This window comes from Aliirhizobium smilacinae (assembly GCF_006335145.1).
GTDB classification, from domain to species: domain Bacteria; phylum Pseudomonadota; class Alphaproteobacteria; order Rhizobiales; family Rhizobiaceae; genus Neorhizobium; species Neorhizobium smilacinae.
Genome location: NZ_VDMN01000008.1, coordinates 114,789 through 172,459, shown reverse-complemented (window position 1 = coordinate 172,459; position 57,671 = coordinate 114,789). Strand labels below are relative to the sequence as shown.

The following is a 57,671-nucleotide window of genomic DNA, read 5'->3' as shown; positions in this document are numbered from 1 at the left end:
AAGCCGTCATAAAACGTCATTCCGGAAAGGTTTGAGACATGCCGGTTGCCCGGAACAAGCGTTTGTTTTCGATCCCCTCGGGCGCGCCGTTCCTCAAGACGCTTGCGACAGCCCTTTGCGACGGCCGGCTGAACGAGGATTTTCGATACGATCCGTCGGACCCGCTTTCACTGGCGGATGTGACGATCTTCGTGCCGACACGGCGTTCCGCCCGTGTGCTGCGCTCGGAATTCGTCGATCTTCTGGGCGGCCGTGCGGCCATCCTGCCGGTGATCCGGCCGCTTGGCGAGACGGATGACGACAGCGGCTTTTTCGATCTCGTGGCGCCGGAAGAGATGGACATGGCGCTACCGATCGGGAGCACTGCACGGCTGCTCGAACTCGGCCGGCTGATCCTTGCCTGGCGCAACCAGTTGCCGAAGATCGTGCTCGACGTGCATTCCGAATCGCCGCTTGTTGCCCCGGCAAGCCCGGCGGATGCGATATGGCTTGCCCGCGCACTTGCCGAACTGCTCGACGCGATCGAGACGGAAGAGCGCGACTGGGCGGATCTCGACAATCTTCAGACCGGCGAACATGCGCTGTGGTGGCAGCTGACCGCCGAGTTCCTGAAGATTGCCAGTGCCTTCTGGCCTGTTCGGCTGGAGGAGCTGAAACGCTCTTCGCCGGCGAAACATCGTGCCGCGATCCTGCAGAGCGAAGCCCGGCGCATCGGGGAACGGGAGCATAGGGGTCCTGTCATCGTGGCCGGTTCGACGGGTTCCGTGCCGGCGGCGGCGGAGCTGATCGCGGCAATCTCCCGGCTACCGAACGGCACTGTGGTGCTTCCGGGCCTCGACATGTCGATGCCGGACGAACAATGGGCAATTGTCGGCGAAGAAAGTTTTGACGGAAAGCCTGATCCCGCCAGCCGCAGCCATTCGCAATTCGGGCTTTCCAAGCTGTTGAAGAAGATCGGCGCGACCCGAGAGGATGTCGGGATCATCGGAGACGTGCCGGCCGATCTTGCATTCCGGGCAGCAGCGATCTCGCAGGCGCTGGTTCCGGCCAAGGCGACAGACCGCTGGAGCGAATGGCGCGACGATGCCGATCCGGAAGCGCTTGGACAGGCTTTTGCAAACGTATCACTGATCGAGGCGGCCAATGAACGCGAGGAAGCGGTGGCGATCGCCATCGCGCTGCGTCTGGCATTGCAGAAACCCGGCCGGAATGGTGGTGCGGCGCAGGCGGCGCTGATCACGCCCGACCGCGCACTTGGCCGGCGCGTGACGGCAGAGCTTGCCCGGTTCGGTATTCTCGCCGATGATTCGGCCGGTTCAGCGCTCTCAGGCACACCGCAGGGGACCCTGACCCAGCTGCTTCTGGAAGCCGCGCTTCGGCCCGGCGATCCGGTGGCGATCGTCGGGTTGATGAAACATCCGCTGATGCGTCTCGGCCTGCCCGCCGCCGATCTGAGAACCGCGATCGATGCGCTCGAGGTGCTGGCGCTGCGCGGCGGTGTCGGAGAGATGGATATTTCGACGCTCGAGCCGCTGCTCGAGAGCCAGCTTGTGGCATTGGTGGAAGAGCGGCATACGCCGCAATGGCGCAACTCGTTGCCGGAAGATGCGGTCGACATCGCACGTGATGTGGCGCGACGGATTACGGAGGCAGTCGAGCCGCTGGTCAGCGCCTTCGTTCATCGTCGCGCGGACGGTCGCGGGCTGACGGCGAAACTGCCGCTTTCCGAATGGGCGAGCCGCACCGGCAAGGCGCTGGAGGCGATTGCCATCGACGAGCGGGGCGATCTCGCCGGACTCTGGTCCGGTGAAGCGGGCGAGCAGCTTTCCAGCCTGCTTGCCGAAGTGATGGAGACCGATGGCCAGATCGATGCGGATGGTCCGCAATGGATCGATATCGTCATGGCGCTGACCACCGGCGGAGCGGTGAAACCGCGGTCGCTGGCGCATCCGCGGGTATTCATCTTCGGCACGCTAGAAGCGCGGCTGCAGAGCGTCGACACGATGATCCTCGGCGGGCTGAATGAAGGTTCGTGGCCGGGCCAGACGGTCAACAACCCGTTCCTGTCGCGTTCGATGAAAACCGACATGGGCCTGGAGCCGCCGGAGCGGCGTATCGGCCAGCTGGCGCATGACTTCGAAATGGCCTGCGGTACGCGCAACCTGATCCTGTCCCGATCGCTTCGGCAAGGCGCGACGCCGACGGTTGCTTCCCGCTGGCTGCAGAGATTGCTGGCGCTTGGCGGCAAGGCTTTTGCCGACGGGTTGAAAGCGCGCGGCGAGGATTACCGCCATTGGGCATCGCTGATCGACCAGGGCGAAAACCAGCCCCCGACGAAGCGCCCTGCCCCGAGGCCGCCGGCGGAGCTGCAGCCGGTGAAATACTCGTTCAGCGAAGTGGGCCGGCTGCGACGCGACCCCTATTCCGTTTACGCCCGCCGCATCCTGAAGCTCGATCCGCTGGCGCCGTTTAACGAAGATCCGGGCGCACGGGAGCGCGGCAATCTCTATCATGCGATCATCGACCGCTACACGCGCGAACGCCACAAGCCCGGCACACCTGTTTCACGTGAATCCATGGCGCGGATTACGCAGGAACTGTTCGACGCAGAACGGTTGCCGCCGCATATCGACCGGGTCTGGCGGCCGCGTTTCGCCGAGGTGGCGCGGGCCTTTCTCGACTGGGAGGAAAAGCGTGCGCCGGATGTGCGCAGCACGGTGACCGAGGCCGGTGCCGGGTTCGAGGTGGAAACGGCCGGCATCCGGGTAACCGGCATTGCCGACCGGATCGATCTGATGGGTTCGGGAAATGCAGACATCGTCGACTATAAGACGGGCCTCAGCCCCTCCGTTTCGCAGGCTCGCGCGCTGCTTGACCCGCAGCTTGCGCTGGAAGCTGCGGCACTGCAGGCCGGCGCCTTCAAGGCGATGGGCGTGCAGCAGCCGGGCGACCTTCTTTATGTACGCCTGAGACCCGGAGACCGGTTCAAATCGGAGCGGGTCAATAACGAGGGATCGTCGGCTACCGCCAAACGGCAGCCGAAATCGGCCATCGACCTGGCCCAGGAATCGATCGATCAGCTGACCAAGTTCGTGCTGAAACTGAGAAGCGGCGATGCCGGCTTCGCATCGCGGCTGGTGCCATATTCGCAAGGCGATTTCGGTGGCGAATACGATCACCTCGCCCGGGTTGCCGAATGGTCCACCGCTGATGACGACGGAGAGAGTGAAGCCGATGAGTGAGCATCTCACCGATGACGTCTTGACGGGGGGCGATCTTCCGACAGGAGACGAACCGAAACAGTGGATCGACTGGACGACCGTGCAGCAATCGCGCGCTTCGGATCCGGCCAGTTCCGCCTGGGTTTCGGCCAATGCCGGTTCGGGCAAGACGCATGTGCTGACCCAGCGGGTGATCCGGCTGCTGCTGGCCGGTTGCCGCCCCTCCTCCATTTTATGCCTCACCTATACGAAAGCCGCGGCATCGGAAATGTCGAACCGCGTGTTTCAGCGGCTGTCGGAATGGACCGTTCTTTCCGATGACGAATTGCGCAAGCGGATCGCGGCGATCGAAGGTGTTGAGCCGGATTCGATGAAAATCTCGGAAGCACGCCGGCTTTTCGCCAAGGCGCTAGAGACGCCGGGCGGACTGAAGATCCAGACGATCCACGCCTTCTGCGAAGCGCTGCTGCACCAGTTTCCGCTGGAGGCGAATGTGGCAGGGCATTTTTCGGTACTGGATGATCGCGCCGCTTCCGCACTTCTGGCGGAAGCACGGCGTTCGCTGCTCACTGCCACCTCGGCTGAAGACGATCCGGATCTGGCCGAGGCTTTTGCGCATGTGCTCGATCTCGGCGACGAGTTCGGGCTGGAAGCGCTGCTTTCCGATATCGTCTCCAACCGGACGGCGATCCGGCGTTTCACGGCTTCAGCCGAACGGCATGGGGGCGGTATCGGGCCGGAACTCAAGCGTATTCTGGGGCTTGGGTCGGCCGATACCGAAGAGAGTATTGCCGTCAGTTATTGGCCGCTTCCTGGTCTGTCGGGTATCACGCTCGATCTCTACCTGTCGCTTGCGGACCAGAGCGGCGGCGCCAAGGTGACCGAGGTCGCCTATGGCCTGCGGATGGTGATGGAGGAACCGGACGCCTTCAAACGGGCCGACCATCTTGAATCCATCTTCCTGACCGCGAAAGGAACCGTGAAGGCGGATAGTTCGCTTGTCGCCAAGGCCATGCTGAAGCCGGCTCCGGAACTTGCGGCTGCGATCGATGCGGCGCGCAATCATGTCTTGGAATGCCGCGACCGGATGCGGCTGATCCGTATGTTCGGTGCGACCAAGGCGGCGCTGACATTGGCGGCACGGCTGACAGAAGATTACGAGGAGCTGAAGAAGAAGCGCAGCCTGCTCGACTTCGAGGACCTGATCGCACGAACCGCCGATCTTCTGACCCGTGACGGCGTCGGCGCCTGGGTGCATTACAAACTCGACCAGGGCGTTGACCATATTCTGGTCGACGAAGCGCAGGATACCAGTCCGATCCAGTGGACCGTGATCAAGTCGCTGGCCGAAGATTTCTATTCCGGCACCAGCGCTCGCGACACGAGGCGGACGATCTTTGCCGTGGGTGACGAAAAGCAGTCGATCTACTCCTTCCAGGGCGCGCGGCCGGAACGTTTTGCCGAGGAACGCAGCGCGACGCAGAAACAGGTGACCGGTAGCGGCCAGCCGTTTCACGCCATCCGCCTGCCACTCTCCTTCCGGTCCACCGCCGACATCCTATCCGCCGTCGACCAGGTGTTTTCGCTGGAAGAAAATGCAAAGGGCCTGTCTGCCATTGGCGATGCGGTGCAGCACCGTTCCAACCGGATGGGGCATGCCGGTGCGGTGGATCTGTGGGATGTCGTGGCGCCGGAGGTATCCGAGCAGGAAGAAGACTGGACCGCGCCATTCGACTCGACGCCGGACAAGGCACCGGCTGCCATTCTTGCAGCAAGGATCGCCAGCCGGATCGAGGAGATGATCGGCAAGGAAACGGTGATCGAAAAGGGCGTCGAACGTCCGATCGAACCGGGCGACATTCTGGTTCTGGTGCGCAAGCGCGATGCCTTCGTCAATGCGCTGACAAGGGCCTTGAAGCGGCGCGACAATATTCCGGTTGCCGGTGCCGACCGGTTGCGGCTGACAAGCCATATCGCGGTGCAGGATCTGCTTGCGCTGGGGCGTTTCATGCTCCTGCCGCAGGACGATCTTCCGCTGGCGGCGCTGCTGAAGAGCCCGCTGTTTGATTTGTCCGAAGAAGACGTTTTTGAAATTGCGGCATTGCGTGGCGAAAATTCCAGCGCCTGGACCGAACTCAACCGTCTTGGCGAAGAACAGCCGCTGCGTTTTCACGATGCTGCGGAGCGGCTGCAGCATCTGCTTGCGCTTTCCCGGCTGCTGAGCCCGCACGATCTTTATGCGCGGATTCTGGGGCAACATGGCGGACGTCGAAAGTTTCTCGGACGGCTTGGGACTGAGGCCGGCGATATTCTGGACGAGTTCCTGACCTTTGCACTCGACCACGAGACATCCGGCCTGCCCGGCCTCCAGGCTTTCGTCTCGACGCTGGAGCTTGAGTCACCGGAAGTGAAACGCGAGCAGGACGGCGGTCGCAACGAGGTGCGGATCATGACCGTGCACGCGTCCAAGGGACTGGAAGCGCCGGTGGTTTTTCTCGTCGACAGCAATTCCAAATCCTTCATCCCGTCGCATGTGCCGAAATTCAGGCTGCTGAAAACCGCCAATGGCGATGTTCCGGCGTGGCTGGCCGGCAAGGCGCTATCGAATGCCCTGACCAGTGCCGACGAAGAACGGCTGAAGACGCTGTCGGAAGAAGAATACCGGCGTCTGCTTTACGTCGGCATGACGCGGGCGGCCGATCGGCTGATCGTCTGCGGTTATCGCGGCGTGCGCGACAACCCGGATAGCTGGCAGGCGATGATCGCACGGGCACTTTCGCTCGACGAGCAAAATTGCAGCGCCGCGACTTTCAGCGGGCCGGATGGAGAATGGGGCGGATTGAAATGGCGCTTGCCGGTTGCCGGCGGCGTGGCGCAAAAGCTGGAACGGCAGGACCACGCGCCGGCGGAGAAGCCGCCCCTGCCGCTCGATCTGTCACGCCCCCTGCCCCCGCAGAAAATCCTGCCGCGGCCCTTGAGCCCATCCGGCGCGGGCGTGATGATCGACGACGATGCGGACGACCTGATCGTCACCTCTCCGCTGTTCGGCGACAAGGCGACCGGCAGCCTGGCGCTGCAGAAGGGCAAGCTGGTTCACCGCATGCTGCAGATGCTGACAGAGTTTTCCGACCCGGAACGCGAAACCGCCGCCCACCGGTATGCGGAGCGCGCCGCCCGCTTCTGGCCAAGGGCAGAGCGGGAGAAGCTTGTCGAAAGCGTCATGTCGGTGCTGTCGCATGCCGAGCTTGCGCCGGTGTTTTCCGCCCGCAGCCAGTCGGAAGTGTCGATCATGGGCACGCTGACGCTGGAGGGGCAGGACTATGCGATCTCGGGGCGGATCGACCGTCTGGTCGAGACCGACAAAAGAGTGATCATTCTCGACTACAAGACCAACCGCAAACCGCCCGTGGAAGCAGAAGCCGTGCCGCTGGCGCATCGGGCGCAGCTTGCCATCTATCGCGAGATCCTCAAGCCGCTTTATCCCGGCAAGGAGATAGACTGCGTGCTCGTCTATACCGAGACCGCAAAGGTCGTCGGATTACCTGTCGAACTGATGGCGCGCTCGCTTGCAGAGCTCAAGACAAAATGACATGACGGACATTGAAAATGATCAATGCCGATCTCATATTTGAAGCAACGAAGAATCGTGAAGGAGAGCCCCATGGCTACCGTTAAGGTCGATACCAACAATTTTCAGGCAGAAGTTCTGGACTCCGCCGAGCCGGTCGTCGTGGATTTCTGGGCTGAATGGTGCGGCCCGTGCAAGATGATCGCTCCGAGCCTTGAAGAGATCGCAACGGAGCTTTCCGGCAAGGTAAAGGTCGCAAAGCTGAACATCGACGAGAACCCGGAACTGGCAGCTCAGTTCGGCGTTCGCTCGATCCCGACGCTGGCGATCTTCAAGGGTGGCGAAGTGGCCGACATCAAGGTCGGCGCTGCGCCGAAGACAGCACTTTCCGCCTGGATTTCCGGCGCCGCCTAAACGCTTAAGAAAGTGTTTCACGTGAATCCAAACCCGGTTGAGCAATCAGCCGGGTTTTTGTTTGACTGGGGTGCGGCAGATCAGAGGATGGATTGCACCCTTGGCGTTCTTTGTTTCTTAGATTTCGGCCGGGACACGTCGGGTGCCTCGAATTGAATTTTTAGTAATGACACTCGGCGTGTCCCGTTCGGTGTGTTTTTCCACGCAACTCCGGTCCGTCTGCTGCGGATCGGATGCCTTTCGGCAAGCGATCCGGGATGTGTGCGACACACGCACGCCCCTTGTTCAGGGAGGCAGACCATTTTCTGCGCAGCCTCGCATGTCCCGCTTGCATAAGGGCGGTCCCTGCGATCACCGGCTCCCCTTCGCCGGTTATGCGGACCGGTGTAGCCGAAGCGGAACGGGGGGATTGTAGACACAGGTTCGGAGGGCGGGGATGATATTTTGTTGAAGGGATTGTTTTTGCTGAGCGGGAAACCCGAAACGTCCCTGGTTGGAGTATCCCCTCACCAACAAAATCTAAGACTCAGCCTTTGGCTAAGTGTTAGAAATCGCCAGTGAGGAGATCGAAATTTCTCGACATCAGCCCCAAACCTTCAAAGCCCTCAGGTCGGCGGGGTGCCGTTGTCGGCGAGCACGTTGCCGGCGAAATAGAGGGAGCCGCCGATCAGGATCCGCGGCGGGGGGCGATCGGGGATCTGGCGCAAGGTGATTTCCTGCAGGGCCTCTGCGACGGAGGCAGCCGGTTCGGCAACCAGTCCGGCATCGAAGGCCGAATGCGCCAGCACCACAGGATCGAGGCCTGCCTCGCTATCGCGGATGCGAACGGTAAAAACATGCTCCGCCAGATCGGCGAAGGCGTGGAAATAACCGACCGGATCCTTGGTGTTGATCATGCCGGTAATTAGGTAGAGCGGCCGTGAATGACGTTCCTCGAAACCGGCCATGGCCTCGGCGATCACTTCGCCGCCAGCGGGGTTGTGACCGCCGTCCAGCCAGATTTCCGATCCCTTCGGTGCGAAGTCAAGCAGCTTGCCTTCGGTCAGTCTCTGCAGGCGGGCCGGCCACTCGACCGTTGCCATCGCCTTTTCCATCATCTGATCCGTGACGGTGAAACCGGCCGCCTTGACGGCGCGGATCGCTGCGGCGGCATTGGCGAACTGATGACGGCCGGGAAGTTTCGGCAGCGGGAGATCATGCAAGCCGTCTTCATCCTGATAGATTAGGCGACCGAACTCCTGATGCGCGGAATAGTCCTGGCTATAGACGGTCAGAGGACAGCCGAGGCGATCGGCAGTCGAGACCAGAACCTCACGCGCCGCCTCGAATTGCTGCTGGCCAATGACGACCGGGCAACGGCGCTTCATGATACCGGCCTTTTCAGCCGCGATCAGTTCGACCTTGTCACCCAGATAGGCCTGATGATCGAGGGCGATTGGCATGATGACGGAAACCGCCGGGTTCGGCACGACGTTGGTGGCATCGAACCTGCCGCCCAGACCGACTTCGAGAAGTACGACATCCGCTGGCTGTTCGGAAAAGAGAAGGAAAGTAGCTGCGGTCAGGATCTCGAAAACGGTGATCATCTGGCCGCCGTTTGCCTGCGCGACCCTGCGCAGCGCATCCGCCAGTAGCTGGTCCTCAACGAGCTGGCCCCGTCCGCCCTTGACACCGATGCGGAACCGCTCGTGCCAGTTCACGAGATGCGGCGAGGTGTGGACATGGACGGCATAACCGCCCGCTTCCAAAAGCGCACGGCAGAAGGCCGTGCATGATCCCTTGCCGTTGGTTCCGGCCACATGAATGACCGGGGGCAATTTCAGATGCGGATTTCCAAGCGTTTCCAGGAGCCTCGAAACACGATCGAGCGACAGATCGAACCCCTTCGGATGAAGGGTCATCAGCCGCTCGATTTCCTGCTCGGCCGCACTCACGACGGGCTGGTTCATGATCGTCATCCCGAAGTTCTGGCTTTCAAGTCTTGGTTCAGGCCTCGACAGCGACCGGCACCGGGAGCGCTTCCTGGACCGGCTGCTTCAAAAGCATCCGCAGGATGGTGGCAAGCGTCGACGGAATGTCGTGGCGCTTGACCACCATGTCGACCATGCCATGCTCCAGCAGATATTCGGAGGTCTGGAAACCTTCCGGGAGCTTTTCGCGCAGCGTCTGCTCGATAACGCGCTTGCCGGCAAAGCCGATTTCAGCACCCGGCTCGGCGATGTGGACATCACCCAGCATGGCGTAGGATGCCGTGACGCCGCCCGTGGTGGGGTTGGTCAGAACGCAGATATAAGGAAGACCGGCTTCCTTCAGCATGTCCACCGCAACCGTGGTGCGCGGCAGCTGCATCAGCGACAGGATGCCTTCCTGCATGCGGGCGCCGCCGGAAGCGGGGAAGATGATCAGCGGGCACTTTTCCGCCAGCGCGCGCTCGGCTGCCTTCACGATCGCCTCGCCGGCCGCCATGCCGAGCGAGCCACCGATGAAGTTGAACTCATGCACGACGGCAACAAGCTTGACGCCCTGAACCTCGCCCAGACCCGACAGGATCGTATCTTCCTGCTCGGTCTTCAGGCGGCTGTCCTTGAGGCGATCGGCATATCGCTTGGAATCGCGGAATTTCAACGGGTCCTGCGCAACCTTGGGCTGCGGCAGAGCTTCGTATTCGCCGCCATCGAAGAGGTCCTTCAGACGCGCCTTGGCCGGCATCTTCATATGGAAACCGGAAGCGGGAATGACCCACTTGTTCTCTTCCAGGTCCTTGTGAAAGACCATTTCGCCGGTTTCAGGGCATTTGATCCAGAGGTTTTCCGGAACTTCGCGACGACCCAGCATGGAATTGATGCGCGGTCGAACGTAATTGGTGATCCAGTTCACTTGGGGTACTCCGATAAATAGCTTCGGGCCTTATTTGGGCCAGTTATTCGGCGGCAACAAGGCGCGCGGACCGCACGCCGGTTGCCAGGCCGCGAACAAAGGTGGAGACGGCGGCAACGGTATCGGCCGTCGCGGCGCCATCGTTGGTGAGGCTGCCCGCCACCTGGGCGACGATTGCAGTGCCGACGACGACACCATCAGCCGCCGCGCCGATCGCCTTGGCATGGTCAGCCGTCTTGACGCCGAAACCGACGCAGACCGGCAGGTCCGTATGGCTCTTGATGCGGGCAACGGCGCCGGAAATCAGCGACGTGTCAGGAAGGGCGGAACCGGTGATGCCGTTCATCGAGACGTAATAGACGAAGCCCGACGTGTTCTTCAGGACTGTCGGCAGACGCTTTCCGTCGGTGGTCGGGGTTGTCAGGCGAATGAAGTTGAGACCCTTGGCGAGCGCCGGAATGCAGAGTTCGTCATCCATTTCCGGCGGCAGGTCAACGATGATGAGGCCATCGATACCGGCGACAAGCGCGTCCTCGACAAACCTGTCGACGCCATAGATGTAGATCGGGTTGTAATAGCCCATCAGCACGATCGGCGTTTCATTATCGGCCTTGCGGAAATCGCGGGCGAGATCGAGCGTCTTTGCCAGCGTCTGCCCGCCCTTGAGCGCGCGCTGGCCGGCAAGCTGGATCGTCGGTCCATCGGCCATCGGATCGGAAAACGGCATGCCGAGTTCGATCACGTCGGCCCCCGACTCCGGAAGCGCCTTCATGATGCCGAGCGAGGTTTGATAATCCGGATCGCCGCCCATGAAATAGGTGACGAGCGCCGGACGGCCTTCGGCCTTCAGCTTGGCGAAGCGAGTGTCCATTCTGGAAGTCATGATTACAGCCCCACTCCGAGGATCTTGCCGACGGTAAAGATGTCCTTGTCGCCGCGGCCGGACAGGTTCATCAGGATGATCTGGTCCTTGCCCATCTTTGGCGCGCGCTTGATGACTTCGGCGATTGCGTGGCTCGGCTCCAGCGCCGGAATGATGCCTTCGAGCCTGGTCAGGAGCTGGAAGGCTTCAAGCGCCTCGTTATCCATGATCGGCACATATTCGGCGCGGCCGATATCGTTCAGCCAGCTGTGCTCCGGACCGATGCCCGGATAATCAAGGCCGGCGGAAATCGAATGGCCTTCGAGGATCTGGCCGTCATTATCCTGCAGAAGATAGGTGCGGTTGCCATGCAGGACGCCCGGCGATCCAGCGGTAATCGAGGCGCAATGTTCGTTGCCGTCAAGACCGTGACCGCCTGCTTCGACGCCGACGATCTTGACGCTTTCGTCATCCAGGAACGGATGGAACAGGCCGATCGCATTCGATCCGCCGCCAACAGCCGCGATGACGACATCCGGCAACCTGCCTTCGGCTTCAAGGATCTGTTCGCGGGCTTCCATGCCGATCACAGCCTGAAAATCGCGCACCATTTCCGGATAGGGATGCGGGCCGGCTGCGGTACCTATCAGGTAATAGGTGTCGTCTACATTGGTGACCCAGTCGCGCAATGCTTCGTTCATCGCGTCCTTGAGCGTGCCGCTGCCTGCCGTTACCGGTATGACCTCGGCACCGAGAAGCTTCATGCGGAACACGTTAGGCGCCTGGCGCTCGACATCGGTTGCGCCCATGTAGACGACGCAGGGTAGACCGAAACGGGCGGCAACGGTGGCGGAGGCCACGCCGTGCTGGCCGGCACCGGTTTCCGCAATGATACGGGTCTTGCCCATGCGCTTGGCGAGCAGGATCTGGCCGATGCAGTTGTTGATCTTGTGCGAGCCGGTGTGGTTCAGCTCTTCGCGTTTGAAATAGATCTTTGCGCCACCGAGATGCTCGGTCAGGCGCTCGGCGTAATAGAGCGGGCTCGGGCGGCCGATATAATGGGTCCCCAGATCCGCCAGTTCCTTCTGGAATACCGGATCGTTCTTCGCCTTTTCCCATTCGCCCTGGAGTTCCAGGATCAGCGGCATCAGCGTTTCGGCCACGAAGCGGCCACCGAAAATGCCGAAACGGCCATCCTCATCGGGACCAGAGCGGAAGGAATTGGGTTTTGGCGTCTCGTTCACTCTCTCGCTCCTTCAGCGTCTTTTTGCCGTCGCATCGGCGATTGCATCAAAAAACGCGTCGATCATTCCAATGTCTTTTACGCCCGGTGCGCTTTCTACTCCGGACGACGCATCGATACCGGTTGCCCGCGTAGACGCGATCGCGACAGCGACATTATCCTTGTTCAGCCCCCCGGAAAGCATGTAATCCACGCCTTCGTCAAGCGAAGCCATCAGGTTCCAGTCAAAGGAAACGCCGTTGCCGCCCGGAAGCTCCGAACCTTTCGGTGCCTTGGCATCGAAAAGAAAGCGATCGGCGACACCGATGAACCGATCGATGCGATCGAGATCGGCCTGTTCCCGGACAGAGAACACCTTCATCACCGGCAGCCCGTATAGTGCCTTGATATGCAGGATGCGTTCCGGGCTTTCATGGCCATGAAGCTGGAGTATATCCGGCCTCAAAAGCGAGACGATATCGTCCAGTTCCTCGTCATTGGCATCAACTGTGACCGCGACAATCTTGACCCGGCCGCGAACCTTGTCGGCAAGGTCTCCGGCGACATCGGGCGAGATATTTCGCGGGCTCTTTTCGAAGAAGATGAAGCCGATATGGGTAGCGCCTCGTGCAACCGCGCGCTCCACGGTTTCCGCCGTCTTCAACCCACAAATCTTGACGTCGAGTTTCATGACCGCGGAGTGACACGAAATGCCCACGGAGTCGAGAATCTTTTGTGCCGGAAGGCGGATCGTATTGCGGCATTCGGGAAGGGCGGATTGCGGTTGATTGACCCGAATCGGGACTAGCTCACGCTTCGTGAATGCCTGACATATCAGTTTTCACTCATGAAAGTTTATCATCGGCGAAAGTGAAAAAGGAACGGAATTTCCGGGCTTTGGCAGATTATGAAAGATAATTGATAAACGAACTGAATTGAGGTACCTTATTCCGCAACCAGATGATTTTTGAAATTTTTTGGCGGGGTCCAATGACGAGTGTAATGACAGCTGCTATGCGGGCAGCTTTATGTCTGGCTGCTGGCGGCATGCTTACGGCGTGCAACAGCACACAGACGATCTCGTCGGTGGACGGCAAAGCCAAATCGACCAATCTGGCGACATCCGGTGCTGCGTCGAAAAAGGCGGTCTACAGCTACACGAATGCCGATCGCGAATGCCTGAAGCGCGCGATGTATTTCGAGTCCAAACGGACAAGCGAAACCGGCTTTCTCGCCGTCGGCAGCGTGATCATGAACCGGCTGACGTCCGGCATCTACCCGCCGTCGATCTGTGGTGTCGTTGCGCAGAAGAACCAGTTCGCCCCAGGCGTAATGACCCGCAAGATGGATGAGGCCACGGCGCCTGATCTCAACACTGCTGCGGATGCCGTTCTCAAAGGTGCGCGACATCCGGATGTGAAGAGCGCGATGTTCTTCCATACCCAGGGATATTCGTTCCCGTATAATAACATGCATTACGTCGCCGCTGCCGGCGGTAACGTGTTCTATGAAAAGCGTGACGAGGACGGCAATCTGCAGACGGCGGAGCCTAAGCCTGCCAACAGCTATATTCTTGCCTATGCATCCAACGATCCAGAGCAGAACCCTGCCCTGTCGTCATCCGTTCTCGCCGAGGCTGCAAGTGCGGCCGCAGCAGCTGCACAGGTGGCAGCCGCTTCTGTTCCTGCAGCCGGCCCGGTCGTTGCTGCGGCGGAAAAGGGAGCACGTGGTACTGTTTCCGAGCAGCCTGCAGCGCATGCTTCCATGCCCCCGCTCGCACCAGTGATCACAGCAGCGATCGCGCGGTCCAGCATGGAAGAGGCATTCGACACCGCCTATTCCGCGCCTCAGAATTCTTCCTACACCCAGGCACGCCTCTACCAGACCAGCCTCGAGAGCGGTGCGAAAATTCCGGTCCCTGCCGCACGGCCGAATGTGCAGAAGCGCCCCGGTGCCGGAATGGCAATGGCCGAACCCGTATCAGGCCCGAGCCAGGAAAACTGGATGATGCGGACCAGCGACTGGCGTTAGGCCCGCGGCTATTCCGCAGCCTTCACACGGACGCCAAACCTGCTCCCACTTCTGCTGGCATTTCTTTAGCTGAAATCGATAGCGTGAAGCTGCGAGCCGTGCAGTTTCAACCAGCGCCGCGCCTCCTCCATCCTCGGGCATAGTTCCTTGCACAGTGCCCAGAATTTCGGGCCGTGGTTCATCTCCTTGAGATGAGCGACCTCGTGTGCAGCGAGGTAATCGATGATCAGTGGCGGCGCCATGACGATGCGCCATGAGAAACTGAGGTTTCCGTCCCAGGAACACGACCCCCAGCGACTGCGTGTATCCTTCATCGACACGGACGCAATCGGCTTGCGGATCGCGGCGGCATGACGTCGGGCGAGTGATTCGAGGTCGTGGCGCGCTTCCTTCTTGAGGAAGGTCGAGATTCTTCGGCCCATATGATCTTCGAGGCCGCTCACTTTCAGGACAGGTTCCCCATCGATCACCACAGCTTCCGTGATGCCCCGTAAAGATCCGGTATGCTCGATGCGGTGGTCGACGCCACGGATGGAAATCCGTCCGCCGGGGCGAATGGGATTGTCCAGCGAGAACTTGGCCAGCTTCGTTCTAAGCCAGCCCTCATGACGAGCGAGAAAGTCATCCACCTCGTAATGCTTCAACCCCACCGGTATGGTGAGATTGAGCGCCCTGCCGCCTGGCTCGATCCTCAAAGTGATGCGGGTTGCGCGGCTATTCTCCTTGATGGTCAGGGGCATAGCCCGATCACCCACGGCCAGAGTGCGCTTGACTGTCTGGAGCGGTTTGGGTGAGCGGCGAACTGGCTTCTTGAGGAGCGCGAACATGTTTCTTCCTTATCCGATTCCTCAGGATTCTTCCCATCAAAAAAGCCGGCGCCCCTGGAGGCACCGGCCCTTATTCAGCAGCACCCGCGTCGATGTCAGACGTCGACGACCGGCTGATCACTGGAGGGGCGGTTCTTGCGATCGCGCATGAAACGGTCGAACTCTTCCTGATCCTTGGCGCGGCGAAGCTCGCGCGCATAGGTATCGAAATCTTCCCGCATCTCATCAAGCCTGCGGCGTTCTTCATCCAGACGATCCAGCTCGGCCTTGCGCCAATCGTCGAATGCGACGTTGCCGGTCGAGAAATGCGTGTTGTATCGGCTGGTCGCCTTGCGGCAACCGGCGAACCATTTGTCGGCGCGATCATTGGCATCACGCTTGAAGCCGTGAAGTCGATCCCCGAATATGATATAGGCGAGCATGGCTAGGCCGAGCGGCCAGAAGACGACAAAACCGAGCACCATGAGAGCAATGGTGGCCGGCGTCCAACCCGGACGTATCAATGCAGACTGGTTCATGGGTTACACCCTTAGGGTTACAGCGGGTGGCCGTATGCCAGCCCGACGGGAATCGATTTGGTGAGCCCCGGATCGCGCTTCAAGACGAACAAAGATTAAATCCGATAACATGCGGCAATATAAGCCAGAATTTAGCTGAATAGCGTGGAGGTCACACGCATTCGCGCGACATGACTTAACCGGGTTTAGGTCCGCTTTTTCGGCTGCGGCGGGGCTTGGTCGCCGCACCATCTGCCTGATCCCTGGCATTCAGTCGTGTGAACTCAACGATCCGCGGTGCGATTTCCTGGCGAAAGCGGGAGCCGTTGAACACGCCGTAATGTCCTACATCCGGCTGTATGTAGTGAAGGCGCCTACTGTCCGGAATATTGGGGCATATCGTGTGTGCGGCGTCCGTCTGTCCCGCACCAGAAATATCGTCGTTCTCGCCCTCGACAGTCATCAGCGCGACATTGCGAATGGCAGTCGTGTCCACCGGGACATCGCGATGCATCATCTCGCCCTTGGGCAGGGAGTGACGGATGAAGACGGTATCGACCGTCTGGAGATAGAATTCTTCGGTGAGGTCCATGACGGCGAGATATTCGTCATAAAATTCACGATGTTTTTCGGCAGATTCGCCGTCATTCTTGACGAGATGATCGAAAAACTCACGATGCGCCATGACATGGCGATCCATGTTCATCGACATGAAGCCGGAGAGCTGCAGGAAGCCGGGATAGACCGGACGCATGAAGCCGGCCTGGGGGAACGGCACCGTCATGATGACGTTGTCCTTGAACCACTCGAGCGGATGCTCATTCGCAAGCTTGTTGACTGCAGTCGGATTGATACGTGTGTCGATCGGACCGCCCATCAGGATCATCGAGGCGGGCAGCATCGGATCCTTCCTTGTCTCCATGATCGCCACAGCGGCAAGTACGGGGACCGAAGGCTGGCAGACGCCGGCAACATGCGCGCCGGGACCCAGCTTATGCAGCATCTCGATGATGTAATCGATGTAATCATCAAGATCGAAGCCGCCTTCGGTGACCGCCACCACACGGGCATCAACCCAATCGGTTATGTATAGCTCCGCATGAGGCAGCAGCGCTTCCACCGTTCCACGCAGCAGCGTCGCATAATGTCCGGACATGGGAGCGACCAGCAATATCTTCTGATCGGGACCGTGTGACGGCGGAAGATCGCGCTTGAAATGCAACAGATTGCAGAACGGCTTCGACCAGACGATCTCTTCCGTCACGGCAACCGGTTTGCCATCCACGATGGTCTCGTCAAGGCCGAAAACGGGTTTGGCATAACGTCGCGTCGCACGCTCGAAGACTTCGAGACTTGCGGTAAGGGTTCGACCCAAAACCGTTTGCGAAAGAGGATTGAGCGGATTGCTCGAGACGTAGCGAAGCGCTTCCGCACCCGCGCGGAAAGGCGCCATGGCGGCGTGGTTCATCTCATACAGTTGGTAGAACATGATCGCGCTGCCTTTCATGGCCGTGCACTCCTCCCCTCACAAATCCCCATGCTTCCTGTTGGAGCGCCTCCCGCCCTTCCTTCATCTATGACGGATGCGCACCGGCTTGTCACCTGCACAGAGATGACCTGATGATTGCCAATGGTTGTATGGAGCTTATGTTCCAAGCAACAATAACGGAGAGTTTCATGACCAGCAGTAATTCCCGCACATCCGAATTCCCGATCGACGCCTATTTTCTCGATCGCTGGTCGCCGCGCGCCTTCACGGACGAGACGATGGACCGCGATACGATCCTGACCATTCTCGATGCCGCGCATTGGGCGCCATCATCCGGCAACAACCAGCCATGGCGCTTCATCTATGGTTTGCGCGGAACGCCAGCTTTTGAGACGATCCTCGATCTTCTCGTTCCCGGAAACCAGCGCTGGGCTAGGAATGCCGCAGCTCTGATAATCGTTGTCTCCAAGAGCTATCGGGTTTCTTCCGATGGGGAACGCAAGCCCGCCTATACCCATTCCTACGATACGGGTGCCGCATGGTTTTCGGTGATCTGCCAGGCGATGAAACTGGGTTACCACGCGCATGGCATGGAGGGTTTTGACAGAGACAAAGCTGTCGAGGTGCTTCAGCTTCCGGACGGTTTCAGGGTGGAAGCGGCGGCGGCTATCGGTCGCATCGCCGATAGAAATACTCTTCCGGAGGACCTTCAGGAGCGGGAAGTACCGAGCGGTCGCAAACCGGTCTCGGACATCGCCTTCGAAGGAAAGTTTACCGGCAATCCATGATTGCACCGCGATCCCAAAATATGTTTCACGTGAATCGCTAGCCGGATGCAAAAACGGGGCCTTCCGGCCCCGTTTCGAATTATCGAATGAAATTCTGTACCTCAGATATCGAGGTTGGCAACGCTCAAGGCATTTTCCTGGATAAACTCGCGGCGAGGCTCCACCTCATCGCCCATCAGGCGTGCGAAGAGGCTATCCGCGTCGGTCGCATCATTCACCCTGACCTGCAGCAATGAACGGACGTTCGGATCGAGCGTCGTTTCCCAGAGCTGCTCGGCATTCATTTCGCCAAGGCCCTTATATCGCTGCATGGAAAGCCCCTTGCGGCCGGCCGCAAAGATCGCATCGAGAAGTGCGCGGGGGCCGGAAATCTCCAGCTGCCCATCCTTGCGGGCAAGAACCGGCGGCGTGCGGTAGATATCCTGCAGGCGGCTCGAGAGCTGGTCGAGATAGCGGGCATCAGCGGAGCCGATCAGCGCGTTATCAATGAATGCAGCTTCGCGAACGCCGCGGACCATACGCTCGAAACGGAGACCACCCTCGTCCGTTACATGTCCGCTCCAACCGCGCTCGGTTTCTTCCGCAATCAAATCCAGTCGCTTGGCGACTTCGTCAGCAGTCTGCTGGGCGCGCTCGCGGTTATCCGTCAATTCCGGATTGAGAGCACCGCCGATTGCGGCCTGTTCAACGATGGAGCGATTATAGCGGGAATGAAGGCCGTCGATCAGCGAGCGAATTCGCTGTGCGTCGTGAATGACTTCACGCATATCCTGGCCGGCACGCACCTCGCCCGAACCAAGCGTCAGTGTTGCTTCCTCGATACCCATGGTGATCAGGTATTCTTCGAGCGCGGTTTCGTTCTTCAGATATTGAACGGACTTGCCACGGGAGACCTTATAAAGCGGTGGTTGGGCGATATAGATGTGGCCACGCTCGATCAGTTCCGGCATCTGGCGGAAGAAGAACGTCAGAAGAAGCGTCCGAATATGCGCTCCATCGACGTCAGCGTCCGTCATGATGATGATCTTGTGGTAACGCAGCTTGTCCGCGTTGAACTCATCCTTGCCGATTGATGTGCCGAGCGCCGTAATCAGCGTGCCGATTTCCTGGCTGGACAACATCTTGTCGAAGCGCGCCCGCTCGACATTGAGGATCTTGCCGCGCAGAGGAAGGATCGCCTGGTTTTCACGCGAACGGCCCTGCTTGGCCGAACCGCCTGCCGAATCACCCTCGACGAGGAAGACTTCGGATTTGGACGGATCCCGTTCTGAGCAATCCGCCAGCTTGCCCGGCAGAGATGCGATATCGAGAACACCCTTGCGGCGGGTCAGTTCACGGGCCTTGCGGGCGGCTTCGCGGGCAACGGCAGCTTCAACCACCTTGCCGACCAGGATCTTCGCCTCGGCCGGATGTTCTTCAAGCCATGAGCTCAGCGCCTCGTTGACAAGGCTTTCCACGACCGGGCGGACTTCGGAGGAAACCAGCTTGTCCTTGGTCTGCGACGAGAATTTGGGATCCGGCACCTTGACCGACAGGACCGCAGTCAGACCCTCGCGGCAGTCATCCCCCGTCAGGGAGACCTTTTCGCGCTTCATGATGCCCGACGTATCCGCATAGGACGTGATCTGGCGCGTCAGCGCGCCGCGGAAACCAGCCATATGCGTGCCGCCATCCCGTTGCGGAATATTGTTGGTGAAGCACAACACGTTCTCATGATAGCTGTCGTTCCACCACATGGCGACTTCGACGGTCATCCCGTCCTTTTCGCCCTTGATCGCAACCGGCTTTTCAACCAGCGGCTTCTTGGAACGATCGAGATATTTGACGAATGCTTCGAGACCGCCGTCATAGAGCATTTCTTCTTCCCTGACGTCCGGCTTGCGGCGATCCGTGAGGCGGATTCGGACACCAGAGTTTAGGAAGGCAAGTTCGCGCAGTCGATGTTCGAGCGTGTTGTAGTCGAACTCGGTCATTGTGAAGGTTTCGGTGCTTGCGAGGAAAGTGACTTCCGTGCCCGACCGACCTTCGTAGTCACCGATCACCTTCAACGGTGCGTCGGCAACGCCGTGGGTGAAGGTGATCTCATGAACCTTGCCGTTGCGGCGGATCCTGAGCTTGAGCCAGACCGAGAGTGCGTTCACCACCGACACGCCCACACCGTGAAGACCACCGGAGACCTTGTAGGAATTCTGGTCGAACTTACCGCCGGCGTGAAGCTGGGTCATGATGACCTCTGCCGCCGAGACACCTTCGCCGGTGTGAATATCCGTCGGGATACCACGGCCATTGTCGGTTACGGTGACCGAACCGTCCGCATTGAGCGTTACCGTGACAATATCCGCGTGGCCGGCGAGGGCTTCGTCGATCGCGTTGTCGACGACTTCGTAAACCATGTGATGGAGACCCGACCCGTCATCGGTATCGCCGATATACATGCCAGGACGCTTGCGGACCGCGTCGAGGCCCTTGAGGACCTTGATCGAATCGGCACCATATTCTGCACTCGCACCATTTTCGCTGGCGGGTAGATCGGTCATTCAGCTTCTTCCAGGTTGGTTTTTCTCAGTGACGCGCGAATCACCGCTTTTCCGTTGTGAATATAGGAAATCGTGAGCGGCTTCTAAAGGTTGAGCACGCCATTATGGCAGGAAAGCCGTGGATCTTCCCGAGAAAAATGGCTATTGAGGGCTCTCCAAGAGCCTGTTGATCTCTTCTACCATCTCCGGCGTCAAAGTGCTAATCCGTTTCGACAGCTGGTTGGCCAGCAGAGTGTATTCCGGCGGCAGGCCTGCAGTGTCGATCACGACCTTCGGATCGGACGTATCCGCCAGCCGAAACAGGTCGTCGGCCTCATCCCAGATGATATTGAAGTAGCCGGCAATACGCTGCAGAAGTTCAAAGGTGGGTCGGCCGCGGTGACCATGCTCCAGAGCCGAAAGATAGGCCGGTGTTACACCGATGGCCTGTGCCAGAGCGCGCTGCGTGATACCTTTGCGCTGGCGCAATTCGCGCATCGCACTGCCGAAGGGTGTCACGGCTCCACCCTTCCGGTACGCGCCAAACGCACGTAGAGCGCGCCATCGCCCCCGTGGTGCTGTGCCGCCCATTCGTAAGACGATATGAGGAAACGAAACTCGGCCTTCGAGAACCAGAGTGGTACTGCGCGCCGCAAGGCACCCTCACTGCCCATCGAGCTACCCTTGCCGGTAATGACCAGAACATGGCGCAAGCCTCGTTCATGTGCCCGGTAAATGAAATCGAGGAGGAGATCGTGGGCCTCGCCCTGAAACAGCCCGTGAAGATCGAGACGCGCCTCGATCGCCAGGCGGCCCTTTGCAAGTTTCTTTTTTGTCGGTTTTTCCAGAGGGTGGTGATAACCGGCCGGCTTTTTTGCTGTTCGGCCCTGCTCCGCCTGCTTTTCGGGAACCTCCCTCGGCAGCGAGGGCGCCGATTTCTCCGCCTCTGCGGCACGGGCGACCACCTCGGCCTCGAAGGCAATGAGATCGCTGCGGCGCTCCGGAAAGGCGCGAGTGGACTTTGCCACCTTGCCCCAGAGGATACGTTCTTCGGGATTGAGTTTACGCCCGCCGCTCATGCTCCAAACCTGCCTGCAGCCGCCTTGGGGACCAGGATGTAGAAATCAGCTTCGTTCCTGACCGTTCCGGCGTTTTCACCGGCTTCATATCCCGAACCGGTAAAAATATCGCCGCGGCTTGGACCGACAATAGCCGATCCGGTGTCGAGCGCCAGCATCAGTCGGGCGAATGGTTGGCCATCATCCAGATGGTGCAAACTCGGCGCAGAGACGAAAAATGGATAACCGAAGGTATGGATCAGGCGATCAACGGCAAGCGAGCGTCCGGCAATCAGCGGCACCTTGGCCGCGGCAACCGGACCGAGCGCATCGTCTGAAACATCTGCATCCCGAAAGAAGATGTAGGAGCGGTTATGCCAGAGTATCTCATCAACCTTAGCCGGATTCTCTGCCAGCCATTTCCTGATGCTTTGCATGGAAATGCGCTCGCGGTCGATCTCGCCGAGATCGATCAGCAGCTTGCCGATCGGTGAAAAAGGATGTCCGGCTTTTGCGGCGTAAGTGATCCTGCGGATGCTGCGATCCGGATAACGAAGCCTTGCCGCTCCCTGGATATGCGCGAAAAAGACATCGACCTTCGACCGGGCCCAGGCGATTTCGAGGGCGCGGCCGTCGAGCAGGCCCTGGTCAATGGCCTTTCGATCGGGGTATTCCGTCACTCCGGACGCAGTCATCCGGCCGAACATGTAGCCGGAGTCCACATGTGCAGGACGGTTTTTTTCGTCGAGATCGATGAGGTCATCCGGGCGGAAGTAAAACGGATAGGCGAAAGCGCTGTCTGGTTCTGCCGAGACATCGACTTCCGGCTCGTAGAAAGCGGTTACCAGCCCCGGCTGTGCATCAGCGCGCTCGATGTGAAAAGGAATGCAATTCTGTTCGAAAAGAAACCGCGCTTCGGCAGCGCTCATATCTGCCGATGTGTCAGCAGCTGCGTTCAGCAGCGGCAGCAGATCGTCGGCCGAAAGGCCGAGGGAGCCTGTGCGATAAGGCTTGACACCGCGTATATGGGATAGACATCGCGCCATGCCCTCAAGCAGGGCGCGAGGATCGTCCTTTTCCCAACCGGGAAGGTCGCTGAAGGATACGGGAGACAGGCGGTATCCTGGCGAAGTCAGGCTCATTGTTCGGATTCGGTCGCGATCAGTTTCCAGTTTGGATCCTTCGAGCGGACGTCCCTGGCAAAGGTCCAGATATCGGTGACCTCGGCAACCGTTTCCTGATCGCCGTCGATCAGCTTTCCGTCCTTGTCGAAGGTGGCGGAAATCAGCTGGCTGACGATGCGAACAGTCACCTGGGCTTCGGATTGCTTGAGAGCCGCGTGGGTGAAGGCTGACTTGTCTATGCCGACGAAAGTGGACTTCACTACCTCACCACGTGCCTCACGCTCGCGAATGGCGGCATCGAAACCGTCGAAGACTTCCTTGGAAAGAAGGCCTTTCAGCGTTTTTCTATCCCCATCGGCGAATGCCATGACGATCATCTCGTAGGCCATCTTGGCACCGTTGAGAAATTCCTTTGGCTGGAACGACGAATCCGCCTTGATCAGGGACTTGAGTGATTCGTTCAATTCGCTGCCTGGCTTCGAAAGCGCATCCGCTTCCGCGAAGCGCTGATCTTCCTCGCCGGCCTCACGGCGCGGCAAGGTCACAACCTTGCCATCATCCGTCGCACCGGGATTTTTCAGCGCTTCCCGCGGGGCGTAAGTTTCCGGCGGCTTCTCATTTCCTGTCCGACGCCCGAGTACGCTGCGCAGTTGCAGGAAAATCAGGACGGCCGCAACAAGGAAAAAGAGTGTAATGAAGTCGTTGGAGCCCATAATAACCCGCGATTACTGTTTAAAAGTTGAGTTCACATCATCATATAGTCTGCATTAAGCCATCTTCAAATAGCGAAGGTGTGAGCCCACGAAACCACCTGTTCAACGTTCATTGGATCATGCGCCCTTTTTTTGCTTTTAGCCTACTGCTTGCCTGGCCTTTGGCCGAAATTGCCGGTTTCGTCGTCGTCGGACGCGCACTCGGCCTATGGTCGACACTTGCCCTCGTCATAGGGACCGGATTGCTCGGTGCCTTTCTGATGAGACAACAGGGTCTGCATCTGCTCAAAAAACTTTCTCAGGAAAGCAAACAGGGGCAAATTCCTGCGGGTTCAGTTGTGGACGGAGCGATGATCGTCGTTGCGGGCATCCTGCTGCTGCTGCCCGGTTTCATCACCGATATAGTCGGCATCGCCCTTTTCATTCCTTTTGTCAGAATGTTCCTATGGTCGCTGATCGGCCGCCGCGTTGTCGTGGTCGGATCCCGCGGCAGAAGTGGATATACCCGTCCCACAGATCCGCCGCGCGAAAGCCCGAATGCTCCAAGTAAGGTCGTCGATCTCGACGAAGAGGAGTTTCATCGAAACTCCGGTCCGAATACCTCTTCGCCGTGGTCAAAGGGCATCGATCGCGATCCGTGACCATCCGGCAGGGGTGGAACGGGTTGTAAGCGAAAAGCCTAGATGTTATGCGGCCTCAACACATCAGTCCTGAGGATATCCCATGGCAGACGAAAACACGCAGTCGGCGAGCCCTTCTCTCAACATTCTCGCCCAATACACCAAAGACCTTTCCTTCGAAAATCCGGGTGCACCCCGTTCACTTCAGGCACGTGACAATGCGCCGAACATCAATATCGGTGTGAACGTCAACGCCAACCCGTTGTCGGATAACGATTTCGATGTCGTTCTTTCGCTGAACGCCGAAGCCAAGGATGGAGACAAGGTCGTGTTTGCTGCCGAGCTTGTTTATGGCGGCGTTTTCCGCATTACCGGTTTCCCGCAGGAACACATGCTGCCGGTTCTGTTCATCGAATGCCCGCGCCTGCTGTTCCCGTTCGCGCGTCAGATCATCGCAGACGTCACCCGCAACGGCGGTTTCCCGCCGCTGATGATCGATCCGATCGATTTTGCCCAGATGTTTTCGCAGCGCATGGCCGAAGAACAGGCCCGCGCCAAGGTTCAGCCACTTAACAGCTGATAAGCAATACCAAATAAGCCCGGAAAATCCGGGCTTATTTTTTATCCTCATCCCTGACGGAATTTCTGCCAGATCGCCTTGGCTTTCATCGATCCGATCATTGAAGCGTGGGCTTCGATATCCTGCGTCGTCAAGCGAGTCTGCAACGCTCTCGGGCGTTCATGATTTACGACGATGATCGTATCATCGGCCTCAGTAACCTGGGTTGCCTGTTCCGAACTACCCAATCCGAGAGCAGCCTGCCGACCCCCGTTCATCTCGATATAGACTTCAGCCAGCAATTCGGAGTCGAGTAGAGCGCCGTGCTTGGTGCGATGCGCGTTATCTATCCCGTAACGACGGCAGAGAGCGTCGAGCGAGTTGGGACCCATCGGATGCTTGCGACGCGCCATAGCCAGCGTATCGACGACCTGATCGGACGGCACCGGCGGCAGGCCTATGCGATCGAACTCCGCGTTGATGAAGCCCATATCGAAGGTGGCGTTATGGGCGATCCACCTTGCGCCATCGAAAAATTCGATGATTTCCTGAACGACGTCGGCAAAGCCCGGTTTATCCTTCAGGAAATCGTCTGTGATGCCATGGACGGCCAAAGCATCCGGATGAACCTTGCGATCGCCCGGATTGATGAACAGGTGAAGCGTTCTTCCGCTCGGGAAATTGTTGATCAGCTCGACGCCGCCGATTTCGATGATGCGGTCCTGCTTCGATTCAAGCCCGGTCGTTTCCGTATCGAAAATGATGTCACGCATGTCTTTCGCTCCGTATACCTGACCGCAGAAGGGTGATGATCTGTTTCACCCGCTTTCTTGCCTGCTCCAGGCCGCCGCCTGTATCGACGACAAAATTCGCGCGTTGCCGTTTCTGTGAATCAGGCACCTGGCGATCGAGGATCAGCTTGAACTTCTCCTCTGTCATGCCCGGTCTGGCAAGAACGCGCTGCCGTTGTATCTGTGGATCACAGGTTGCGACCACAATGACATCGACGCGTTTTTCTGCGCCTGTTTCGAAAAGCAGCGGGATATCCAGAAGAACGAGGTCTTCTCCTGCCAATCGATGAGTTTCAAGAAACTGTCTTTCCCTCTCTCTGACCAAGGGATGCACGATTTTTTCCAGCCGGCTGAAACCACCCGGATCCTGCGTAAGCTGTCGCGCCAGTTCGGCCCTGTTGACGGCACCGTCCCGGATCGAGCCCGGAAAAGCCTTGCCGACGGGATCAACAGCGTCTGTTTTATAGAGGTCGTGCACGACGGCGTCGGAGTCGTTGACCGGAATACCTTCGTCCTTGAACATGCCGGCCGTGGTCGTCTTGCCCATGCCGATCGATCCGGTCAATCCGATCACAATCATCGCTTCGCCTGAATATCCTGAAGAATGAGTTGACGCAGGGCTTCGTCGACGATTGGACGGCGGCCGAACCATTTTTCAAACCCGGGCGCGGCCTGATGCAGAAGCATCCCCAACCCATCGGCCGTCGGGAAACCCTGTTCCCTTGCCTGTTTCAGGATTGGTGTTTCGAGCGGAACATAAACAATATCCGTAACCAGGGCACCGGCTTGCAGGCTCGAAAAATCGATGGGGGTGGATTCCTCTCCATCCATCCCGAGCGATGTCGTGTTGACGAACAATCCCGCACCAACCATCACCTCGGCCAAAGCAGGCAATCCATGGGCATGGATTTTCGAGCCGAAGCGGTCCGCGAGTTCCCTGGCACGCGAGGCGGTCCTGTTGACGACGTGGATTTCGCCGATCCCGCGATCTCGAACAGATTGGATTACCGCGCGGCTTGCGCCGCCGGCACCCAGAATAACGGCGCGATCAACCTTGTCCCAGCCGGGGTGGCAATCGTCGAGATTGGCGGTAAATCCGTATCCGTCGGTGTTTGTCGCATGGACCTGGCCTTCATTCAGCCAGAGTGTATTGGCGGCGCCAAGTTCCTTTGCCAGCTCATCGGGCCGGTCACTGTGCCGAAAAGCGGCTTCCTTGTGCGGGATCGTGACGTTGCCGCCGCGAAAACCGTTAGTGCCGTTCTTCAGTGTTTCGATGAAAACCGCGAAGTCGGGTTCGGAAACCGCGACGGCATCATAACTTCCCGACAGTCCATATCGCTTCAACCAGTGACGATGAATAATCGGGGACCGGGAATGTTTTATCGGCCAGCCGGTCACGAACGCGGCGGGTGATGCGTTTTCGCGTGGATCAGCCATCGATCGCTCCCAGGCGGCGCAATTCTTCCAGAAGGGGAAGCATGGGCAGGCCGAGAATGGTAAAATAGTCGCCATCGATGGCTGAGAAAAGATGAATACCCTCCCCTTCCAGCTGGTAGCCACCCACGCTGGAAAATGCCTTGTCGCCAATCCTGTCGAGATATCGGTCGACGAATTCTTCCGACAGGTTGCGAGCGGTAAGCTCGGCATAGGAAATGTGCTCCCAGACCACATTTCCGTTCAGCACGATGGCAACCGCGCTGTTCAATCGGTGGGTCCGGCCGGATAGCGACATCAGGGTTTCCCGAGCTTCCGCCCGGTTCGTCGCCTTGTGATAGACGCGATCTGCCAGAGACATGGTCTGGTCGGAGCCGATAACGAGCGCATCGGCAAAATGGCGCGATACATCCTGCGCTTTCGCCTTGGCCAGAACTCCGGCGACAATTTCGGGACCACCATGGTCTGCAGAGGCCTCTATCTGCCTTTCATCGATATCGGCTGCGCGTGACTCGAATGACAGACCGGCATTTTGCAGCAACATGCGACGAAAAGGGCTTGAGGAGGCAAGGACGATTGTCACTTCAGGTATCATCTCCAAGGGAAAACGAACTCGGGATTATCTGAGCCTCGGGCGAAGGGCAAGAATTGCTGCTGCGGTCTCCTCGATGGAACGACGGGAAACATCGATAATCGGCCAGTTGTTTCGCGCGCAAAGCGCCCGAGCATATTTGAGTTCCTCGTTGATGCTTGCACGATCGGTATAGGTATTCCGATCGAGGCCCTGGGAACTGCCGAGTTCGCGGTTTTCCCGAACCTGAGAAATGCGGTCGGTGGTGGCAATGAGGCCGACAATCAATGGCCGTGTGGCGTTATAAAGAGCGTTCGGAAGCTCGGCCCCGGGAACGATCGGGATATTGGCCGTTTTGATGCCCCGGTTTGCCAGATAGATGCTTGTCGGTGTCTTGGAAGTACGGCTAATGCCGATAATGACTACGTCGGCTTCATCATACGTCTCCGGCATCTGACCGTCATCATGGTCCATCGCGAAGTTCAACGCCTCGATCCTGGCGAAATATTCATCGTTCAGGGCATGTTGCGCGCCAACACGACGGCGCGACGGTGCACCCAGATATGTCTGGAATGCTGCTATTACGGGTTCCAGCACATTCACACTGGGGACACCCATTTCCCTGCATCGAAGATCGATCAGCGATGCGAGATCCTGGTCGACGATTGTGTAGAGAACAATGCCGGGTTCAGCATCGACCGCATCCAGCACCGAGGCGAGCTGCTTCCTGTTCCTGATCAGCGGATAGACGTGTTCAAGCGCATAACTGTTCTGGAATTGCGCAGCAGCAGCTCGGCCGGCAGAGATCAATGTCTCGCCGGTGGAGTCAGAAACGAGGTGCAGGTGGAAGAAGTTTTTCCGGTTCTCCACGTTATTCTTTACCGTTTGTTGATAACTCGGGACAGACAGCCCCTCTTGCCGAAGGGAGGGGCAGGGCTTGGGAAAACCGCCTGTTTTTCCACAATTAGCGGTCATTGGGATTGTTGGAGCGGGAGGATGTGATTTGCGTGGACAATTGTCATCTCTGTCAAACTTATCCACATGTTGTCTACAGATAGGGGTTCCTGCAGGTGATTGAATCACTTGGAAGAATCGAGACCATCCGCAAAACTCCAGAATCCCGAGCAACGATTTTATCGCAATCCACAGATGACGGCGAAATTCTGGTTAACCTGGGGTCTGACTTTAATCCTTGATACTCACCGACTCTAAGAAATAGAAAACAGATTAAAATAGATTCTTTAAATAGGGATAGATGCCGTTGTCTGTGAAAAGGAAGATCGTAGAGGTGCTGGAGGGAAAAACTGTAAGCCCTCCTCCGCTTTGGCTCATGAGACAGGCCGGGCGTTATCTTCCCGAGTACCGGGCAACGCGCCAGGCGGCGGGTGGGTTCCTCGATCTCTGTTATACGCCTGATCTGGCTGTTGAGGTCACCCTCCAGCCGATCAGGCGTTATGCATTCGATGCGGCCATTCTCTTCTCGGATATCCTGGTCATTCCGGATGCCTTGAACAGGCAGGTTCGGTTCACGCCCGGCGAAGGACCGCAGATGGATCCGATCGATCCGGCAGGTATCTATTCGCTGAAGCCGGACGGTGTTCTTACGCACCTGTCACCCGTGCTGGAAGCGGTGAAACGCCTGAGGCGGGAGCTGCCACCAGAAACTACCCTTCTCGGCTTCTGTGGGGCTCCATGGACCGTTGCGACCTACATGATTGCCGGCCACGGTACGCCCGATCAAGCCCCTGCCCGCCTGTTCGGTTATCGTGACCGCAAGGCGCTCGAACATCTGCTCGCTTTTCTCGCTGAGATTTCCGCCGAATATCTCGTTGCCCAGATCGATGCGGGCGCGGATGCGGTTCAGATCTTCGATTCCTGGGCCGGTGTTCTCGGTGAAGCGGAATTCAAAGCGTTTGCGATCAAGCCGGTTGCGAGGATGATCGAGATCGTGCGCAGCAAGCGGCCGAATGCACGCATCATCGCCTTTGCCAAGGGGGCGGGGATGAACCTACGCCATTACCGACAGAAGACCGGCGCCGATGCGATCGGGCTGGACTGGAGCGTGCCTCTGTCATTCGCAACTGAGCTGCAGAAGGAAGGCCCGGTTCAGGGAAATCTCGATCCGATGCGGGTCGTGGTCGGCGGTCAGGCGCTTGATGACGGCATTGATGCCATCCTGCAGGCGCTTGGTAACGGACCTTTGATCTTCAATCTGGGCCACGGGATCACTCCGGATGCGGATCCTCAAAATGTCACCCGGCTCGTGAACCGGGTCAGGGGAGTAACCGATGGCTCCGCGTGAGGAAATCGGCGATCAGGGCGCCGGCGGCAAGGCCAAGGCACGCGCTTTCATCGCGCTGGGGATATTTCTTCTCATCCTGGCGCTGACCTACGTTCTGAGGCCGGATGATTTCATCCTCTATGTGACGGCGTTTCACGTCATCGCCGTGATGTCCTGGATGGCAGGACTTCTCTATCTGCCGCGGCTTTTCATCTATCATTCGGATGCGCCGATCGGATCCGAACGTTCGGAAACGTTCAAGATGATGGAAAGGCGGCTGCTTAAGGTCATCATGAACCCGGCAATGATGATAAGCTGGGTTCTTGGACTTTACCTCGCCTGGGATATCTACGGGTTTCAGGGTGGATGGCTTCACGGCAAAATCGCCATGGTTGTCGCGTTGACGGGGGTGCATGTGCTTTTCAGCCGCGCAGTTCGTGACTTCGCCGCGGACAAGCCCAGACGCCCTGCAAGATACTGGCGGATATGGAACGAGGTACCGACGGTGCTGATGATTGCGATCGTGATTCTCGTCATCGTAAAGCCGTTCTAAAACAGGGCTTGCGTTTTTCTGCATAAGCCTCTTGCGGCTTGGGGCGGGAATCGCTATTTTCCCGTCACCTCCTTTTCGTGGCATGCGTGTAACTGCCGTTGTCCCCGGATATCTCCGCGGAAGCGATTTTCACCAACACGCCCAATTTCCCTTATATTTTCTCAAGTGGTCCCCTTCTTCATGGCTGAAATGAAGCTTCAAGAACTCAAGAGCAAATCCCCGACTGATTTGCTGACTTTCGCGGAATCGCTGGAAGTCGAAAACGCCAGCACCATGCGCAAGCAGGAGTTGATGTTCGCAATTTTGAAGGTTCTTGCCAGCCAGGATGTCGAAATCATCGGCGAAGGCGTGGTCGAGGTTCTGCAGGACGGTTTCGGTTTCCTGCGCTCCGCCAATGCGAACTACCTGCCAGGCCCTGATGACATCTACATCTCTCCGTCGCAGATCCGCCGGTTTTCGCTGAAGACAGGCGATACCGTCGAGGGACCGATCCGCGGGCCGAAGGAGGGCGAACGTTATTTCGCTCTGCTCAAGGTCAACACGATCAATTTCGATGATCCCGAGAAGATCAGGCACAAGGTGCATTTCGACAACCTGACACCGCTCTACCCGAACGAGCGGTTCAAGATGGAACTCGAAATCCCGACGTCGAAGGACAATTCCGCGCGTGTTATTGATCTGGTCGCACCGCTCGGCAAAGGCCAGCGCGGCCTGATTGTTGCGCCGCCGCGTACTGGTAAGACCGTATTGCTGCAGAACATTGCGCATTCGATTACCGCCAATCATCCGGAATGTTATCTCATCGTTCTTCTGATCGACGAACGTCCGGAAGAAGTGACGGACATGCAGCGCTCGGTGAAGGGCGAAGTTGTCTCGTCTACCTTCGACGAGCCGGCAGTGCGTCACGTACAGGTGGCTGAAATGGTCATCGAGAAGGCCAAGCGTCTTGTCGAGCACGGCCGTGACGTCGTCATCCTGCTCGATTCGATCACCCGTCTCGGCCGCGCCTACAACACTGTCGTACCGTCCTCGGGCAAGGTCCTGACGGGTGGCGTGGATGCAAATGCGCTGCAACGTCCGAAGCGCTTCTTCGGTGCCGCCCGTAACATCGAGGAAGGTGGATCGCTGACGATCATCGCGACGGCACTGATCGATACCGGCAGCCGCATGGACGAAGTCATCTTCGAAGAATTCAAGGGTACCGGCAACTCGGAAATCGTGCTTGACCGCAAGGTCGCCGACAAGCGTATCTTCCCGGCGATGGATATCCTCAAGTCCGGTACGCGTAAGGAAGACCTGCTCGTTCCGCGGCAGGATCTGCAGAAGATATTCGTTCTTCGCCGTATCCTTGCACCGATGGGAACAACAGATGCGATCGAATTCCTGATCGACAAGTTGAAGCAGACGAAGAACAACGGCGACTTCTTCGATTCGATGAACACGTAATCCTTAGCCGGATTCACCAATGGTTTTGCAGGCGCCCGAATTTCGGGCGCCTTTGTCTTTTGTGGATATGGACGAAGACATGACACAGGCAACGATCTTCTCGCTCTCCAGTGGCCAGCCCCCTGCAGGTGTGGCCGTAATTCGCATCAGTGGATCGCTGACCAGCAATGTGCTCGCGGCTGTCGCAGGATCGTTGCCGCCAGCGCGTCTGGCGAGCCTTCGAACGATTCGGAAACGAAACGGTGAGGTGCTGGATCAAGGACTGGTGCTTTATTTTCCAGCTCCCAACTCATTCACGGGGGAAGATTGCGCCGAATTGCAGGTTCATGGCAGCCGCGCAGTCGTGAATGCGATTTCGGAGACATTGCGGGAACTGGGCCTGCGCCAGGCTGAGGCAGGTGAATTTGCTCGACGTGCGTTCGAACACGGTCGGCTTGACTTGGTGGAAGTAGAGGGCCTGTCCGATCTGGTATCGGCTGAAACCGAAATGCAGCGAAAGCTGGCGCTTCAAACCGGGATGGGCGCGTTGTCTGCGCAATATCTTGGATGGGCCGAGCGTCTCACCTATGCAAGGGCTATGATTGAGGCCGAGTTGGATTTCGCCGATGAGGAAGATGCGCCGGAATCTGCTGCGGATCTCATCGGAACCGATCTTGCTGTTCTGATGAAGGAAATGTCTGCCGCATCCAATTCTGCAAGGTCGGCGGAGATTATTCGAAATGGGTTCAAGGTAGCTATTATAGGCGCTCCGAACGCAGGGAAATCCAGCCTCCTGAATGCGATGGCGAAGCGCGAGGTGGCGATCGTCACCGATATTGCCGGTACGACACGCGATGTGCTGACTGTCGAACTAGATATGGAAGGTTATCTGGTTCGGCTATACGACACTGCTGGTATTCGAGACGCCGATGACGTCGTCGAGCGAGAGGGTATAAAGCGCGCCAAAGATGCCGCGCGTTCAGCAGATATGATCCTCTATCTCAGAGACGCGCGTTCGGGCTTAGATGTGTATGAAGGCTTTGACGTCCCTTATCTGAACGTCGAAACAAAGGCTGATCTTTACCCGAATAATACATCCGATGCCGTACGTATTTCATCCGTGACTGGTCAAGGATTGGATCAAATCCACCAAGCTATTGTGGATCTGGCACGCGAAAGCTGGAACGTCGGGTCTCTGGCAGGCAAGGACAGGCACCAGGAGCATATCGCTCTGGCTTCCAAATTCATTCAAGATGCATTAGATGAACCCCGACTTGAGTTGAAGGCTGATGCTTTACGGGCGGCCGGAGACGAGCTGGGCAGGATTACTGGCCGCGTCGATGTCGAAGATCTCCTGGATGTGATCTTCTCGAAATTCTGCATTGGCAAATGATTCACGTGAAACACATGGTGCTCTCATGGAAGAAATGACCTTCGATGTGGTGGTTGTCGGTGGCGGCCATGCCGGATGCGAGGCCGCAAGCGCGGCTGCGCGGGTTGGTGCATCCGTGGCTTTGGTAACCCACAAGCGCGAGACCATCGGCGTCATGTCCTGCAATCCTGCAATCGGTGGATTGGGAAAAGGACATCTCGTCCGTGAGATCGACGCGCTGGATGGGTTGATGGGACGTGTGGCTGACGCTGCAGGCATCCAGTTCCGTTTGCTCAACCGCAAGAAGGGTCCCGCGGTCCGGGGTCCGCGTACCCAGGCAGACCGTCGGCTGTACCGCGAAGCCATGCAGCGGGAGATCGAAAATCATGCCAATCTGACCGTTGTTGAAGGAGATGCGTTCGATATCGAGATCACGCAGGATGGCACCGTAGCTGCCCTGAAGCTCTCCGATGGACGTCGCATCTCCTGCAATTCTGTTGTTCTAGCCACGGGTACTTTTCTGCGTGGCCTCATCCATATCGGCCAGAAGAAAATCCCGGCCGGCCGAACCGGTGAAGCGCCGTCACTGGGTATTTCCGAGACATTGAAGCGGCACGGACTTGCTCTTGGTCGATTGAAGACCGGTACGCCAGCTCGACTGGACGGCCGGACAATCGATTGGGCTTCGATCGACAAGCAGGAGGCTGATGAAGTTCCAACGCCCTTCTCATTCATGACGGATAGCATTACCAATCCACAGATTGCCTGCGGCGTTACTAGAACAACGGCTGAGACGCATCAGATCATTGCCGATAATATTCATCTCTCTGCGATGTATTCGGGACAGATTGAGGGGGTTGGCCCGCGTTATTGCCCTTCCATCGAGGATAAAATCATCCGCTTCGGCGAACGCGACGGGCATCAGATTTTCCTTGAGCCGGAAGGTCTTGATGACTTTACGGTCTATCCAAACGGAATCTCAACATCGCTTCCGGAAGATGTCCAGGCGGCTTTCATCAGCACCATTCCCGGATTGGAGACGGTAACGATCCTGCATCCGGGTTATGCCATTGAATATGATCACGTCGATCCGAGAGAACTGCAGCCCTGGCTGGAGACGAAGTCGATAAAAGGCTTGTTTCTGGTTGGGCAGATCAACGGTACGACAGGTTATGAAGAGGCAGGTGCTCAAGGGCTGGTCGGTGGGCTAAATGCAGCCCGCCGTGCGCAGGGCATTCAGCCACATATTTTCAGCCGAACGGATTCCTATATCGGCGTGATGGTGGATGATCTTATTAGCCGCGGCGTGACCGAGCCCTATCGGATGTTTACATCTCGTGCTGAATTCCGGCTTTCACTTCGCTCGGACAATGCAGATATGCGCCTGACAGGACTTGGTGTGGAACTCGGACTGGTTGGTGAAGCACGTTCAGCGAAGTTCTCTACTTATGTCAGCGCGCTTGACGCGGGCCGTCAGCGACTGCGTGAATTTACTTTGACGCCGAATGAAGCGGCGCACTACGGGTTACACCTGAACAAGGATGGCCAGCGCCGCAGCGCTTACGAAATACTCTCCTACCCTGAGATCGATATTGCTCGTCTTACACAGATATGGGGTGAGTTATCGGATTTGTCACTAAAGATCGCGGAGGCTCTCGAGATCGAGGCCGGTTATTCCGTTTATATGGAACGCCAGGCTAGTGACATAAGATCGGCTCGCAGGGACGAGGCGCTGGAGATACCAGACTCGTTTAATTTCGATATTGTGTCAGGTTTATCGAACGAACTGAAACTGAAGCTACGGCGTGCTCAACCCCGCACCATCGCGCAGGCGGCTAAGATCGAAGGTATGACGCCGGCGGCTGTTACGTTGCTCTTGGCGCTTGTTAGGAAGGCCGAACGAAATATGAGGCAGGCATCTTGATTTCCGGTGTTTCACGTGAAACGCAAGATCGGCTTCAGCAATTTGCCGACTTGTTTCGCAAATGGGCAAAGACCATCAACCTCGTGGCGCCCTCAACGCAGGATGATATGTGGCAACGCCATATAGCGGATAGCGCGCAGATATTCAGGCTTGCGGGCAAAGCCGGAACCTGGGTTGATCTGGGTTCGGGTGGCGGATTTCCTGGTATCATCACCGCAATCCTGTTGTCCGAATACGAGGATGGTTGGGTACATCTTGTCGAGAGCAATCAGAAGAAGGCAGCCTTTCTGCGTGTTGCCATTGCGTCGACTGGGGCCAGAGGGACAATCCACGCGGTTCGAATTGAGGATGCTCCCAAACTGATTCCTCGATGCGACTTCGTCTCCGCGCGCGCACTTGCTGACCTGGACAAGCTTTTAGGTTATGCTTCGCCCTGGTTACTCGATCAGCAATCAACAGCTTTCTTCCATAAAGGTCGGGATTATGAATCCGAACTGAAGAATGCGCATAGTCGCTGGCGTTTTGATTTGGTAAGACATCAAAGTTCCATACAAGCGGATTCGGTTATCTTGGAGATCGGTAATCTGCATCGGACATAACCGTAAGGCGGGTTCTGGATGTTTGATAAGCGTCGGATCATCACAATCGCAAATCAAAAAGGTGGCGTCGGCAAAACGACGACGGCCATAAACCTCGCGACGGCACTGGCTGCGATTGGCCAGAGAGTCCTGATTGTTGATCTGGATCCCCAGGGCAATGCGAGCACCGGGCTTGGCATCGATCGCCGCAATCGCAAAATATCGTCCTACGATATTCTTGTTGGTGAAGCTTCCGTCGGTGGGGCTGCTGTCGAAACTGCCGTTCCAAATCTGTCCATCGTCCCATCGACTATGGACCTGCTTGGTTTTGAGATGGAAATCTCCCAGGCTTCAGACAGAGCTTTTCGCCTGAAAAAGGCGCTTGTTTCCGAGGGCGCCGAAAAATTTGATTACATCCTGCTGGATTGCCCTCCTTCGTTCAACCTTCTGACGATGAACGCGATGGCCGCTGCCGATTCTGTCCTTGTTCCCTTGCAGTGCGAGTTCTTCGCTCTCGAGGGATTGAGCCAGTTGCTTGAGACAGTTGATCAGGTTCGCCGTACGGTCAATCCGAAGCTTGATATCCAAGGCATAGTTTTAACCATGTTTGACGCACGCAACAATCTGGCTCAGCAGGTCGTGAACGATGTGCGCACCTATCTGGGAGAGAAGGTCTACCAGACGCTGATCCCAAGAAACGTCCGGGTTTCCGAAGCACCGTCATATGGTAAGCCGGCTATCCTTTATGACCTGAAGTGCGCAGGAAGCCAGGCCTATCTCCAGTTGGCCTCGGAAGTCATCCAGCGCGAAAGAATGCGCAAGGTCGCAGCATAAGAAGACGCATTAGACAGGGTAAAGCGTATGAACGACGATGTTTCAAAGCGGCGCCTGGGGCGCGGACTGGCAGCGCTGATCGGTGAGATGGATCAGCCGATGCCGACAGGCAATGCGCCTGCCAACGTCAATCCGGACCGCATGGTCCCGATCGAAAACATTACGCGTAACCCACGTAACCCACGCCGTTATTTTGACGAGAGCGAGTTGCAGGATCTGGCGAGTTCGATCCGCCAGCATGGCATCGTTCAACCTGTGGTCACGCGGACGCTTCCAGACGGGCAATTCGAGATCATCGCCGGCGAACGCCGCTGGCGTGCGGCCCAGCTTGCAGGTCTGGTCGAAGTTCCGGTTATCGTGCGCAATGTCGATGACAGGACAGCGCTCGAAATAGCGATTGTCGAAAACGTCCAGCGTTCGGACCTCAATCCGCTGGAAGAAGCCTTGGGTTATGAGCAACTCATTGCCGAGCACGGTTATACCCAGAACGATCTGGGCGACATTATCGGCAAGAGCCGCAGCCATGTGGCAAACAGCCTGCGGCTTCTCAAGCTGCCCTCGCCGGTCAGAGACATGCTGTCGTCAGGCACGCTTTCCGCCGGTCATGCGCGCGCATTGATCCCGACTTCCGATCCGATCGCACTTGCAAAGGCAGTCATTGCGAGAGGGATGTCCGTCCGTGACGCTGAGCGACTTGCGCAGAACGACATCCGCTCGCAATCAGAACCGCAGGCCGCAGCCAAGCCGGAGAAGGATTCCGATACGGTAGCGCTGGAACGCACGCTGACGGACTCACTCGGACTTGAAGTGAAAATCAACCACAAGGGTGGTCCAGGCCAGATCAAGATTTCCTACAAGACCCTCGAGCAGCTTGAGGAAATCTGCCGGTTGCTGGAGCGTCGCTAAAGGCCCGCAATTCTTTTGACTACATGAGATATAGAATGCCACGTGTCGCGTAAAAACCTTGCAGGGGTTTGTGCGGCACATTTTTATTGCCTCGACGCCTGCAGCGCTGCGCCCAGCAAAGCGTGAAATACGATGCTCGGCTCAAGGCTTTGTCTCTGACGGGACATAAGCACTGCTGACTGGATGCGCGCAGCCTCGCGACCGACCGCATCCGGCCTCCAAGACTTCAGGGCTCTTTCAAAAACCGGCTTGCGCTTGAAATGGATATGTCGGCCAAGCGTCATCATCACCTGGTTGGCCGGTGTCCGTTTTTCTTCCATCTCGATTTTCATCGTGTCGAGCAGTTGAAACTGTTTCAGGCATGACTGCAGAATGAGAAAGAGCGGGGTCTTGGATGACAGGATCTTCTGGAAGGCACGATGAAAGGCCGGAAGGTCACCGATCAATATGGCATCGACGGCATCATCAGCGGATACGCTGCTCGCATCACCGATGATCTCATCGACGTGGTTTTCCTCGATCCTGCCCAATCCGCGGCAGTAGAGGGCAAGCTTGCGGATCTCGTTGCGAGATGCCACGCGGTCGCCACCCAATTGCTCTATAAGGCGCTGGCGCGCGTCACTGCTGATTGTCAGCGATTCGCTCGCCAGCTCAGTATCGATGAGGGAATTGAGTGCGCGAGTATCGTCGGCGTAACAAGGAATCACCGCCACAGCTCTGGACGGTTCAACGATCTTCCTGAGGCCGCTTCCCTTCTTCAGGTCACCAGCTTCAATGAGAAGCGTGTTGGCTGGCGACCCCTGCCCCAGAATCGTCTGTACTGCATCCAGAACAGGCTTCTCGTTGTTTACGCCACGCAGCCATATGAGCTTGTCGCCGCCGAAGAGACCAAGCGCATTGACTTCGTCAATAAGGCGGCCGGGATCACCCTGGAGATCCGATGCGTCGAGCTTGAGAAGCGCAAAAGGATCGTCGAGCGCAACGCCGCTGCGCTTGGCTATGAGGTTGGCTCTTTCCGAGACGAGGCCTCGATCAGGACCGTAGATGACGTAGAAGCGATAGAGCTCGGCGCCCTTTTCAAGGAAGCGCTCGAACTCATGCGACTTTATTTCTGCCATGCGGCTTGCTGCAGCGGAGGTTCCTTGGCGAGCACGATGGCGATATCCGCACGAATGAATTCTGCCAGTTCCCGGGCAGCGCGATTTTCACCGTCCCGGATGGCACGCAGCTTGGCGAAGCTCTGACGCGACACATCGATCAGCGAAACGCTGGAATGTTCACTACGCTTGAGAACCTGGCCATCGCTGGCGCGGGTAAACGTATAGGAACCCGTGACCTGGACACGTCCAGGGACGGGGACGCTGGCTTCCACCAAGCCGTCATCGTCGAGCACATTGGATGCCGTGCTGGAGACATGAAGGGTTAGATTGTAAGCCGGATTCAATGGTTCGCCAGCACCGCCAGCGGCCAAGAAAACAAGTTCGTTACGAACCACCTGTTCGATACGATTCTTGGGCTCCGAAAAACCGACGGACGCGAGTTTGGGAACCGTGCCACCGGCTTGCGAGTAAAGCGGTCGCACCTGGCAACCGGCTAGCCCTACGCTGAGTGCGAGGCCTAGCAGGAGAGCGGTGCGGCGCGGCAGTGATGAGCGGTCAGGCAACAATGTTCACGATCCTCTGTGGGACAACGATGATCTTCTTCGGCGTCCGTCCGTCAAGAGCTGCCTTTACCGCATCCAGCGCCAGAACTGCAGCTTCGACAGCACTTTGATCCGCGTCGCGCGCGATTGTCAATTCGCCACGTTTCTTGCCGTTGATCTGCACGGGCAGCGTGACATCGTTCTCAACGACCAGCGCTTCATCATATTTCGGCCATGCCGTTTTCGACACCATTTCGCCGTTGCCAAGTACGGTCCAGCATTCCTCGGCCAGATGCGGCGTCATTGGTGCGACGATCTGGATCAGGATTTCGGCCGCATTGCGAACGGCTGCGCGATAGGCGGCATCGCCCTTGCCGGCGGCAACATCCGTCAACGGCGCTGCGAGCGCATTCACGAGCTCATAGATGCGTGCCACAGCCTTGTTGAAGGACAGCTTGTCGAGATCGCCCTGAACCGCTTGCAGCGTCTTGTGAGCGAGCTGGGAGATTGCCAGCCCCTCACCTTCCGTCGCCGGAGTCGGTGAAACCGGCTTCAGGTTTTCGGCAGCTTCCGAGATCAGACGCCACAGGCGCTGTGTGAAACGATGTGCGCCGTCGACGCCGGCTTCAGACCAGATGACGTCACGATCCGGAGGACTATCGGACAGCACAAAGAAACGCGCGGTATCGGCACCGTAGGAGGCGATGATATCGTCCGGATCGACGACATTCTTCTTCGACTTCGACATCTTTTCGATCGAGCCGATCGTCACCTCTTCGCCGCTCCTCAGAAGCGTGGCAGTCCGTTTCCCGTCGATTTCCTCGATGCTGATATCAGCCGGTGCAACCCATTCGCCATTCTGGCCGGACTCTCCGAGACGATAGGTTTCGTGCACCACCATGCCTTGGGTGAAGAGGCCCTTGAAAGGCTCCTTGACGCTCACGTGGCCGGTTTCGCGCATGGCGCGGGTGAAGAAACGGGAGTAGAGCAGATGCAGGATCGCGTGCTCGATGCCGCCGATATACTGATCGACCGGCAGCCAGTGGTTGGCGACTGCGGGATCCGTCGGCTCGCTCTGCCACGGTGCAGTAAAGCGGGTAAAATACCAGCTGGAATCTACGAACGTATCCATCGTATCCGTCTCGCGACGGGCATCGTGGCCGCATTGCGGGCAAGAAACATGGCGCCAGGTCGGATGGCGGTCCAGCGGATTGCCGGGCAGATCGAATGTGACATCGTCCGGCAGCTTTACCGGCAGGTCTTTCTTCGGCACCGGAACGACACCGCAGACCTCGCAATGGATGACCGGGATAGGGCAGCCCCAATAACGCTGGCGGGAAATGCCCCAGTCGCGCAGGCGGAAATTGACCTTGCGCTCGCCCTGCGGCGTGCCGGCCAGCATCTGTTCGGACAGCTTGTCAGCGACGATCCCGAAAGCTTCGCCGGTGGGCTTGCCATCCAGGAACCGGGAGTTGATCATGATGCCGTCGTCGGTATAGGCGGTTTCACCGACTTCGAAGGTTGCGGCGTCGCCATCTGCCGGCATGACGACCGGGATTACCGGCAGACCGTATTTGCGGGCAAAATCCAGGTCGCGCTGGTCACCGGACGGGCAGCCGAAGATGGCGCCGGTGCCATATTCCATCAGCACGAAATTCGCGACATAGACAGGCAGTTCCAACGCAGGATCCAGCGGATGCCTGACGCGGACGCCTGTATCTATGCCTTTTTTCTCGGCGGTTTCCAGAGCAGCCAGAGACGTTCCCTGCCGACGGCATTCGTCGGCAAAGGATTCGATAGCCGGATTCTTTGCCGCTGCAGCCTTGGCCAGCGGATGGTCTGCAGCGATCGCCAGGAAGGAAGCGCCGAACAACGTGTCCGGTCGGGTCGTGTAGACCGTCACTTCGGTTTCGCCGGCCGGAGCCGTCGAGGAGACGATTTCCCAGCGCAGTGCCATGCCTTCCGAACGGCCGATCCAGTTCTTCTGCATCAGGCGGACCTTTTCCGGCCACTGATCCAGGTGATCTAGCTCATCCAGCAGGTCTTGGCTGAAATCGGTGATCTTGAAGAACCACTGAACCAGCTCGCGCTGTTCAACCAGCGCGCCGGAGCGCCATCCGCGGCCATCGATGACCTGCTCGTTGGCCAGAACCGTCTGGTCGACCGGATCCCAGTTGACCTTCGATTGCTTGCGATAGACCAGACCCTTTTCCATCATGTCGAGGAAGAGATGCTGCTGCTGCTGGTAATACTTCACGTCGCAGGTGGCGAATTCGCGTGACCAGTCCAGCGACAGGCCCATGGCCTTCAGCTGCTTCTTCATCGACTCGATGTTCTGGTAGGTCCAGGATTTTGGATGGGTGTTGTTGTCACGCGCAGCATTTTCCGCCGGCATGCCGAACGCATCCCAGCCCATCGGGTGCAGTACGTTGAAACCGCGGGCACGCTTGTAACGCGCCACGACGTCGCCCATCGCATAGTTACGCACGTGGCCCATGTGGATACGGCCGGACGGGTAAGGGAACATTTCTAGGACGTAATATTTTTCCCGCGGGTCGGCGTTATCGGTTTCGAAAACCTTCGCCTCGTTCCATTTCTGCTGCCAACGGGGTTCGGCATCGCGCGGGTTGTAACGTTCAGTCGCCATCTGGATGATATTCCGGGAAATCAGGATAAAAGAGTCGGGCAGACCTTCACCATGAATGGCCGCAAGCGTCAAGTTTTTGAGGCTTGCGGGGTGTCAAACTTTGATGCCGAATGCCCTTGGCAGAGCCTCATATGGGCTTTAATCGCTGATCTCACAAGAAATGCATAAAAGGATGTGGGCGATGGATATCGAAGAGCGGTTGCAGGACGTGAAGGGCAAGATTGCCAAGGCTGAGAAATATGCCGGGCGTCCAGCGGGCAGCGTGACGCTCGTTGCCGTTTCCAAAACCTTCGATGCCGATGCGATTCGCCCTGTCATCGCTGCCTGCCAGCGTGTGTTTGGCGAAAACCGGGTGCAAGAGAGCCAGGGAAAATGGCCGGAACTGAAGGCCGAGACCTCGGACATAGAATTGCATCTGATCGGACCGCTACAATCCAACAAGGCGGCCGACGCGATTGCACTGTTTGACGTGATCGAAACGGTCGATCGGGAGAAAATCGCCCGCGCGCTCTCCGAGGAGATGAAGAGGCAGGGCAAATCGCCCAAGCTTTATGTGCAGGTCAATACAGGGCTGGAAGCGCAAAAGGCCGGTATCGAGCCGAAGGAAACCGCAGCTTTCGTGGAGCTCTGCCGCAAGGAACTCGGTCTTTCGATCGAAGGCCTGATGTGCATTCCGCCCGCGGACGAAAATCCGGGGCCGCATTTCGCACTTCTTGAAAAACTCGCCAAGCAATGCGGCGTCGAAAAGCTCTCCATGGGCATGTCCGGCGATTTCGAAACGGCGGTCGAGTTCGGCGCAACCAGCGTCCGGGTCGGTTCCGCCATTTTCGGCACACGCTGATCTAACTCCTTCGTCGGGCTTTCCGGCACTCCCTCCGCGGCCTAGATTGGGTTTATCAGGCTAGGCTCATGTAACGGGAGGTGCATATGCAAAGCCGCTATTTCGACGTTTATCGTGCATGGGAGAATAATCCCGAAGAGTTCTGGCGAGACGCGGCCGATGCGATCGACTGGTTCAAGCAGCCGGAGAAGATCTTCGATCAAAGCCAGGGCGTCTATGGCCGTTGGTTCGTCGGCGGTGAGACCAATACCTGTTACAACTGCCTTGACCGGCATGTCGCAGCAGGGCGGGGCGAACAGAGGGCCTTCATCTACGACAGCGTGATGAATGGTGCGAAAAAGTCGTTCACCTATGCCGAGGTTCTGACCGAGGTTAAGGCGATTGCGGCGGTGCTGCGCGATCTCGGCATCGGCAAGGGCGACAGGGTCGTCATCTACATGCCGATGGTCCCGGAAGCGGTATTTTCCATGCTCGCCTGCGCCCGTCTCGGCGCCGTGCATTCCGTCGTCTTCGGAGGATTTGCTGCGCAGGAGCTTGCGGCAAGACTGAATGATTCGGAAGCGAAACTGATCATCTCGGCAAGCTGCGGACTGGAGCCCGGCCGGGTGGTTGCCTACAAGCCGTTGCTTGAGAAGGCGATCGAGCTGGCAATGGCGAAACCGGATCATTGCCTCATCCTGCAGCGACCGGAGCTCAATGCCGCGATAAACCCGGAGCGCGGTGAGTTCGACTTCACAGAGCTGGTGGACAAGGCGCGCGGGCGCGAGATCGAATGCGTGCCGGTCAAGGCGACCGATCCGCTCTACATCCTTTATACGTCCGGCACGACGGGACAGCCCAAGGGCGTGGTGCGCGACAATGGCGGGCACATGGTGGCGCTACAGTGGAGCATGCCGAATATCTTCGGCATGGCGCCCGGCGAGGTGTTCTGGACGGCCTCGGATATCGGCTGGGTGGTGGGGCATTCCTACATCGTCTACGCGCCGCTGCTGAACGGCAATACGAGCATTATTTTCGAAGGCAAGCCGGTCGGTACACCCGATGCCGGCACCTTCTGGCGAGTTGCTGCCGAATACGACGTGAAGGTGCTGTTCACCGCGCCGACGGCGTTTCGCGCCATCCGGCGTGACGATCCCGAAGGCGAGTTCGTGGAGAATTACGATCTTCTTGGCCTTCGCGCGCTTTTCCTAGCCGGCGAGCGGGCGGACTCTGAGACGTTGAGATGGGCGGAAGAAAAGTTGAAGGTTCCGGTGATCGATCACTGGTGGCAGACGGAAACCGGTTGGCCGATTGCCGCGAACACCGTTGGCCTGGGGCTGATGCCGTTCAAGCATGGTTCGCCGACGCGGCCGATGCCGGGTTATGCAGTCGACGTTCTTGACGATGCCGGCAAGCCGGTACCGCCTCATACGCTCGGAAACATCGCGATCAGGCTGCCCTTGCCGCCCGGTTGCCTTGTCAGCTTCTGGAATGCCGATGCGCGGTTTCGCGAAAGCTGCCTCGACGAATTTCCCGGCTATTACAAAACGGCTGATGCCGGTGTCATCGATGATGACGGTTACGTTTTTGTAATGGCGCGCACGGACGATATCATCAATTGCGCCGGGCACCGTCTTTCGACCGGATCCATGGAAGAGGTTTGCGCAAAACACCCGGACGTCGCCGAATGTGCGGTGATCGGCGTAAAGGACCGCGTCAAAGGCCAAATCCCTTGCGGCTTCCTCGTATTGAAGAACCATGTTTCACGGGAAACGTCTGAGATCGCCGCTGAGGTGGCTGGGATGGTCCGTGACGAGATCGGACCGGTTGCCGCCTTCAAGACCGTCATGGTTGTCCCAAAGCTGCCCAAGACACGCTCCGGCAAGATACTGCGTGGCACGATGCAGAAGATTGCCGACGACATGCCCTGGACCATGCCGGCGACGATCGAGGACCCAGCGACGCTGGATGTGGTGCGGGAAACGTTATGGAAAAACGGCTTTGCCCATGAAGACAAGACCGTTGCAGCGCCGGTCAAGTGAGCCAAAAACAAAAAAGCCCCGGAGGTGATCCAGGGCTTTTCTAATTTCATACGGAGAAGGATCAGAAGCGATCTTCTTCCTCGTCGTCGGTACGAGTCGACTTGAGCGAAGAGAGCTTGGCAAAGACGGCGTCTGCGTCGATTTCCTTCTCTTCCTCACGTTCGCTGCGATAATTGCCGAAGCCGAGGTTTTCGGTCTCGGAAGCCGGCTGCAGGGAAGCGCCGAGTTCGGCGGCTGTCGGCAGCGGACGACCCTTGGAAGCCTTTTCGACTTCAAGGTCGAGATCGATCTGCGAGCAAAGGCCGAGTGTTACCGGATCCATCGGCGCCAGGTTGGCGGCATTCCAGTGGGTGCGCTCGCGGATCTGTTCGATCGTCGACTTGGTGGTGCCGACGAGACGCGAGATCTGGGCATCCTTGAGTTCCGGATGGTTGCGAACCAGCCAGAGAATGGCGTTCGGGCGATCCTGGCGCTTCGAAACCGGCGTGTAGCGCGGGCCGCGGCGCTTCGATTCCGGAACGCGAACCTTCGGCTCGGACAGTTTCAGCTTGTGATTGATGTCCTTTTCACCGCGTTCGATTTCATCGCGGGACAACTGACCGGTGGCGATCGGGTCGAGGCCCTTGATACCCTGGGCAGCTTCGCCATCGGCGATCGCTTTCACCTCGAGCGGATGCAGTTTGCAGAACTGCGCGATCTGGTCGAAGGAAAGGGCCGTATTGTCGACAAGCCATACTGCGGTGGCCTTCGGCATAAGCAATTGTTGAGCCATGGGTATAGTTCCTCTGTCCGTCCGCGCCGGTGTCGCGGGCCGTGGGTATCAACCACAATTTCCGGGAATTTATCGCCGTATAATCGAATTAGGACAGAATTGCAATTCTCTGAAACACGATCCGTGTCGATCATCTTTCAGGCCTTCACCGCCATTTGTCTAATTGCCGCTCCCGCCCCAATTGTTATGAATGCCAAAATGTCGCACCGTTGACCAAAGCAAGGTTGGCGATGCCAATGAGGGAGGAGTTCCATGTCCGAAAAAATCTATCCGGTTCTCAAGTCCACCAGGGCTAAGGCGCTCATCGACAAGGAAAAATACGAGAAATGGTACGAGGAGAGCGTCGAGGATCCGGATAAGTTCTGGGGCAAGCACGGCCGGCGTATCGACTGGTTCAGGCCCTATACCAAGGTCAAGAATACCTCCTTCAAAGGCAGGGTCTCGATCAAGTGGTTCGAAGACGGGCTGACGAATGTCTCCTACAATTGCATCGACCGTCACCTGAAAACACACGGAGAACGGACGGCGATTATCTGGGAGGGTGACAATCCCTATATCGACAAGAAGATAACCTATAACCAGCTCTATGATCAGGTCTGCCGGATGGCGAATGTGCTGAAGAAGCATGGCGTCAAGAAAGGCGATCGAGTTACCATCTACATGCCGATGATCCCGGAAGCAGCCTATGCCATGCTCGCCTGCGCCCGCATCGGCGCGGTGCATTCGGTCGTGTTCGGCGGATTTTCGCCGGAAGCGCTGGCGGGTCGTATCGTCGATTGCCAGTCCACCTTCGTCATCACCTGCGACGAGGGCGTGCGTGGCGGCAAGCCGGTGCCGCTCAAGGAAAATACCGACAAGGCGATCCATATCGCGGCTCGCCAATATGTGACGGTGAACAAGGTTCTGGTCGTCCGTCGTACCGGCGGAAAGACCAATTGGGCTCCGGGTCGCGATATCTGGTATCATCAGGAAATCGCGACGGTGAAGGGCCATTGTGAGCCGGTGAAGATGAAGGCTGAAGATCCGCTGTTCATCCTCTACACGTCAGGCTCGACCGGCAAGCCGAAGGGTGTGCTGCACACGACCGGTGGTTATCTCGTTTATGCGGCGATGACGCATGAATACACATTCGATTATCAGGACGGTGATATCTACTGGTGCACGGCCGATGTCGGCTGGGTCACCGGCCATTCCTATCTCGTCTACGGGCCGCTGGCCAACTGCGCCACGACACTGATGTTTGAGGGCGTGCCGAACTTCCCGGATCAGGGACGTTTCTGGGAGATCGTCGACAAGCACAAGGTCAACATATTTTACACGGCGCCGACTGCAATCCGCTCGCTGATCGGGGCAGGTGACGATTTCGTCAAGCGATCTTCGCGCGAGAGCCTTCGTCTGCTCGGCACGGTCGGGGAGCCGATCAATCCCGAAGCCTGGGAGTGGTATTACAACGTGGTCGGCGAGAAGCGCTGCCCTATCGTGGACACGTGGTGGCAGACTGAAACCGGTGGGCACATGATCACGCCGCTGCCCGGCGTCACCGATCTGAAACCCGGATCGGCGACAAAGCCATTTTTCGGTGTCAAACCGCAGCTGGTCGATAACGAGGGCAATGTTCTCGAAGGGGCGGCGGACGGCAATCTGTGCATCATCGATAGCTGGCCAGGGCAGATGCGGACGCTTTATGGAGACCACGACCGTTTCGTGCAGGCATATTTTTCCACCTATAAGGGGAAATATTTCACCGGTGACGGCTGCCGGCGCGACGAGGACGGGTATTACTGGATCACCGGTCGCGTCGATGACGTGCTCAACGTATCCGGCCACCGCCTCGGCACAGCCGAGGTGGAGTCGGCACTCGTCTCGCACCACCTCGTTTCGGAGGCGGCCGTCGTCGGATATCCGCATGGGATCAAGGGTCAGGGCATATACTGCTATGTCACGCTGATGGCTGGCAATGACGGGACCGACGAGCTGCGGCAGGAACTCACCAAGCATGTCCGCAACGAGATCGGGCCGATTGCGGCACCGGACAAGATCCAGTTCTCGCCGGGCCTGCCGAAAACCCGGTCAGGCAAGATCATGCGGCGCATCCTGCGCAAGATTGCCGAGGATGATTTCGGCGCGCTCGGGGATACGTCGACGCTTGCCGATCCCGCAGTCGTGGATGACCTGATCGCCAACCGGCAGAACAAGGTGCATGCCTGACCTTTCCGCATAATCAGCTGCCGCAAGTCTCTCTCGGCTTGCGGCCGCCGTCATAGGTTCGAACAAGGCCCGCGAGCAGCAGGCTGTCCGCCACGCTATTGCCGTCGGACAGGATCACGTCGGCGACGATGCGGCCGAAATACTTGTCTCCGGAGATCCGCGTGAGCTGAATTCGGGACGATTGTGCCGCCAGGGTTTCGAGTGCATGGCGAGCATCCATTCCGGCTGACCGTATGGCCTCACATTTCGACTTGAGTTCCGGCGCATCGATGCCGCGAACGCGGACATAGACCTCCATCTTCTGCTGCGGCCAAGGCTGGGCTTCGACCAGAAGCGTATCTCCATCGACAACCCGAATAATTTCGGCGGAAACCGGCCCGGAGATTTCATCGCGCGCCATCGCATTGGCTGTAAAGTAAAGCCCGATACAATGCCCGCAACCAGTAACAGCAGTTTGATCATGAAAGGAATAAATTCCGATCAACGATCGAAGTCAATAGGAATTTTATCTTATCGCGGCGGCGATCGTTCAGAAGTCAATGGCGCGGCCGTTGATTTCCCAATCACCGAAACGAGCCGGATCTGCTCCGCCGCGGCCGCCGAATTCCTCCGGCATCGCGGCCTTGGCCTCTGCCTGACGACGCTCTTCCGCTTCTCTGAGGGCACGCTGCGCCGCTGGGGAAAGCGGCTTTTTCGTGACGCCTTCTTCGAAAATGTTTTCCATGTTGTCGTTGTCCGCGCTTTGCATGTTTTCGCATCACCGCAAGGTTTATTGAAAATTCAGGTCGAATTGACCACATGATAAGGCGTTCACAACCGCTAGAAAACCCTCGACGATGTTTCAGATCGCCGAGGCGAGAAATCGGCAACGGAGAGATGACGATGAATGTGATGCGCACCGCCATGCTTCTGGCCTTCATGACTGCCCTGTTCATGGGTGTCGGATTTCTGATCGGCGGCAAGGGCGGCATGATGATCGCACTGGTGATCGCAGCCGGTATGAACCTGTTTTCCTACTGGAATTCGGACAAGATGGTGCTCGGCGCCTATCATGCACAGGAAGTGGATGAGCGCACTGCACCGGAATTCTATCGGATGATTCGCGACCTGTCGGCCAATGCCGGTCTGCCGATGCCGAAAGTCTATATCTACGACAACCCCCAGCCGAATGCCTTCGCGACAGGCCGTAACCCCGAAAATTCGGCCGTTGCCGCATCGACCGGTCTTCTACAGCGGCTTACTCACGAAGAAGTCGCCGGCGTCATGGCGCATGAACTGGCGCATGTGCAGAATCGCGATACGCTGATCATGACGATCACCGCGACGTTTGCCGGTGCGATTTCCATGCTCGGTAATTTTGCCTTTTTCTTTAGCGGCAACCGTGAGAACAACAGCAACCCGCTCGGCTTTATCGGTGTATTGGTGGCGATGATCGTGGCACCTTTCGCTGCCATGCTAGTACAGATGGCGATCAGCAGGACCCGCGAATATTCGGCCGATCGCCGCGGCGCGGAAATCTGTGGCAACCCGATGTGGCTTGCTTCGGCGCTTGCCAAGATCGCGGGTGCCGCTCATGCCATTCCCAACCAGGATGCTGAGCGTAATCCGGCAACCGCGCATATGTTTATCATCAATCCGCTTTCGGGCGAGCGCATGGATAACTTGTTCTCTACGCACCCGAATACGGACAACCGCATCGCTGCCCTTCAGCAGATGGCAGGCGAGTTTCGCGGTGGTGGCTCGACGCGGCCGTCTTCGGCTGATAGATCGCAGCGCACCGCGCGCTCCGTGCCAAATGCTGGCGCAAACAATCCTTGGGGCCGCGGATCGGATGAACCGCGTAAAGGTCCCTGGTCTTGAACGAGATAAAAAACAAAAAGCCCCATAAGCACTCGCCAAAGACGCCGGCACCTGCTCGCCCACATGTCGAACCGAGGAAACCCGGATTTGAGGTGAGGGCAACCGCCGCAAAACTGCTCGCCGCTGCCGTGGATCGAAAGATCTCGCTCGACGGCATGCTGGATCTTACCCACGGCAATGCGGCCTACAAGGTTCTGAACGATGCCGACCGCGCGCTGACGCGTGCCATTCTCACCACCTCTCTTCGCCATCTGCCGCGGCTCGAGGCAGCCATCGCCTCGTTGATCGAGACCCCTCTGCCGGACGGTGCGCGGGCGCTGCACCACGTGCTGATCGTTGCGGCCGCGCAGATCCTGCATCTCGATGTGCCCTCGCATGCGGTTGTCGACCTTGCTGTCGAACAGGCCAATCGCGACCCGCGCAATCGCCGTTTTGCCAAGCTCGTCAATGCAGTTCTGCGCCGGCTGGTGCGCGAAAAGGACGAGGTTCTGGCAGCCACTGCATCGGTTTCGCCGGTGCCGGGCTGGTTCCGGACGCGGCTCGTCAAGGCTTATGGTGAAGTGGAAGCTGCCCGGATCGCCGAGGCGCAGCTGACACCGGCTGCGATCGATCTCACGGTCAAGGATAACCCGCAGGCTTGGGCGGAAAAGCTCGGCGGCAAGCTTTTGCCGACAGGAAGCATCCGTCTTGGAGCGTTCGAAGGTTCGGTGACGGGGCTTGAAGGTTTCGATCAGGGCGAATGGTGGGTTCAGGATGTTGCCGCCAGCATTCCCGCCAAGCTGTTCGGCGATCTGAAGGGCAAACGGGTGGCTGATCTTTGCGCCGCTCCGGGCGGCAAGACGGCACAGCTGATCGCGGCCGGTGCGCAGGTCACGGCAGTCGAGCAATCGAACAATCGTCTTGTCCGTCTGAAGGAAAATCTTGCACGTCTCGAGATGACGGCTGAGCTGGTATCAGGTGATCTCTTCCATTACGCGCCCGAGGAAAAATTTGACGGCGTACTTCTGGACGCGCCCTGCTCGTCTACGGGTACCACCCGTCGGCATCCGGATGTGCTCTGGACCAAGAGCATGCAGGATATCCAGAAGCTTGCCACGCTGCAGGAAAAGATGCTGCGCCATGCGCTAACGCTGGTGAAAACCGGTGGCGTGGTCGTCTTTTCGAATTGTTCGCTGGACCCTCTCGAAGGCGAGGACCTCGTCAAACAGGTTCTGGCCGACACCCCTTCGGTAAAAAGGGTGCCGATCGACCCGGCGAATTGGCCAGGGCTTGAAAATGCGATCACACCTCAAGGGGATTTCAGGACTACTCCGGCCATGGTCCCGCCTTCGGATGGTTTTTCCGGCGGCATGGATGGTTTCTTTGCCAGCGTGCTGCGCGTCGAGTAAGGTTTTGTTCACCATAACGGCCACATACTTGCCATCCATCTAAAATTGATTCAGCTGATCTAGCGACAACCATTCCGGCGGAGAAACCAGAGTGACCATGCGGCTCGCCGACCGCCGAAGGCTTCTGGCTTCCGGTATGAAGGAAATGCGGCGGCGTTTACGCCTTCGCATCGCACCTTATCGCGTCGCATTGTCTGCTCCTCTCTCCTCGGTTCCCGAACGGCTCATCGTTGCCCCGACCGACCTGCGCCCCGTCGATCCCTTCATCGCGCATGAGATTTTCGACGGGCGCTTTCCCCTGGCGGGAAGAGTTCTCGAAACATTGGGAGATTCTCCATTCGAGCTTGAGCTGCCGTCGCGCGCTTTTGCCGAGCGTCTGCATGGCTTTGGATGGCTTCGTCACATTCGTGCGGAGAAGACCGAGGCAGGCTGCGCGCATGCCAGACACATTGTTTCGGACTGGATCGGCATTCATGGCCGCAGGCGTCGTGGCATAGGATGGGAGCCGAATGTGGTGGCGACACGCGTGATTGCATGGCTTTCCCACTCGACGATCATTCTTCACGCTGCCGAAGCAGGCTTTTATCGCCGCTTCATGAAGAGCCTTGCTTACCAGATCAGCTATCTCAGGAAGATAGCCGGTAGCTGCCCGGATGCCGAAAGCAGGCTCAGGGTCAGGACGGCGCTGGCAATGGCATCGCTGTCACTTCCGAGGCGGATTACAGGGATCAAACGAGAGGCGGCGCTTCTGGATCGGGAGCTCGACCGCCAGATCCTGGCCGACGGCGGACATGTTTCCCGCAACCCGCGTGCCATGCTGGATATCCTGATCGATCTTTTGCCGTTGCGGCAGACCTATATCAACCTGGGTTACGATGTGCCGCAAAAGCTTATCCCGGCGGTCGATCGCATGTATCCTGCCTTGCGCTTCTTTCGCCATCAGGATGGCGATCTTGCGCTGTTCAACGGCGCAGGCTCGACCTCGGCCAGCGAGCTGATGTCAGTGCTGCGTTACGACGAGTCTGCCGGGAAACCGTTCAAGGCATTGCCGCAGATGAATTATCACCGGCTTTCGGCAGATAACACGGTCATCATCGTCGATACGGGATGCCCGAGCTCGATCATGGCCTCCAGAGGAGCGCATGCGGGTTGCCTTTCGTTCGAGATGTCGTCGGGTCGCCATCGCTTCATCGTCAATTCCGGCTCGCCGAAATTTGCAAACCGCTTCTACAAACATCTTGCGCGCTCCACCGCGGCTCATTCGACCGTCATCATCGAGGAAACATCTTCCAGCCGGGTGATCAGCTCGGCTTTTGCGGGCTCGATCCTCATGCCGGGTGTCTCGGAGATCGATGTCGAAAGGTGGGATGACAAGCACGGGAACGACTGGCTGCGTGCCCGGCACAATGGCTATGCCGAGGCTTTTGGATACACCCATGAGCGAGAGCTTGCACTCAGCGCAAGTGGCGACAAGATCAAGGGATGCGATCGCCTCATTCCGGAGGAAGGCAACGACAAGGACAATCTGGGGGCCATCGTTCGCTTCCACATTCATCCGGCAATCAACCTGTCCCGCCGGGATGGCGAGAGCGTTGCGTTGCGCGCTGCGGATGGCGAGACCTGGATCTTCGCGGCGCCGGGGCTCGATGTGCTGATCGACGAGGATATCTTCTTCGCCGATGTCTCCGGGATGCGGCCAAGCCAGCAGTTGGCAATCGAAGTGCCCGTCTCCGGCCTGCGGGAAATCCGTTGGATGCTGAGACGGAGCGAATAGGCGTTTCCTCTTGGCGCCAGCTGTGCTAACCGCGGCCATCCCCTTCCCGCCCCTCTGTGGCAAGCTCTTTCAGGAGAGACCTATGGCCGTCGCTTCCAAAAAAATCCCCGCCCCCGATCGCGTGAAAATTCGCACCGCATTGTTGTCCGTGTCGGACAAGGCCGGCATCATCGAGCTTGCCAAGGCGCTCACCGAGCAAGGCGTCAAGCTTCTGTCGACCGGCGGCACCCACAAGGCTATAGCCGCGGCCGGCCTCGCCGTGACCGATGTTTCCGAAGTAACGGGTCTTCCGGAAATCATGGACGGCCGCGTCAAGACGCTGCATCCCAACGTCCACGGCGGCCTTCTCGCGATCCGTGATGACGAAGATCATGTTGCGGCGATGAAGCAGCATGGGATCGAGGGCATCGATCTCGCCGTCATCAACCTCTATCCCTTCGAGGAGGTACGTGCTGCCGGCGGCGATTATCCGACGACGGTCGAGAATATCGATATCGGCGGTCCGGCAATGATCCGCGCTTCCGCCAAGAACCATGCCTATGTGGCAATCGTCACCGATCCGGCTGATTACGCGCCGTTGATCGATGCGCTCAAGGCCAATGGCGGCGAAACGGACTATGCTTTCCGCCAGAAGCTTGCGGCCAAGGCCTATGCCCGCACCGCAGCTTACGACACGGCGATCTCCAACTGGTTTGCCGAAGCGCTGGAAATCGAGACGCCGGCCTACCGCACGATCGGCGGCGTGCTGAAGGAAGCCATGCGTTATGGCGAGAACCCGCATCAGAGTGCCGGTTTCTACGTCACCGGTGAAAACCGCCCCGGCGTTGCGACCGCAACACTGCTGCAGGGCAAGCAGCTTTCCTACAACAACATCAACGATACAGACGGCGCTTTCGAGCTGATCGGCGAATTCTCGGCTGACCAAGGCCCGGCCTGCGCCATCATCAAGCACGCCAACCCGTGCGGTGTAGCGACCGGCTCGACGTTGAGGGACGCCTATCTGCGTGCGCTCGCCTGCGATTCCACCTCGGCCTTCGGCGGGATTATCGCGCTCAACCAGTTGCTGGACGCAGAAACCGCGGAAGAGATCGTCAAGCTGTTCACCGAAGTGATTATCGCGCCGGACGTGTCCGATGAAGCCAAGGCCATCATCGCTGCAAAGAAGAACCTGCGCCTGCTCGTGACCGGCGGCCTGCCCGACCCACGGTCGCGCGGCATTACCGCAAAAACGGTTGCCGGCGGACTGCTCGTCCAGACGCGCGATAACGGCGTGATCGAGGATGTCGATCTCAAGGTCGTCACCAAGCGCGCGCCGACCGAAATGGAACTGGAAGACCTGAAGTTCGCCTACAAGGTGGCCAAGCACGTCAAGTCGAATGCGATCGTCTATGCCAAGGATGGCCAGACGGCGGGCATCGGCGCCGGCCAGATGAGCCGCATCGATTCCGCCCGTATCGCTGGCCTCAAGGCACAGGATGCCGCCAAGGCCATGGGCTGGGCAGAGCCGATGACAAAGGGCTCGGCTGTTGCTTCAGAAGCCTTCTTCCCGTTTGCGGACGGCCTGCTTTCGGCGATTGCCGCCGGCGCGACCGCCGTCATCCAGCCGGGCGGCTCGATGCGCGATGCGGAAGTGATCGCCGCTGCCGACGAGCATAACGTCGCCATGGTCTTCACCGGCATGCGCCATTTCCGGCATTAATTAGCCGGAGTCACGTCACCTGCTGGCTGGATAGGGTGTTTTGACAAGCAGCACCAATCCAGCCGCCAGAAAGACGATCAGCATTGCCATGCCGAGATGGGCGGAACCGCTCGCATAGGTGACGACCGAAAAGGACAGGGTGGCGAGAAAACTCGTCGCCCGTCCCGATAGCGCGTAAAGGCCGAAATAGCGGCCGGTCTCCGAAAGACTGATCGACCGCGCAAGATAGGATCGCGACGAGGCCTGGACCGGGCCGAAGGCGATGCCGATCAACAGGCCGAAAAGAATGTAGGCCTTTTCAGCCGCCGTACCAAAAAATCCGCCGCTGTCTGCCACCGAAAGCTGCATCAGACCGAAGAATACCGAGTCCGGACGAGTGGACACGATTCCGAGCGTTGCGATGAGCAACAGGGACAAGCTTATCACGATGACGGTCTTGGATCCGAGTATCCGGTCCAGCAGGCCGGCAGCGATGCAGCTGAAGATCGCGACGACGTTCAGAATGATACCATATATTCCGATCTCGATCGTCGCCCAGCCGAACATGCCGGCCGCGAAAGTGCCGCCGAGGATCAACAGGCCGTTGACGCCGTCCTGGTAGAGCATGCGGGCGATGAGGAATTTTGTCAGGCCACGACGCTGCTTCAGCTCCTGCAGTGTGCTGCCCAGTTCCTGAATGCCGGAGCGGACTGCGGCTGCAAGCGGCAGGCCTTTCTTGGCGTCCGGAGTGAAGAAAAACATCGGCAGTATAAAAATCAAATACCAGAGGGCTGCGATCGGGCCGGTGATGCGGGCATCCTCGCCGAGTGCCGGATCAAGCCCGAAAAGTGGAGGAATGCCGATCAGGGTGAGGCCCGTTTCCGGATTTGCGGCGAGCAGCGTCACGACGGCGATCAGTACGATCATGCCGCCGAGATAGCCAAGACCCCAAGCGATATTGGAAATCCGCCCCACTTCGTCCCTGGGCACCAGGCGCGGCATCATGGAATCGTTGAAGACGATCGAAAATTCCGCCGCGATAGACGCCATGATCATCAGCGTGATCGGCAGGATCAGTGGGGAGCCGGGTGCGGCGAACCACAACATCAACAGGCTCGCGATCTTTACGACGGCAAAGCTGGCGATCCAGGGCTTGCGGGCTCCGGACTGATCGGCAATCGAGCCGAGAACCGGCGACAGGATGGCGATCACGATCGAGGAGATCGTCGCCATGTTGCTCCATGCCGCCTGTGCCGAGACTGGGTCCTCTGTCAGCCGTGCGACGAAATAGGGGCCGAAGACGAAGGTCGTGACAACGGTGAAAAAGGGTTGCGCCGCCCAGTCGAACAGCATCCAGCCCCAGATTCCGCGCCGGCTCGCTTTGGCCGGCACTTCACCGATATCGTGAACGCTCATCCGGCCCCCTCGCCCTACATCAACCGCCCATGCGCCAGGTCTCCGAGAAGGCCAGCTGCGACGGATACTTTCGGCAGGGTCAGGTCGCCGCTTTCGCTGAGCGTCATGAGTTCGGCACCGATGCGGTTCACACGCAGACGATCGGCAGCGATCCAGGCCTGCACCGGCTTCTTTTCCTTTCGGTGTTCCGTCAGCGCGGTGATGACGATGTCACGGCGGGCAGAAGCGAGCTGCTGCAGGCCGCGGGATAGCGCCAGGCTCTCGTAGTGATCCGACGTGCTGATCCTTTCGCCGGCAACGATCAGCCGGTTGACGCGGAAGGTCTTCGTCACGCTGAAATAGCTTTCCGTGGCGCGCGCCATGCTCTCGCCTGTCCGGTCGGCGATCAGCATGATCTCCGGAACGATGACCAGGGCCGACAGCATACGGATTTCGCCGATGAGATCCGCGGGTGCGCCCTGGGCCTCGAGCTCGGCCGCAAGCGGTGCGGTCTCGGCGATCACCTCATCCGTCACGGTGGCACGCAACCCCTTGATCGCAGCCTTGAGCCGGGCAACAGCCTCGGTCATAGGCGCGGCACTGATCTGCGTCTGGAGAGCAAGGTAGGTGCCGACGATGATGATACGGTTGATCTGCGCATGTAGATCGTTCTGGACTTTTCCAGAAATGCGGTTGTCCAGCGCGTCGATCTCGTCCCACAGGCGTGGCAGGTCGAAGCCATCGCGAACCAGGAAGGTTGCCTTAACGACATTGGCCGCGGTGGCACCGGTCATGTCACTCATCATCTGGACGAATCCGGGGCCGCCGCGATTGACGGCCTCATTGGCGAGTGCGGTGGCGACGATCTCACGATGCAGGCGATGGCTTTCGATATCGCCGGCATATGGCTTCTGCATCTTGGCAGGGAAATAGGCTTTCAGAACAGCCGCAAAATACGGATCATCCGGAATGGTGCTTTCAAGCAGCGCGTCGAAAAGCACGATCTTCGAATAAGAGAGAAGGACGCCGATCTCGGGCCGTGTCAGCGGCCGGCCGGCGGCATAACGCTCGGCAAGCTCCGCATCATCTGGAAGGGTCTCTACCTTCCGGTTGAGCTTGCCCTGCCCTTCCAGCACGGACATCAGACGCGAGAGCTGCTCGCGGTTGGTAACGCCTCTTCGTTCGATGAGCGAGATCGCCAAAGGCTGAAGATAGTTGTTTCTAAGGACGAGTTCGCCCACTTCCTCGGTCATGGAGGAAAGAAGCTGGTTGCGTTTGCCGCGGCTCAGACGGCCGTCCTGCATGGCGGCGTTGAGCGCGATCTTGATATTGACCTCGACGTCGGAAGAATTGACGCCGGCCGAATTGTCGATCGCATCGGAATTGCAGCGTCCGCCGGCAAGCGAATAGGCGATGCGGCCTTTCTGGGTGGTGCCAAGATTGGCACCTTCCCCGATGACCTTGGCGCGCACTTCGCCTGCGGTCACGCGGATCGGATCGTTGGCGCGATCGCCGACTTCCGTATCTGTCTCCGCGGCTGCCCTGATATAGGTGCCGATACCGCCGAACCAGAGGAGGTCTGCTTCGCTTCTCAGGATTGCCGTCATGATCTCGAACGGCGTGGCGGTCGTCTTGTCGAGCCCGATCGCCGCTGCCGCTTCCTTGGTCAGTTTCACCGATTTTTCGGAACGAGAGATGATCATCGCGCCATCGGAGAGCGTGCTGCGATCATAATCCTGCCAGCTTGAACGCGGCAGGGCGAACATGCGGCTGCGCTCGGCGAAGGATTTTTCGGTATCCGGGTCAGGGTCGATGAAGATGTCGCGGTGATCGAAGGCAGCGATCAGCCGGATCTTCGGCGAGAGCAGCATGCCGTTGCCGAATACGTCGCCCGACATGTCGCCGACGCCGACGACATTGAAGGGCGTGGTCTGGATGTCGATATCCATCTCACGGAAATGCCGCTTCACGGCCTCCCACGCGCCGCGGGCGGTGATGCCCATTTTCTTGTGGTCGTAACCTGCCGATCCGCCGGAGGCGAAAGCATCGTCCAGCCAGAAGCCTGCTTCCTGCGCCAGTCCGTTTGCCGTGTCCGAGAAAGTCGCCGTTCCCTTGTCGGCAGCGACGACGAAATAGGGATCGTCGCCATCGATGCGGATCGTGTTTTTCGGTCCGATGATCTCGCCTTCGACGATGTTGTCGGTGATCGAGAGCAGCGTGCGGATATAGGTCTTGTAGGCTTCCTTGCCGGCGTTGAAGATTTCGTCGCGGGAGCCGCCGGAGGGCAGCATTTTGGGGAAGAACCCACCCTTCGCGCCGACCGGCACGATGACTGCGTTCTTCACCTGTTGGGCTTTGACGAGGCCGAGGACCTCGGTGCGGTAGTCTTC

49 protein-coding genes (2 of these 49 cut by a window edge) are annotated in these 57,671 nt (G+C 58.4%); 23 read left to right on the top strand and 26 right to left on the bottom strand.

The window, feature by feature from the left end; all coding sequences use genetic code 11:
• The 4 genes from FHP24_RS25595 to trxA all read left to right on the top strand — a co-directional run.
• Positions 1 to 35, top strand: partial view of a nucleotidyltransferase family protein gene (locus tag FHP24_RS25595; protein WP_139679073.1) — the 3' end only. 703 nt of this gene lie to the left of the window's left edge; only the last 35 of its 738 coding nucleotides appear in the window; its start codon lies beyond the left edge, outside the window; it ends in the stop codon at positions 33 to 35.
• A gap of 3 nt (positions 36 to 38) precedes the next feature.
• A complete protein-coding gene (gene addB / locus FHP24_RS25590; protein ID WP_139679072.1) occupies positions 39 to 3,242 on the top strand; it encodes a double-strand break repair protein AddB in 3,204 nt (1,067 codons plus the stop codon).
• Positions 3,235 to 6,810, top strand: coding sequence for a double-strand break repair helicase AddA (gene addA / locus FHP24_RS25585; protein ID WP_139679071.1), 3,576 nt, complete (start codon positions 3,235 to 3,237; stop codon positions 6,808 to 6,810). The genes addB and addA overlap by 8 nt, the downstream gene beginning before the upstream one ends.
• A 72-nt stretch (positions 6,811 to 6,882) precedes the next feature.
• Complete coding sequence (gene trxA / locus FHP24_RS25580) at positions 6,883 to 7,203, top strand: thioredoxin (protein ID WP_139679070.1); 321 nt, start codon at positions 6,883 to 6,885, stop codon at positions 7,201 to 7,203.
• A gap of 605 nt (positions 7,204 to 7,808) precedes the next feature.
• Here trxA and FHP24_RS25575 read toward each other — a convergent pair.
• From FHP24_RS25575 to FHP24_RS25555, 5 genes are read right to left on the bottom strand one after another with little or no spacing between them, the layout of a single operon-like run.
• Positions 7,809 to 9,161: a bifunctional folylpolyglutamate synthase/dihydrofolate synthase gene (locus FHP24_RS25575; RefSeq protein WP_139679069.1), complete on the bottom strand. Its 1,353-nt coding sequence runs from the start codon at positions 9,159 to 9,161 to the stop codon at positions 7,809 to 7,811.
• A 28-nt stretch (positions 9,162 to 9,189) separates the two neighbouring features.
• Entirely contained in the window at positions 9,190 to 10,080 is an 891-nt protein-coding gene (gene accD / locus FHP24_RS25570; protein ID WP_139679068.1) for an acetyl-CoA carboxylase, carboxyltransferase subunit beta, read from the bottom strand.
• A 43-nt stretch (positions 10,081 to 10,123) separates the two neighbouring features.
• Positions 10,124 to 10,963 (bottom strand): tryptophan synthase subunit alpha, encoded by an 840-nt coding sequence (gene trpA / locus FHP24_RS25565; RefSeq protein ID WP_139679067.1) that lies wholly within the window; start codon positions 10,961 to 10,963, stop codon positions 10,124 to 10,126.
• A gap of 2 nt (positions 10,964 to 10,965) precedes the next feature.
• Positions 10,966 to 12,186 (bottom strand): tryptophan synthase subunit beta, encoded by a 1,221-nt coding sequence (trpB, locus tag FHP24_RS25560; RefSeq protein WP_139679066.1) that lies wholly within the window; start codon positions 12,184 to 12,186, stop codon positions 10,966 to 10,968.
• Positions 12,187 to 12,198: 12 nt separating this feature from the next.
• A complete protein-coding gene (locus tag FHP24_RS25555) occupies positions 12,199 to 12,855 on the bottom strand; it encodes a phosphoribosylanthranilate isomerase (protein ID WP_139679065.1) in 657 nt (218 codons plus the stop codon).
• A gap of 311 nt (positions 12,856 to 13,166) precedes the next feature.
• Here FHP24_RS25555 and FHP24_RS25550 point away from each other — a divergent pair, with 311 nt between their 5' ends.
• Positions 13,167 to 14,195: a cell wall hydrolase gene (locus FHP24_RS25550; protein WP_246091940.1), complete on the top strand. Its 1,029-nt coding sequence runs from the start codon at positions 13,167 to 13,169 to the stop codon at positions 14,193 to 14,195.
• Positions 14,196 to 14,260: 65 nt separating this feature from the next.
• Here the strand turns inward: FHP24_RS25550 and FHP24_RS25545 are convergent, their stop codons facing one another.
• The 3 genes from FHP24_RS25545 to FHP24_RS25535 all read right to left on the bottom strand — a co-directional run bounded on the left by FHP24_RS25545 (position 14,261) and on the right by FHP24_RS25535 (position 17,008).
• Complete coding sequence (locus FHP24_RS25545; protein ID WP_139679064.1) at positions 14,261 to 15,022, bottom strand: M48 family metallopeptidase; 762 nt, start codon at positions 15,020 to 15,022, stop codon at positions 14,261 to 14,263.
• A 95-nt stretch (positions 15,023 to 15,117) separates the two neighbouring features.
• Complete coding sequence (locus tag FHP24_RS25540) at positions 15,118 to 15,540, bottom strand: DUF2852 domain-containing protein (protein ID WP_139679063.1); 423 nt, start codon at positions 15,538 to 15,540, stop codon at positions 15,118 to 15,120.
• A gap of 175 nt (positions 15,541 to 15,715) precedes the next feature.
• Positions 15,716 to 17,008: a polyhydroxyalkanoate depolymerase gene (locus FHP24_RS25535; RefSeq protein ID WP_139679115.1), complete on the bottom strand. Its 1,293-nt coding sequence runs from the start codon at positions 17,006 to 17,008 to the stop codon at positions 15,716 to 15,718.
• A gap of 188 nt (positions 17,009 to 17,196) precedes the next feature.
• On the opposite strand from FHP24_RS25535, the gene FHP24_RS25530 reads away from it, so the two are divergent.
• Positions 17,197 to 17,796 (top strand): nitroreductase family protein, encoded by a 600-nt coding sequence (locus FHP24_RS25530; RefSeq protein WP_139679062.1) that lies wholly within the window; start codon positions 17,197 to 17,199, stop codon positions 17,794 to 17,796.
• Between the two features lie 101 nt (positions 17,797 to 17,897).
• Here FHP24_RS25530 and gyrB read toward each other — a convergent pair whose 3' ends face one another.
• The 5 genes from gyrB to FHP24_RS25505 form a co-directional block, all read right to left on the bottom strand.
• Positions 17,898 to 20,333: a DNA topoisomerase (ATP-hydrolyzing) subunit B gene (gene gyrB / locus FHP24_RS25525; RefSeq protein WP_139679061.1), complete on the bottom strand. Its 2,436-nt coding sequence runs from the start codon at positions 20,331 to 20,333 to the stop codon at positions 17,898 to 17,900.
• A 141-nt stretch (positions 20,334 to 20,474) separates the two neighbouring features.
• Entirely contained in the window at positions 20,475 to 20,831 is a 357-nt protein-coding gene (locus tag FHP24_RS25520; protein WP_139679060.1) for a helix-turn-helix domain-containing protein, read from the bottom strand.
• Complete coding sequence (locus FHP24_RS25515) at positions 20,828 to 21,391, bottom strand: Smr/MutS family protein (protein ID WP_139679059.1); 564 nt, start codon at positions 21,389 to 21,391, stop codon at positions 20,828 to 20,830. The genes FHP24_RS25520 and FHP24_RS25515 overlap by 4 nt, the downstream gene beginning before the upstream one ends.
• Positions 21,388 to 22,512, bottom strand: a complete 1,125-nt coding sequence (gene mltA, locus FHP24_RS25510) for a murein transglycosylase A (RefSeq protein WP_139679058.1) — start codon at positions 22,510 to 22,512, stop codon at positions 21,388 to 21,390. Before mltA ends, FHP24_RS25515 begins: the two co-directional genes overlap by 4 nt.
• Positions 22,509 to 23,207, bottom strand: coding sequence for a Tim44/TimA family putative adaptor protein (locus FHP24_RS25505; RefSeq protein ID WP_139679057.1), 699 nt, complete (start codon positions 23,205 to 23,207; stop codon positions 22,509 to 22,511). The genes mltA and FHP24_RS25505 overlap by 4 nt, the downstream gene beginning before the upstream one ends.
• A gap of 119 nt (positions 23,208 to 23,326) precedes the next feature.
• Between FHP24_RS25505 and FHP24_RS25500 the strand changes: the two genes are divergently transcribed.
• Together FHP24_RS25500 and secB are read left to right on the top strand one after the other, a co-directional pair.
• Positions 23,327 to 23,848 carry an FxsA family protein gene (locus FHP24_RS25500; protein WP_139679056.1) on the top strand — a complete coding sequence of 174 codons (522 nt, stop codon included), beginning with the start codon at positions 23,327 to 23,329 and terminating at the stop codon, positions 23,846 to 23,848.
• An 82-nt stretch (positions 23,849 to 23,930) separates the two neighbouring features.
• On the top strand, positions 23,931 to 24,407 hold the full coding sequence (secB, locus tag FHP24_RS25495; protein WP_139679055.1) for a protein-export chaperone SecB: 477 nt from the start codon (positions 23,931 to 23,933) through the stop codon (positions 24,405 to 24,407).
• A 47-nt stretch (positions 24,408 to 24,454) separates the two neighbouring features.
• On the opposite strand, the gene dnaQ is transcribed toward secB, so the two are convergent.
• The 5 genes from dnaQ to FHP24_RS25470 are packed head-to-tail and all read right to left on the bottom strand — an operon-like array spanning position 24,455 to position 28,052.
• Entirely contained in the window at positions 24,455 to 25,159 is a 705-nt protein-coding gene (gene dnaQ / locus FHP24_RS25490; RefSeq protein WP_139679054.1) for a DNA polymerase III subunit epsilon, read from the bottom strand.
• Positions 25,152 to 25,757: a dephospho-CoA kinase gene (coaE, locus tag FHP24_RS25485; RefSeq protein ID WP_139679053.1), complete on the bottom strand. Its 606-nt coding sequence runs from the start codon at positions 25,755 to 25,757 to the stop codon at positions 25,152 to 25,154. Before coaE ends, dnaQ begins: the two co-directional genes overlap by 8 nt.
• On the bottom strand, positions 25,754 to 26,614 hold the full coding sequence (locus FHP24_RS25480; RefSeq protein ID WP_139679052.1) for a shikimate dehydrogenase: 861 nt from the start codon (positions 26,612 to 26,614) through the stop codon (positions 25,754 to 25,756). Before FHP24_RS25480 ends, coaE begins: the two co-directional genes overlap by 4 nt.
• Positions 26,607 to 27,206 (bottom strand): Maf-like protein, encoded by a 600-nt coding sequence (locus FHP24_RS25475; RefSeq protein ID WP_139679114.1) that lies wholly within the window; start codon positions 27,204 to 27,206, stop codon positions 26,607 to 26,609. The genes FHP24_RS25480 and FHP24_RS25475 overlap by 8 nt, the downstream gene beginning before the upstream one ends.
• A 24-nt stretch (positions 27,207 to 27,230) precedes the next feature.
• Entirely contained in the window at positions 27,231 to 28,052 is an 822-nt protein-coding gene (locus FHP24_RS25470; protein ID WP_139679113.1) for a pyruvate, water dikinase regulatory protein, read from the bottom strand.
• A 385-nt stretch (positions 28,053 to 28,437) separates the two neighbouring features.
• Here FHP24_RS25470 and hemE point away from each other — a divergent pair, with 385 nt between their 5' ends.
• The 8 genes from hemE (at position 28,438) to FHP24_RS25430 (ending at position 37,055) form a co-directional block, all read left to right on the top strand.
• Complete coding sequence (gene hemE / locus FHP24_RS25465; protein ID WP_139679051.1) at positions 28,438 to 29,484, top strand: uroporphyrinogen decarboxylase; 1,047 nt, start codon at positions 28,438 to 28,440, stop codon at positions 29,482 to 29,484.
• Positions 29,471 to 30,016 carry a protoporphyrinogen oxidase HemJ gene (hemJ, locus tag FHP24_RS25460; protein WP_139679050.1) on the top strand — a complete coding sequence of 182 codons (546 nt, stop codon included), beginning with the start codon at positions 29,471 to 29,473 and terminating at the stop codon, positions 30,014 to 30,016. The genes hemE and hemJ overlap by 14 nt, the downstream gene beginning before the upstream one ends.
• Before the next feature lie 180 nt (positions 30,017 to 30,196).
• Positions 30,197 to 31,462 carry a transcription termination factor Rho gene (rho, locus tag FHP24_RS25455; RefSeq protein ID WP_139679049.1) on the top strand — a complete coding sequence of 422 codons (1,266 nt, stop codon included), beginning with the start codon at positions 30,197 to 30,199 and terminating at the stop codon, positions 31,460 to 31,462.
• Between the two features lie 79 nt (positions 31,463 to 31,541).
• Complete coding sequence (gene mnmE / locus FHP24_RS25450; protein WP_139679112.1) at positions 31,542 to 32,834, top strand: tRNA uridine-5-carboxymethylaminomethyl(34) synthesis GTPase MnmE; 1,293 nt, start codon at positions 31,542 to 31,544, stop codon at positions 32,832 to 32,834.
• Between the two features lie 25 nt (positions 32,835 to 32,859).
• Positions 32,860 to 34,737: a tRNA uridine-5-carboxymethylaminomethyl(34) synthesis enzyme MnmG gene (gene mnmG / locus FHP24_RS25445; protein WP_394344671.1), complete on the top strand. Its 1,878-nt coding sequence runs from the start codon at positions 32,860 to 32,862 to the stop codon at positions 34,735 to 34,737.
• Positions 34,731 to 35,336: a 16S rRNA (guanine(527)-N(7))-methyltransferase RsmG gene (gene rsmG / locus FHP24_RS25440; RefSeq protein WP_139679048.1), complete on the top strand. Its 606-nt coding sequence runs from the start codon at positions 34,731 to 34,733 to the stop codon at positions 35,334 to 35,336. The genes mnmG and rsmG overlap by 7 nt, the downstream gene beginning before the upstream one ends.
• An 18-nt stretch (positions 35,337 to 35,354) precedes the next feature.
• Complete coding sequence (locus tag FHP24_RS25435) at positions 35,355 to 36,149, top strand: ParA family protein (protein ID WP_139679047.1); 795 nt, start codon at positions 35,355 to 35,357, stop codon at positions 36,147 to 36,149.
• A 27-nt stretch (positions 36,150 to 36,176) separates the two neighbouring features.
• On the top strand, positions 36,177 to 37,055 hold the full coding sequence (locus FHP24_RS25430) for a ParB/RepB/Spo0J family partition protein (RefSeq protein ID WP_139679046.1): 879 nt from the start codon (positions 36,177 to 36,179) through the stop codon (positions 37,053 to 37,055).
• Positions 37,056 to 37,138: 83 nt separating this feature from the next.
• Here the strand turns inward: FHP24_RS25430 and holA are convergent, their stop codons facing one another.
• The 3 genes from holA to leuS are packed head-to-tail and all read right to left on the bottom strand — an operon-like array spanning position 37,139 to position 41,344.
• Positions 37,139 to 38,173 carry a DNA polymerase III subunit delta gene (holA, locus tag FHP24_RS25425; protein WP_139679045.1) on the bottom strand — a complete coding sequence of 345 codons (1,035 nt, stop codon included), beginning with the start codon at positions 38,171 to 38,173 and terminating at the stop codon, positions 37,139 to 37,141.
• Entirely contained in the window at positions 38,161 to 38,721 is a 561-nt protein-coding gene (locus tag FHP24_RS25420) for a hypothetical protein (RefSeq protein WP_246091939.1), read from the bottom strand. Before FHP24_RS25420 ends, holA begins: the two co-directional genes overlap by 13 nt.
• Positions 38,711 to 41,344 carry a leucine--tRNA ligase gene (gene leuS, locus FHP24_RS25415; protein WP_139679044.1) on the bottom strand — a complete coding sequence of 878 codons (2,634 nt, stop codon included), beginning with the start codon at positions 41,342 to 41,344 and terminating at the stop codon, positions 38,711 to 38,713. Before leuS ends, FHP24_RS25420 begins: the two co-directional genes overlap by 11 nt.
• A 181-nt stretch (positions 41,345 to 41,525) precedes the next feature.
• Between leuS and FHP24_RS25410 the strand changes: the two genes are divergently transcribed.
• Both FHP24_RS25410 and FHP24_RS25405 read left to right on the top strand, forming a co-directional pair.
• Positions 41,526 to 42,185, top strand: coding sequence for a YggS family pyridoxal phosphate-dependent enzyme (locus FHP24_RS25410; protein WP_139679043.1), 660 nt, complete (start codon positions 41,526 to 41,528; stop codon positions 42,183 to 42,185).
• An 86-nt stretch (positions 42,186 to 42,271) separates the two neighbouring features.
• Entirely contained in the window at positions 42,272 to 44,206 is a 1,935-nt protein-coding gene (locus FHP24_RS25405; protein ID WP_139679042.1) for a propionyl-CoA synthetase, read from the top strand.
• A gap of 61 nt (positions 44,207 to 44,267) precedes the next feature.
• Here FHP24_RS25405 and FHP24_RS25400 read toward each other — a convergent pair whose 3' ends face one another.
• The gene (locus FHP24_RS25400; RefSeq protein WP_139679041.1) at positions 44,268 to 44,978 is read right to left on the bottom strand and encodes a DUF1013 domain-containing protein; all 711 of its coding nucleotides are present in this window, start codon (positions 44,976 to 44,978) and stop codon (positions 44,268 to 44,270) included.
• A 252-nt stretch (positions 44,979 to 45,230) separates the two neighbouring features.
• Here FHP24_RS25400 and acs point away from each other — a divergent pair, with 252 nt between their 5' ends.
• Entirely contained in the window at positions 45,231 to 47,186 is a 1,956-nt protein-coding gene (gene acs / locus FHP24_RS25395) for an acetate--CoA ligase (RefSeq protein WP_139679040.1), read from the top strand.
• Positions 47,187 to 47,199: 13 nt separating this feature from the next.
• Here the strand turns inward: acs and FHP24_RS25390 are convergent, their stop codons facing one another.
• Complete coding sequence (locus tag FHP24_RS25390) at positions 47,200 to 47,586, bottom strand: thermonuclease family protein (protein ID WP_139679039.1); 387 nt, start codon at positions 47,584 to 47,586, stop codon at positions 47,200 to 47,202.
• A 129-nt stretch (positions 47,587 to 47,715) separates the two neighbouring features.
• Positions 47,716 to 47,934, bottom strand: a complete 219-nt coding sequence (locus FHP24_RS25385) for a DUF1674 domain-containing protein (RefSeq protein WP_139679038.1) — start codon at positions 47,932 to 47,934, stop codon at positions 47,716 to 47,718.
• A 134-nt stretch (positions 47,935 to 48,068) separates the two neighbouring features.
• On the opposite strand from FHP24_RS25385, the gene htpX reads away from it, so the two are divergent.
• The 4 genes from htpX to purH all read left to right on the top strand — a co-directional run bounded on the left by htpX (position 48,069) and on the right by purH (position 53,907).
• On the top strand, positions 48,069 to 49,046 hold the full coding sequence (gene htpX / locus FHP24_RS25380; protein WP_139679037.1) for a zinc metalloprotease HtpX: 978 nt from the start codon (positions 48,069 to 48,071) through the stop codon (positions 49,044 to 49,046).
• Positions 49,037 to 50,434, top strand: coding sequence for an RsmB/NOP family class I SAM-dependent RNA methyltransferase (locus tag FHP24_RS25375; RefSeq protein ID WP_394344673.1), 1,398 nt, complete (start codon positions 49,037 to 49,039; stop codon positions 50,432 to 50,434). Before htpX ends, FHP24_RS25375 begins: the two co-directional genes overlap by 10 nt.
• Before the next feature lie 97 nt (positions 50,435 to 50,531).
• The gene (locus tag FHP24_RS25370) at positions 50,532 to 52,208 is read left to right on the top strand and encodes a heparinase II/III family protein (RefSeq protein ID WP_139679109.1); all 1,677 of its coding nucleotides are present in this window, start codon (positions 50,532 to 50,534) and stop codon (positions 52,206 to 52,208) included.
• 82 nt (positions 52,209 to 52,290) lie between these two features.
• Positions 52,291 to 53,907: a bifunctional phosphoribosylaminoimidazolecarboxamide formyltransferase/IMP cyclohydrolase gene (purH, locus tag FHP24_RS25365; protein WP_139679035.1), complete on the top strand. Its 1,617-nt coding sequence runs from the start codon at positions 52,291 to 52,293 to the stop codon at positions 53,905 to 53,907.
• A 15-nt stretch (positions 53,908 to 53,922) separates the two neighbouring features.
• Here the strand turns inward: purH and FHP24_RS25360 are convergent, their stop codons facing one another.
• Positions 53,923 to 55,302 carry an MFS transporter gene (locus FHP24_RS25360; RefSeq protein ID WP_139679034.1) on the bottom strand — a complete coding sequence of 460 codons (1,380 nt, stop codon included), beginning with the start codon at positions 55,300 to 55,302 and terminating at the stop codon, positions 53,923 to 53,925.
• Between the two features lie 14 nt (positions 55,303 to 55,316).
• Positions 55,317 to 57,671: the 3' end of an NAD-glutamate dehydrogenase gene (locus tag FHP24_RS25355; RefSeq protein WP_139679033.1), read on the bottom strand. 2,406 nt of this gene lie beyond the right edge of the window; only the last 2,355 of its 4,761 coding nucleotides appear in the window; the start codon falls outside the window, past its right edge — the gene reads right to left on this strand; the stop codon is at positions 55,317 to 55,319.

What these genes read in the sequence shown, in the direction of transcription:
- addB (WP_139679072.1), top strand. Translation starts at nt 39, where the DNA reads ATGCCGGTTGCCCGGAACAAGCGTTTGTTTTCGATCCCCTCGGGCGCG.
- FHP24_RS25475 (WP_139679114.1), bottom strand. Translation starts at nt 27,206, where the DNA reads ATGATACCTGAAGTGACAATCGTCCTTGCCTCCTCAAGCCCTTTTCGT.
- htpX (WP_139679037.1), top strand. Translation starts at nt 48,069, where the DNA reads ATGAATGTGATGCGCACCGCCATGCTTCTGGCCTTCATGACTGCCCTG.
- FHP24_RS25480 (WP_139679052.1), bottom strand. Translation starts at nt 26,614, where the DNA reads ATGGCTGATCCACGCGAAAACGCATCACCCGCCGCGTTCGTGACCGGC.
- mnmE (WP_139679112.1), top strand. Translation starts at nt 31,542, where the DNA reads ATGACACAGGCAACGATCTTCTCGCTCTCCAGTGGCCAGCCCCCTGCA.
- FHP24_RS25405 (WP_139679042.1), top strand. Translation starts at nt 42,272, where the DNA reads ATGCAAAGCCGCTATTTCGACGTTTATCGTGCATGGGAGAATAATCCC.
- FHP24_RS25500 (WP_139679056.1), top strand. Translation starts at nt 23,327, where the DNA reads ATGCGCCCTTTTTTTGCTTTTAGCCTACTGCTTGCCTGGCCTTTGGCC.
- hemE (WP_139679051.1), top strand. Translation starts at nt 28,438, where the DNA reads ATGCCGTTGTCTGTGAAAAGGAAGATCGTAGAGGTGCTGGAGGGAAAA.
- dnaQ (WP_139679054.1), bottom strand. Translation starts at nt 25,159, where the DNA reads ATGCGTGACATCATTTTCGATACGGAAACGACCGGGCTTGAATCGAAG.
- FHP24_RS25530 (WP_139679062.1), top strand. Translation starts at nt 17,197, where the DNA reads ATGACCAGCAGTAATTCCCGCACATCCGAATTCCCGATCGACGCCTAT.
- secB (WP_139679055.1), top strand. Translation starts at nt 23,931, where the DNA reads ATGGCAGACGAAAACACGCAGTCGGCGAGCCCTTCTCTCAACATTCTC.
- FHP24_RS25370 (WP_139679109.1), top strand. Translation starts at nt 50,532, where the DNA reads ATGCGGCTCGCCGACCGCCGAAGGCTTCTGGCTTCCGGTATGAAGGAA.
- FHP24_RS25390 (WP_139679039.1), bottom strand. Translation starts at nt 47,586, where the DNA reads ATGGCGCGCGATGAAATCTCCGGGCCGGTTTCCGCCGAAATTATTCGG.
- FHP24_RS25550 (WP_246091940.1), top strand. Translation starts at nt 13,167, where the DNA reads ATGACAGCTGCTATGCGGGCAGCTTTATGTCTGGCTGCTGGCGGCATG.
- FHP24_RS25385 (WP_139679038.1), bottom strand. Translation starts at nt 47,934, where the DNA reads ATGCAAAGCGCGGACAACGACAACATGGAAAACATTTTCGAAGAAGGC.
- FHP24_RS25575 (WP_139679069.1), bottom strand. Translation starts at nt 9,161, where the DNA reads ATGACGATCATGAACCAGCCCGTCGTGAGTGCGGCCGAGCAGGAAATC.
- mltA (WP_139679058.1), bottom strand. Translation starts at nt 22,512, where the DNA reads ATGAGCCTGACTTCGCCAGGATACCGCCTGTCTCCCGTATCCTTCAGC.
- FHP24_RS25535 (WP_139679115.1), bottom strand. Translation starts at nt 17,008, where the DNA reads ATGTTCTACCAACTGTATGAGATGAACCACGCCGCCATGGCGCCTTTC.
- FHP24_RS25400 (WP_139679041.1), bottom strand. Translation starts at nt 44,978, where the DNA reads ATGGCTCAACAATTGCTTATGCCGAAGGCCACCGCAGTATGGCTTGTC.
- FHP24_RS25430 (WP_139679046.1), top strand. Translation starts at nt 36,177, where the DNA reads ATGAACGACGATGTTTCAAAGCGGCGCCTGGGGCGCGGACTGGCAGCG.
- coaE (WP_139679053.1), bottom strand. Translation starts at nt 25,757, where the DNA reads ATGATTGTGATCGGATTGACCGGATCGATCGGCATGGGCAAGACGACC.
- leuS (WP_139679044.1), bottom strand. Translation starts at nt 41,344, where the DNA reads ATGGCGACTGAACGTTACAACCCGCGCGATGCCGAACCCCGTTGGCAG.
- addA (WP_139679071.1), top strand. Translation starts at nt 3,235, where the DNA reads ATGAGTGAGCATCTCACCGATGACGTCTTGACGGGGGGCGATCTTCCG.
- FHP24_RS25360 (WP_139679034.1), bottom strand. Translation starts at nt 55,302, where the DNA reads ATGAGCGTTCACGATATCGGTGAAGTGCCGGCCAAAGCGAGCCGGCGC.
- holA (WP_139679045.1), bottom strand. Translation starts at nt 38,173, where the DNA reads ATGGCAGAAATAAAGTCGCATGAGTTCGAGCGCTTCCTTGAAAAGGGC.
- trxA (WP_139679070.1), top strand. Translation starts at nt 6,883, where the DNA reads ATGGCTACCGTTAAGGTCGATACCAACAATTTTCAGGCAGAAGTTCTG.
- FHP24_RS25515 (WP_139679059.1), bottom strand. Translation starts at nt 21,391, where the DNA reads ATGAGCGGCGGGCGTAAACTCAATCCCGAAGAACGTATCCTCTGGGGC.
- acs (WP_139679040.1), top strand. Translation starts at nt 45,231, where the DNA reads ATGTCCGAAAAAATCTATCCGGTTCTCAAGTCCACCAGGGCTAAGGCG.
- rho (WP_139679049.1), top strand. Translation starts at nt 30,197, where the DNA reads ATGGCTGAAATGAAGCTTCAAGAACTCAAGAGCAAATCCCCGACTGAT.
- gyrB (WP_139679061.1), bottom strand. Translation starts at nt 20,333, where the DNA reads ATGACCGATCTACCCGCCAGCGAAAATGGTGCGAGTGCAGAATATGGT.
- FHP24_RS25505 (WP_139679057.1), bottom strand. Translation starts at nt 23,207, where the DNA reads ATGGGCTCCAACGACTTCATTACACTCTTTTTCCTTGTTGCGGCCGTC.
- FHP24_RS25410 (WP_139679043.1), top strand. Translation starts at nt 41,526, where the DNA reads ATGGATATCGAAGAGCGGTTGCAGGACGTGAAGGGCAAGATTGCCAAG.
- FHP24_RS25540 (WP_139679063.1), bottom strand. Translation starts at nt 15,540, where the DNA reads ATGAACCAGTCTGCATTGATACGTCCGGGTTGGACGCCGGCCACCATT.
- FHP24_RS25435 (WP_139679047.1), top strand. Translation starts at nt 35,355, where the DNA reads ATGTTTGATAAGCGTCGGATCATCACAATCGCAAATCAAAAAGGTGGC.
- trpA (WP_139679067.1), bottom strand. Translation starts at nt 10,963, where the DNA reads ATGACTTCCAGAATGGACACTCGCTTCGCCAAGCTGAAGGCCGAAGGC.
- purH (WP_139679035.1), top strand. Translation starts at nt 52,291, where the DNA reads ATGGCCGTCGCTTCCAAAAAAATCCCCGCCCCCGATCGCGTGAAAATT.
- mnmG (WP_394344671.1), top strand. Translation starts at nt 32,860, where the DNA reads ATGGAAGAAATGACCTTCGATGTGGTGGTTGTCGGTGGCGGCCATGCC.
- FHP24_RS25555 (WP_139679065.1), bottom strand. Translation starts at nt 12,855, where the DNA reads ATGAAACTCGACGTCAAGATTTGTGGGTTGAAGACGGCGGAAACCGTG.
- hemJ (WP_139679050.1), top strand. Translation starts at nt 29,471, where the DNA reads ATGGCTCCGCGTGAGGAAATCGGCGATCAGGGCGCCGGCGGCAAGGCC.
- FHP24_RS25545 (WP_139679064.1), bottom strand. Translation starts at nt 15,022, where the DNA reads ATGTTCGCGCTCCTCAAGAAGCCAGTTCGCCGCTCACCCAAACCGCTC.